Annotated in this window: 56 protein-coding genes (1 of these 56 cut by a window edge); 36 read left to right on the top strand and 20 right to left on the bottom strand. The window is 71.7% G+C overall.

Annotation, left to right across the window (positions count from 1 at the left end):
* Positions 1-711, top strand: the 3' portion of a protein-coding gene (locus tag FJ657_RS03810; RefSeq protein WP_141162311.1) for an ABC transporter permease. The gene continues 453 nt to the left of window position 1, outside the view; only the last 711 of its 1,164 coding nucleotides appear in the window; its start codon lies beyond the left edge, outside the window; it ends in the stop codon at positions 709-711.
* Between the two features lie 142 nt (positions 712-853).
* Complete coding sequence (locus FJ657_RS17545; RefSeq protein ID WP_369407395.1) at positions 854-1,450, top strand: TetR family transcriptional regulator; 597 nt, start codon at positions 854-856, stop codon at positions 1,448-1,450.
* On the opposite strand, the gene FJ657_RS03800 is transcribed toward FJ657_RS17545, so the two are convergent.
* On the bottom strand, positions 1,447-2,688 hold the full coding sequence (locus FJ657_RS03800) for a DUF2079 domain-containing protein (protein WP_181408857.1): 1,242 nt from the start codon (positions 2,686-2,688) through the stop codon (positions 1,447-1,449). The two genes, FJ657_RS17545 and FJ657_RS03800, sit on opposite strands and share 4 nt — an antisense overlap.
* 468 nt (positions 2,689-3,156) lie before the next feature.
* On the opposite strand from FJ657_RS03800, the gene FJ657_RS17285 reads away from it, so the two are divergent.
* From FJ657_RS17285 to gap, 3 genes are all read left to right on the top strand, one after another.
* On the top strand, positions 3,157-3,438 hold the full coding sequence (locus FJ657_RS17285) for a thioredoxin domain-containing protein (RefSeq protein WP_255447123.1): 282 nt from the start codon (positions 3,157-3,159) through the stop codon (positions 3,436-3,438).
* Positions 3,439-3,501: 63 nt separating this feature from the next.
* Positions 3,502-4,452 (top strand): GlxA family transcriptional regulator, encoded by a 951-nt coding sequence (locus FJ657_RS03790; protein ID WP_141162307.1) that lies wholly within the window; start codon positions 3,502-3,504, stop codon positions 4,450-4,452.
* Between the two features lie 377 nt (positions 4,453-4,829).
* Complete coding sequence (gap, locus tag FJ657_RS03785; RefSeq protein ID WP_141162306.1) at positions 4,830-5,834, top strand: type I glyceraldehyde-3-phosphate dehydrogenase; 1,005 nt, start codon at positions 4,830-4,832, stop codon at positions 5,832-5,834.
* Positions 5,835-6,049: 215 nt separating this feature from the next.
* Here the strand turns inward: gap and FJ657_RS03780 are convergent, their stop codons facing one another.
* Positions 6,050-6,646, bottom strand: a complete 597-nt coding sequence (locus FJ657_RS03780) for a TetR/AcrR family transcriptional regulator (protein WP_141162305.1) — start codon at positions 6,644-6,646, stop codon at positions 6,050-6,052.
* A 103-nt stretch (positions 6,647-6,749) separates the two neighbouring features.
* Between FJ657_RS03780 and FJ657_RS03775 the strand changes: the two genes are divergently transcribed.
* Positions 6,750-7,799 carry a zinc-binding dehydrogenase gene (locus FJ657_RS03775; protein ID WP_141162304.1) on the top strand — a complete coding sequence of 350 codons (1,050 nt, stop codon included), beginning with the start codon at positions 6,750-6,752 and terminating at the stop codon, positions 7,797-7,799.
* A 131-nt stretch (positions 7,800-7,930) separates the two neighbouring features.
* On the opposite strand, the gene FJ657_RS03770 is transcribed toward FJ657_RS03775, so the two are convergent.
* The 4 genes from FJ657_RS03770 to FJ657_RS03755 all read right to left on the bottom strand — a co-directional run bounded on the left by FJ657_RS03770 (position 7,931) and on the right by FJ657_RS03755 (position 12,359).
* On the bottom strand, positions 7,931-8,356 hold the full coding sequence (locus tag FJ657_RS03770; RefSeq protein WP_141162303.1) for a DUF6069 family protein: 426 nt from the start codon (positions 8,354-8,356) through the stop codon (positions 7,931-7,933).
* 161 nt (positions 8,357-8,517) lie between these two features.
* The gene (locus FJ657_RS03765) at positions 8,518-9,120 is read right to left on the bottom strand and encodes a hypothetical protein (RefSeq protein ID WP_141162302.1); all 603 of its coding nucleotides are present in this window, start codon (positions 9,118-9,120) and stop codon (positions 8,518-8,520) included.
* An 87-nt stretch (positions 9,121-9,207) separates the two neighbouring features.
* The gene (locus FJ657_RS17170) at positions 9,208-11,463 is read right to left on the bottom strand and encodes an MMPL family transporter (RefSeq protein ID WP_141162301.1); all 2,256 of its coding nucleotides are present in this window, start codon (positions 11,461-11,463) and stop codon (positions 9,208-9,210) included.
* 239 nt (positions 11,464-11,702) lie between these two features.
* Complete coding sequence (locus FJ657_RS03755; protein WP_141162300.1) at positions 11,703-12,359, bottom strand: choice-of-anchor M domain-containing protein; 657 nt, start codon at positions 12,357-12,359, stop codon at positions 11,703-11,705.
* A gap of 273 nt (positions 12,360-12,632) precedes the next feature.
* Between FJ657_RS03755 and FJ657_RS03750 the strand changes: the two genes are divergently transcribed.
* From FJ657_RS03750 to FJ657_RS03720, 7 genes are all read left to right on the top strand, one after another.
* A complete protein-coding gene (locus tag FJ657_RS03750; protein WP_141162299.1) occupies positions 12,633-17,030 on the top strand; it encodes a TIGR03773 family transporter-associated surface protein in 4,398 nt (1,465 codons plus the stop codon).
* 49 nt (positions 17,031-17,079) lie between these two features.
* The gene (locus FJ657_RS03745) at positions 17,080-18,651 is read left to right on the top strand and encodes an anchored repeat ABC transporter, substrate-binding protein (protein WP_255447122.1); all 1,572 of its coding nucleotides are present in this window, start codon (positions 17,080-17,082) and stop codon (positions 18,649-18,651) included.
* 14 nt (positions 18,652-18,665) lie between these two features.
* Positions 18,666-19,643, top strand: coding sequence for a choice-of-anchor M domain-containing protein (locus FJ657_RS03740; RefSeq protein WP_141162297.1), 978 nt, complete (start codon positions 18,666-18,668; stop codon positions 19,641-19,643).
* Positions 19,644-19,753: 110 nt separating this feature from the next.
* On the top strand, positions 19,754-20,599 hold the full coding sequence (locus tag FJ657_RS03735) for an anchored repeat-type ABC transporter ATP-binding subunit (protein WP_255447121.1): 846 nt from the start codon (positions 19,754-19,756) through the stop codon (positions 20,597-20,599).
* Positions 20,596-21,510: an anchored repeat-type ABC transporter permease subunit gene (locus tag FJ657_RS03730; RefSeq protein WP_141162296.1), complete on the top strand. Its 915-nt coding sequence runs from the start codon at positions 20,596-20,598 to the stop codon at positions 21,508-21,510. Before FJ657_RS03735 ends, FJ657_RS03730 begins: the two co-directional genes overlap by 4 nt.
* A 124-nt stretch (positions 21,511-21,634) precedes the next feature.
* Positions 21,635-22,300: a hypothetical protein gene (locus FJ657_RS03725; RefSeq protein WP_141162295.1), complete on the top strand. Its 666-nt coding sequence runs from the start codon at positions 21,635-21,637 to the stop codon at positions 22,298-22,300.
* Positions 22,297-22,551: a hypothetical protein gene (locus FJ657_RS03720; RefSeq protein WP_181408855.1), complete on the top strand. Its 255-nt coding sequence runs from the start codon at positions 22,297-22,299 to the stop codon at positions 22,549-22,551. Before FJ657_RS03725 ends, FJ657_RS03720 begins: the two co-directional genes overlap by 4 nt.
* A gap of 30 nt (positions 22,552-22,581) precedes the next feature.
* On the opposite strand, the gene FJ657_RS03715 is transcribed toward FJ657_RS03720, so the two are convergent.
* The 6 genes from FJ657_RS03715 to FJ657_RS03690 all read right to left on the bottom strand — a co-directional run bounded on the left by FJ657_RS03715 (position 22,582) and on the right by FJ657_RS03690 (position 29,320).
* On the bottom strand, positions 22,582-22,992 hold the full coding sequence (locus FJ657_RS03715; RefSeq protein ID WP_141162294.1) for a cupin domain-containing protein: 411 nt from the start codon (positions 22,990-22,992) through the stop codon (positions 22,582-22,584).
* Positions 22,993-23,213: 221 nt separating this feature from the next.
* Positions 23,214-23,789: a YdeI/OmpD-associated family protein gene (locus FJ657_RS03710; RefSeq protein WP_141162293.1), complete on the bottom strand. Its 576-nt coding sequence runs from the start codon at positions 23,787-23,789 to the stop codon at positions 23,214-23,216.
* Positions 23,790-24,509: 720 nt separating this feature from the next.
* Positions 24,510-25,763 (bottom strand): beta-1,3-glucanase family protein, encoded by a 1,254-nt coding sequence (locus tag FJ657_RS03705; RefSeq protein ID WP_219995855.1) that lies wholly within the window; start codon positions 25,761-25,763, stop codon positions 24,510-24,512.
* An 8-nt stretch (positions 25,764-25,771) separates the two neighbouring features.
* A complete protein-coding gene (locus FJ657_RS03700; protein ID WP_181408854.1) occupies positions 25,772-27,064 on the bottom strand; it encodes a glycoside hydrolase family 18 protein in 1,293 nt (430 codons plus the stop codon).
* 358 nt (positions 27,065-27,422) lie between these two features.
* Positions 27,423-28,808, bottom strand: coding sequence for an adenylosuccinate lyase (purB, locus tag FJ657_RS03695; protein ID WP_141162290.1), 1,386 nt, complete (start codon positions 28,806-28,808; stop codon positions 27,423-27,425).
* Positions 28,805-29,320: a low molecular weight protein-tyrosine-phosphatase gene (locus tag FJ657_RS03690; protein ID WP_141162289.1), complete on the bottom strand. Its 516-nt coding sequence runs from the start codon at positions 29,318-29,320 to the stop codon at positions 28,805-28,807. Before FJ657_RS03690 ends, purB begins: the two co-directional genes overlap by 4 nt.
* Positions 29,321-29,591: 271 nt before the next feature.
* Between FJ657_RS03690 and FJ657_RS03685 the strand changes: the two genes are divergently transcribed.
* Together FJ657_RS03685 and FJ657_RS03680 are read left to right on the top strand one after the other, a co-directional pair.
* The gene (locus FJ657_RS03685; RefSeq protein ID WP_141162288.1) at positions 29,592-29,831 is read left to right on the top strand and encodes a hypothetical protein; all 240 of its coding nucleotides are present in this window, start codon (positions 29,592-29,594) and stop codon (positions 29,829-29,831) included.
* Positions 29,824-31,551 carry a hypothetical protein gene (locus FJ657_RS03680; RefSeq protein WP_141162287.1) on the top strand — a complete coding sequence of 576 codons (1,728 nt, stop codon included), beginning with the start codon at positions 29,824-29,826 and terminating at the stop codon, positions 31,549-31,551. Before FJ657_RS03685 ends, FJ657_RS03680 begins: the two co-directional genes overlap by 8 nt.
* A 64-nt stretch (positions 31,552-31,615) precedes the next feature.
* On the opposite strand, the gene FJ657_RS03675 is transcribed toward FJ657_RS03680, so the two are convergent.
* Positions 31,616-32,026: a phage holin family protein gene (locus FJ657_RS03675; protein WP_141162286.1), complete on the bottom strand. Its 411-nt coding sequence runs from the start codon at positions 32,024-32,026 to the stop codon at positions 31,616-31,618.
* A gap of 77 nt (positions 32,027-32,103) precedes the next feature.
* Between FJ657_RS03675 and FJ657_RS03670 the strand changes: the two genes are divergently transcribed.
* The 18 genes from FJ657_RS03670 to FJ657_RS03585 all read left to right on the top strand — a co-directional run bounded on the left by FJ657_RS03670 (position 32,104) and on the right by FJ657_RS03585 (position 47,897).
* Positions 32,104-33,171 (top strand): histidinol-phosphate transaminase, encoded by a 1,068-nt coding sequence (locus FJ657_RS03670; RefSeq protein ID WP_141162285.1) that lies wholly within the window; start codon positions 32,104-32,106, stop codon positions 33,169-33,171.
* 23 nt (positions 33,172-33,194) lie between these two features.
* Positions 33,195-34,313 carry a thiamine pyrophosphate-dependent dehydrogenase E1 component subunit alpha gene (locus FJ657_RS03665; protein ID WP_141162284.1) on the top strand — a complete coding sequence of 373 codons (1,119 nt, stop codon included), beginning with the start codon at positions 33,195-33,197 and terminating at the stop codon, positions 34,311-34,313.
* Entirely contained in the window at positions 34,310-35,374 is a 1,065-nt protein-coding gene (locus FJ657_RS03660; RefSeq protein WP_141162283.1) for an alpha-ketoacid dehydrogenase subunit beta, read from the top strand. The genes FJ657_RS03665 and FJ657_RS03660 overlap by 4 nt, the downstream gene beginning before the upstream one ends.
* 66 nt (positions 35,375-35,440) lie before the next feature.
* On the top strand, positions 35,441-36,901 hold the full coding sequence (locus FJ657_RS03655) for a dihydrolipoamide acetyltransferase family protein (RefSeq protein WP_141162282.1): 1,461 nt from the start codon (positions 35,441-35,443) through the stop codon (positions 36,899-36,901).
* A gap of 86 nt (positions 36,902-36,987) precedes the next feature.
* Positions 36,988-37,917, top strand: a complete 930-nt coding sequence (locus FJ657_RS03650; RefSeq protein WP_141162281.1) for a metal ABC transporter solute-binding protein, Zn/Mn family — start codon at positions 36,988-36,990, stop codon at positions 37,915-37,917.
* A gap of 159 nt (positions 37,918-38,076) precedes the next feature.
* A complete protein-coding gene (locus tag FJ657_RS03645) occupies positions 38,077-38,940 on the top strand; it encodes a metal ABC transporter ATP-binding protein (protein ID WP_141162280.1) in 864 nt (287 codons plus the stop codon).
* The gene (locus tag FJ657_RS03640; RefSeq protein ID WP_141162279.1) at positions 38,937-39,818 is read left to right on the top strand and encodes a metal ABC transporter permease; all 882 of its coding nucleotides are present in this window, start codon (positions 38,937-38,939) and stop codon (positions 39,816-39,818) included. The genes FJ657_RS03645 and FJ657_RS03640 overlap by 4 nt, the downstream gene beginning before the upstream one ends.
* The gene (locus tag FJ657_RS03635) at positions 39,815-40,222 is read left to right on the top strand and encodes a Fur family transcriptional regulator (protein WP_141162278.1); all 408 of its coding nucleotides are present in this window, start codon (positions 39,815-39,817) and stop codon (positions 40,220-40,222) included. The genes FJ657_RS03640 and FJ657_RS03635 overlap by 4 nt, the downstream gene beginning before the upstream one ends.
* Before the next feature lie 204 nt (positions 40,223-40,426).
* Positions 40,427-41,044 (top strand): SipW-dependent-type signal peptide-containing protein, encoded by a 618-nt coding sequence (locus FJ657_RS03630; protein ID WP_141162277.1) that lies wholly within the window; start codon positions 40,427-40,429, stop codon positions 41,042-41,044.
* Between the two features lie 50 nt (positions 41,045-41,094).
* Positions 41,095-41,700 carry a SipW-dependent-type signal peptide-containing protein gene (locus tag FJ657_RS03625; RefSeq protein ID WP_181408853.1) on the top strand — a complete coding sequence of 202 codons (606 nt, stop codon included), beginning with the start codon at positions 41,095-41,097 and terminating at the stop codon, positions 41,698-41,700.
* A 73-nt stretch (positions 41,701-41,773) separates the two neighbouring features.
* Positions 41,774-43,129 (top strand): signal peptidase I, encoded by a 1,356-nt coding sequence (locus FJ657_RS17165; RefSeq protein WP_219995854.1) that lies wholly within the window; start codon positions 41,774-41,776, stop codon positions 43,127-43,129.
* Positions 43,126-43,659, top strand: coding sequence for a hypothetical protein (locus FJ657_RS03615; RefSeq protein ID WP_141162275.1), 534 nt, complete (start codon positions 43,126-43,128; stop codon positions 43,657-43,659). The genes FJ657_RS17165 and FJ657_RS03615 overlap by 4 nt, the downstream gene beginning before the upstream one ends.
* A 63-nt stretch (positions 43,660-43,722) precedes the next feature.
* Positions 43,723-44,364, top strand: coding sequence for a G5 domain-containing protein (locus FJ657_RS03610; RefSeq protein ID WP_255447119.1), 642 nt, complete (start codon positions 43,723-43,725; stop codon positions 44,362-44,364).
* A gap of 251 nt (positions 44,365-44,615) precedes the next feature.
* Positions 44,616-44,852, top strand: a complete 237-nt coding sequence (rpmB, locus tag FJ657_RS03605; protein WP_141162274.1) for a 50S ribosomal protein L28 — start codon at positions 44,616-44,618, stop codon at positions 44,850-44,852.
* On the top strand, positions 44,852-45,022 hold the full coding sequence (gene rpmG, locus FJ657_RS03600) for a 50S ribosomal protein L33 (protein ID WP_029145259.1): 171 nt from the start codon (positions 44,852-44,854) through the stop codon (positions 45,020-45,022). Before rpmB ends, rpmG begins: the two co-directional genes overlap by 1 nt.
* A 3-nt stretch (positions 45,023-45,025) precedes the next feature.
* Positions 45,026-45,331 carry a 30S ribosomal protein S14 gene (gene rpsN, locus FJ657_RS03595; protein WP_141143798.1) on the top strand — a complete coding sequence of 102 codons (306 nt, stop codon included), beginning with the start codon at positions 45,026-45,028 and terminating at the stop codon, positions 45,329-45,331.
* A 140-nt stretch (positions 45,332-45,471) separates the two neighbouring features.
* Positions 45,472-45,759, top strand: a complete 288-nt coding sequence (locus FJ657_RS03590) for an HU family DNA-binding protein (protein WP_141162273.1) — start codon at positions 45,472-45,474, stop codon at positions 45,757-45,759.
* A gap of 170 nt (positions 45,760-45,929) precedes the next feature.
* Positions 45,930-47,897 (top strand): bifunctional copper resistance protein CopD/cytochrome c oxidase assembly protein, encoded by a 1,968-nt coding sequence (locus FJ657_RS03585; RefSeq protein ID WP_181408852.1) that lies wholly within the window; start codon positions 45,930-45,932, stop codon positions 47,895-47,897.
* A gap of 29 nt (positions 47,898-47,926) precedes the next feature.
* On the opposite strand, the gene pdxR is transcribed toward FJ657_RS03585, so the two are convergent.
* Positions 47,927-49,441, bottom strand: a complete 1,515-nt coding sequence (pdxR, locus tag FJ657_RS03580; RefSeq protein ID WP_141162272.1) for a MocR-like pyridoxine biosynthesis transcription factor PdxR — start codon at positions 49,439-49,441, stop codon at positions 47,927-47,929.
* Positions 49,442-49,529: 88 nt separating this feature from the next.
* On the opposite strand from pdxR, the gene FJ657_RS03575 reads away from it, so the two are divergent.
* Positions 49,530-49,988 carry a carboxymuconolactone decarboxylase family protein gene (locus tag FJ657_RS03575; protein ID WP_141162271.1) on the top strand — a complete coding sequence of 153 codons (459 nt, stop codon included), beginning with the start codon at positions 49,530-49,532 and terminating at the stop codon, positions 49,986-49,988.
* A 3-nt stretch (positions 49,989-49,991) separates the two neighbouring features.
* Here the strand turns inward: FJ657_RS03575 and FJ657_RS03570 are convergent, their stop codons facing one another.
* Positions 49,992-50,972, bottom strand: coding sequence for a hypothetical protein (locus tag FJ657_RS03570; RefSeq protein ID WP_141162270.1), 981 nt, complete (start codon positions 50,970-50,972; stop codon positions 49,992-49,994).
* Positions 50,973-51,166: 194 nt separating this feature from the next.
* Between FJ657_RS03570 and FJ657_RS03565 the strand changes: the two genes are divergently transcribed.
* Complete coding sequence (locus tag FJ657_RS03565; RefSeq protein WP_141162269.1) at positions 51,167-51,574, top strand: PPOX class F420-dependent oxidoreductase; 408 nt, start codon at positions 51,167-51,169, stop codon at positions 51,572-51,574.
* 293 nt (positions 51,575-51,867) lie between these two features.
* Positions 51,868-53,160, top strand: a complete 1,293-nt coding sequence (locus FJ657_RS03560) for an ATP-dependent DNA helicase (protein ID WP_141162268.1) — start codon at positions 51,868-51,870, stop codon at positions 53,158-53,160.
* A gap of 78 nt (positions 53,161-53,238) precedes the next feature.
* Here FJ657_RS03560 and FJ657_RS03555 read toward each other — a convergent pair whose 3' ends face one another.
* The 5 genes from FJ657_RS03555 to FJ657_RS03535 all read right to left on the bottom strand — a co-directional run.
* Complete coding sequence (locus tag FJ657_RS03555; RefSeq protein ID WP_141162267.1) at positions 53,239-53,889, bottom strand: hypothetical protein; 651 nt, start codon at positions 53,887-53,889, stop codon at positions 53,239-53,241.
* Between the two features lie 112 nt (positions 53,890-54,001).
* Positions 54,002-54,391, bottom strand: coding sequence for a DUF4383 domain-containing protein (locus FJ657_RS03550; RefSeq protein WP_141162266.1), 390 nt, complete (start codon positions 54,389-54,391; stop codon positions 54,002-54,004).
* A 147-nt stretch (positions 54,392-54,538) separates the two neighbouring features.
* Positions 54,539-55,186 (bottom strand): dienelactone hydrolase family protein, encoded by a 648-nt coding sequence (locus FJ657_RS03545; RefSeq protein ID WP_141162265.1) that lies wholly within the window; start codon positions 55,184-55,186, stop codon positions 54,539-54,541.
* Positions 55,187-55,240: 54 nt separating this feature from the next.
* Positions 55,241-55,771: a hypothetical protein gene (locus tag FJ657_RS03540; RefSeq protein WP_141162264.1), complete on the bottom strand. Its 531-nt coding sequence runs from the start codon at positions 55,769-55,771 to the stop codon at positions 55,241-55,243.
* Between the two features lie 119 nt (positions 55,772-55,890).
* Positions 55,891-56,615: type 1 periplasmic-binding domain-containing protein (locus tag FJ657_RS03535; RefSeq protein WP_369407394.1), on the bottom strand; the 725-nt coding region annotated here is incomplete at its 5' end.

The following is a 56,615-nucleotide window of genomic DNA, read 5'->3' as shown; positions in this document are numbered from 1 at the left end:
ATCGGGACGCGCCTCGCGCGCCAACTCGGGTTCACCCTCGCGAGCGGACCACGGGCGTTGATGGTTAACGGCACACAGGTGACTGTCTCGGCGATCGTGCATGACGGGCCGACCGGGACCGCCTTGTCGACCAGCGTCATTCTCACGCCGGCGGCAGCGGAACGGCTCGAGCTGCTGCCACCAAATCGGATCGTCCAGGTACGCACGCAACCAGCAAGCACCGCTGATGCGGCGAAGGCGATTCCGCGTCTGCTCTACCCCAAGGCGCCGGAGGAAGTCTCGGTGCAATTTCCATCAAGGCCCGAGGAGCTGCGCCGGGAACTCCTCGGAGATTCAAACGATCTTCTGTCTATCGTCGCTTCGATCATGGTGGGAGTCACCGCGTTCAGCATCGTGACAACCATGCAGATAGCCGTCTCGGAGCGGCGACGTGAGATCGGCATCGCTCGAGCTCTCGGAATGAGCCGGGCGCGGGTCGGATCGGAGTTCCTCCTCGAGGCGGCATTCCTCGGGCTCATTGGATCGGGGGTCGGATGGATCCTCGGAGTGCTGCTTGCAGCACTCGTGACCCGTTTGTACGGGTGGGAACTCGTCGTGCCACCGATGACCGCCTTCGTTCCCGTAGGCGGGCTGTTGGTCGGCGCAGCAGCTGGGACGTGGCCAGCTGTGTCCGCTTCGAGGCTCGATCCGGGAGAGCTTCTGCGCAGCTGAGCGGTTTGGCGATATCACGGTCGGAGGCCCAAGGGCTTGCGATCTAGTTTGCAGCGCTATCCTGATGCGAATCTAGACAGGTGGCCGACTTGCCCCGGCCGCTTCCGGACAGATCGGCCTTGCTGAGCTCGGTATCGCCGGTGTGCCCGAGTCGATCCGGTCGACACGAGGAGCCGCTGTGGTTCGTTACGCCAAATCGCAGGTCACATACGACGCGCTACTCCTTGCTGCCGCTGAGGAGTTCGCAGAATGTGGCCTGGCGGGTGCGCGGGTCATGCGTGTACTGCGTCGCGCGGGACTCTCGCAAGGAGCGATGTATCACCACTTCACTTCCAAAGATGATCTGGCAAGAGCCCTCGCTACGTCTCGAGCCGAGGCCTGGCATCAGAGTGCAGAGGTGATGAGTGCGCATTCACGCGGCCTGATCGCGATAGATCGACTTTGCGTTGGCTTCAGTGAACAGATCGCCAGCGACGTGCGGGATCGGGCCGCGGTCCGAGTTGCGCATGAGCTCGAGTCCGGGAGCTGGCGAGATCCTCATGAGGAGTGGCGATCGGCGATCGTCCGGGCTCTGCAGCAATCGATCGCGGATGGCGAAGTCAGCGAAAGTGTTGACACTCATCGATTCGCCGATGGACTCGTTGCTCGTGCCTGCGCTCTGGCCCTAGCAAGCGGGACCGAACTTGCTGGCGCAGGACACGTTTGGACGGAAGCTATCAGTTCCCTTCGGGCGTCCTAGTCCGCGTGCGCAGCGACCTGAAAGTCGGCACTGTCGTAGACCAACTCGAAGCGCTGGCCGGGGTGGGAGTCCTCCGCCGCCTCGACGGCGCCACGACCCAGAGGATCTAATTGCAGGCCGCGATCGACAACGTAGAAGTCGGGCACAGGGTTGCGCGTGTTGCCGGACCAGTACGCGGTCGAGCGGGGTGCTAGATAGGCAAGCAGGGTGATGTCGGATTCGACACGAGCCCCCGCAGTCACTTGCTTCAGGACTGCAGCAGCTGACGCTTCGCGAATCGCATTGCTTGTTGGCTGCAGTGATTGTCCGAGCGGGAACGCGAGTGTCAAGCCGATCGCGACAACAGGGGCAAACAACACGGTGCCGCCTGCCACCCTGGATCTGGCGTCTCCGTGGGCGTGAGTGAGCCTGATCGCGGAGTCAAGAGCGGCAACGACGATGATCGGCATCAGGACGGCGTTGTAATGCCAGGTGGTTCCCCAGTAGTTCTCGTTCGAAGAAACGAAACGCCACGCCAGGGTCGGAAGTGTCAGCAGAACGATCGGCGACCTGAGCGCAAGCCCGGCGGTGACTGCAATGAGAAGGACCACGACCTCGTACTTCGGGCCTGCAGTGAGCCCGGTCAGCAATGCCGCGACCGGGTCGGTGCCGGCCTCGCTGAATCCATAGGCGTACCGTCCGTTGGAGTTCACTAGAGGCAGGACTATGCCCACCGCGATGATGAACCAGACGATCCCCCATGCGGCGAGATAGAGCCACCGCCGATCGTGGGACCGCCATGTGAGCAGTACCGCAATCGCCGCGACGGTGATCCCCAGGTCCTCTTTGACGAAGACGAGTGGTGCCGCCGCAATGGCGGCGGCGCGATACCGGGAATCCGCCAGCGCGCTGCAGGAGTACGCGAGCAAGGGAACAGCGAACGCGATCTCGTGGAACTGCGCCTCTGCCGCGGTCTGCAATCCCCAACTGAGACCGAGCGTTATGCCGAAACATAGTCCTGGGATCACGCCAAGAGACCTTGTCGCCGCGCTCGCCACGATTCCGGCGGATATGGCGAAACAAACAGCCTGCACTACGAGCAGCGTGAGCCCGCTGGGGAAAAGCGCGTAGATGGGTCCTAGCAGAACCAACGCTGGGTGAAAATGATCGCCGAGGAGGTTGAACCCATCGCCCTTGATCGGGACGATCGGAGCCTCCCAACGCGAATAGGCCTTCGCGAGTTGAGTGAAGATTCCCAAGTCCCATGAAGGTGACTCGTATCGAGTCCATTGGTGTACTGCGAAAACCGTGTAAGTGGCAGCAAAGATCCCGGTGATCAGGGCCCCGACCAACAGCGGCGACCGTCCGAGGACTCCTGAGCGCCAGCCAACGCGGACGGGCGACATCGTTGATGAGCTCGTGCTCGTCGTCATTCGGTACCACGCTCGCAGCTCGCTCAGAGGTGATGTACGAGTTGCGCCCCTCACCACCAAGCATCCCTGATGCATATCGAGTTGTCGAGGCGGGCTCTACTTACTCTGCAACGTTGGCGACGTTCCGACGAATCATCCGAGGCGCCAGGTCCCCTGCTCTCGGCCTCGTTTGCTCAACGCACGTCGATGACCGCTGTGAATGCGGCGTCCAAGGCTCCGGCCACTGTCGCAGGGTCCGCCAGATAGCCGTTCCAGCGGTTCGAGCACGGCGCCGTCATCACCGGCGAACTGCGCGTGCCCCGCCACCGCAACCTCCGTAGAACGGCCGCTTTCTCGATCCCTTATCGCCTCTGGTTTGACACGCAGTTGGTCCTGAAAGCCTTGGCGATCAAGTATGAATCCCGAGTGCAGGTGATCACGGTCGAAGCCACGTCGAATCCGATCACGAGCGAGCGCATCGCCGGCAGCATCTTCCCGACCTTTCAACTGTGGAAGGACGGACACCCAACAACCACATACGTAGGTCCGCATGCGATGCCAGATCTCGAGAAAGCATTTGAAGCGACGCTGATCTAGGCTGCGCGTTCGCGGCGTGAGTGAACGGAGTCGCCTGATCTCCTCAGACGGTAGGTTCGGCGCATGGGCGAGCGGGGCATCCATCGGGTGGCGGTGCTCGTGCTCGACGGCGCGAAGCCGCTCGATGTGGGGATCCCGGCGCAGGTGTTCTCGAGCCGGCCGAGCATGCCCTACGAGGTGCGGGTGTGCGGCCGCCGGGCGGGACGCGTCGCCGGCGGTGACGGGCTCGCCTACTCGGTGGGGCACGGGCTCGAGGCCTTCGACTGGGCCGACACGATCTTCGTGCCCGGCTACCGCAAGCCCGCCGACACCGCTCCCCCGGCCGACGTGGTCGCCGCGCTCGGGCGGGCGCACGCGGACGGGAAGCGCCTCGCCGCGATCTCGACCGGGGCGTTCGCGCTCGCGGCCGCCGGGCTGCTCGACGGGCGCCGCGCCACGACCCACTGGCACTACACGGGCGTGATGCGCGAGCGGTATCCGCGCATCGACGTCGACGAGGACGTGCTCTTCGTCGACGAGGGATCCGTGCTCACCAGCGCCGGCGCCGCCAGCGGCATCGACCTCTGCCTGCACATCGTGCGCCGCGATCACGGGGTCGCGCTCTCGAACCGCGTCGCCCGCCGGCTCGTGAGCGCCCCGCACCGCAGCGGAGGCCAGGCCCAGTACATCGAGCGCAGCGTGCCCGAACGCGACGCCGACGGCTTCGCCGCCACGCGCGAGTGGGCGCTGCGACACCTCGACGAGCCGCTGACCCTCGACGATCTCGCCCGGCACGCGGCCGTCAGCGCGCGCACCTTCTCGCGCCGCTTCGTCGACGGCACCGGCTACACCCCGATGCAGTGGGTGCTGCGGGCGCGGGTGGATGCGGCGCGCGAACTCCTCGAACGCACCGACCTCTCGGTCGGGCAGGTCGCCGCGCGGGTCGGACTCGGGACCGACGCCGGACTGCGCTGGCACTTCCAGCGCATCCTCGGCACCTCGCCGACGGCCTACCGGAGCAGCTTCCCCGGCTGAGCGGGAGCGCGGGGTTGCGTTCCGAGCGCGGGGCGACGACGCCCCGCGCTCGGAACAGAGCCCCGCGCTCGACGCGGTGGAGCGCGGGCGAGGCGGCGAGAGACCAGAGGTGCGGATGACGCGCCGGGCGCGGCCTGCGTTTCTGGCCACTCGATGCCAGGCGAACGCAGAACGGAGGGTGGCCACGAATGCTCGCTCCCACCGGCGCGTCTCGTGCATTTGTGGCCACCCGCGGAGGAGAGGGCCGAGCAGCGACGCGAGATCGACCGCGGGCGGTGGGCACGGTGGCGAGATCCTTGCAGATCTTGACGTGCGCGCCACGGGTGAGCGCGCATCCACTCGGGGAATGTGGGGAGCGCAACGAAAGGAACCTCCCCATGACCCGCATCGGCATCAACGGCTTCGGACGCATCGGACGCAACACCCTGCGCGCACTGCTCGCGCGCGGAGGCGACGGCCTCGAGGTCGTGGCCGTCAACGACCTGACCGCCCCGGCGACCCTCGCCCACCTCTTCACGTACGACTCCTCGTCGGGCACCTTCCCGGGCACGGTCGAGGTGGATGGCGACGTGCTCGTGATCGACGGCCGCCGCATCCAGGTGCTCGCCGAGCGCGAGCCCGCGCAGCTGCCCTGGGGCGACCTCGGCGTCGAGATCGTGCTCGAGTCGACCGGACGCTTCACCGAGCGCGAAGCCGCCGCTGCCCACCTCGCGGCCGGCGCGAAGCGCGTGCTCGTCAGCGCGCCGGCGACGGGGGCGGATGCGACGATCGCCTTCGGCGTGAACTCCGACGTCTACGACGCGGCCGCCCACACGGTCGTCTCGAACGCGAGCTGCACCACCAACGCGCTCGCGCCGCTCGCGAAGGTGCTCGACGACCTCGCCGGCATCGAGCACGGGTTCATGACGACCGTGCACGCCTACACGCAGGAGCAGAACCTGCAGGACGGCCCGCACCGCGACCTGCGTCGCGCCCGTGCCGCCGGGGTCAACATCGTTCCGACCTCGACCGGAGCCGCGAAGGCGATCGGACTCGTGCTGCCGAACCTCGACGGCAAGCTCTCGGGCGACTCGATCCGCGTGCCCGTTCCGGTCGGCTCGATCGTCGAGCTCAACACGGTCGTCGCGCGCGACGTGACCGTCGACGAGGTCAACGCCGCCTACGCCGCGGCCGCCGACGGGGCGCTCGCCGGCATCCTCGCCTTCACCGCCGCTCCGATCGTGTCGAGCGACATCACGGGCCGCCCTGAGTCGAGCATCTTCGACTCGCAGCTCACCCGCGTCGACGGCGGCCGCCACGTCAAGGTCGTCGCCTGGTACGACAACGAGTGGGGCTTCTCGAACCGGGTCGTCGACACGCTCGGGATGCTGGCGGCGAGCTGAGCCGAGCTGACGGGGTGAGCCGAGCTCGCTGACGAGACCGCATCGCGTCGACACACGCGGTGAGGAACGGCGGGGCCGGGTGTGTGCGCACCGGCCCCGTCGTCGTCATGTGCGGCGGATGTGCGCGATGAGCTGCCCGCTTCGGTCGGGTTCCGGCGCTTCATCGCGGCAGAAGTGGGCAACTCGGTGAGGCCGTGCCCGCAGGCGCCTCGGCGTCAGGCGGCGGCGACGGACGGCGCCCGCAGGCCGTCGATCGCGAGGCGCGCGAAGCGGCGGGCGGCGCCGACGCGGCGCTCGGCGGGCGCGCGGGTGAGTCCACGGCCGGCGAGCAGGATGACGAGGAAGTCGTCGACCGTGAAGTCAGACCGGAGGTGTCCGGATCGCTGTGCGCGACGGGCGAGCCCGCTGAAGTCGCGCAGCATCTGCGAGCGGTGCTCCCCCAGGTCGACGGCGTCGGGATAGGTCGCGAGGAAGGCGTCGGCGAAGCCCTGGTTGCGGGCGTTGAGCTCGGTGATGCGCTCGATCACCGAGCAGAATCCGCGCCACGCATCCTCGTCGGCGATGGCGTCGCTCATGATCGAGCCGCACACGCCCATCTCGTCGTGGAAGGCGGCGAGCATCAGGTCGTGCTTCGTCGGGAAGCGCCGGTACAGCGTGGCCGGTCCGACGCCGGCGCGGCGGGCGACCTCCCGCATCGTCACGCCGAGACCGTCGGCGGCGAAGAGCTCGCGGGCGGCGCTCAGCACGCGGTCGCGGTTCTCCTGCGCGTCGGAGCGCAGCACGGCGGGCGCCTGAGGCAACTCCAGAGTCATCTGTCTCACTTCGTCGGAACGGACGGGCGCGTCCATTTAACCTCGCCGAGCGCCGGGATGCCGGATCCCCGCATCCCCTCGCGCACGAACGAGAGGAACCGCCATGCGCGCCATCACCATCCGCACCTTCGGCAGCCCCGACGGGATGCACCTGTCCGACCTGCCCGAGCCGACGCCAGGCGCGGGTGAGCTGCGCATCCGCGTCGCGGCGATCGGCGTCGGCGGGGTGGATGCCGTGATCCGGCGCGGTGGACTCGGCACCTTCGGCTTCGAGGAGGGGCTCGTGCCCGGCAGCGAGGTCGCCGGGGTCGTCGAGAGTGTGGGCACCGGAGTCGACGAGAGCTGGATCGGCCGACGCGTGTGGGCGTTCACCGGCACCGCCGGCGGCTATCTCGAGCACGCGGTCGCGGCGAGTGTCGACGACGTGACCGAGCTTCCCGAGGGACTCAGCGAGTTGGATGCGGTGACTCTCGGCAGCGCCGCGCCGGTCGCGCACTTCGGACTCGAACGGGCGCGCCTCGCGGCGGGCGAGCGGGTGCTCGTGCGCGGCGCGGCGGGCAGCATCGGGATCGCCGCGGTCGAGCTGGCCGCGCGGGCGGGCGCGTCGGTCGTCGCCGTCTCGACATCCTCGGCGGAGCGGGGCGAGCGGCTTCGCGAACTCGGCGCGACGCAGGTGCTCGGGCGGGGTCTCGTCCCGCTGGACTCCCACTCGACCTCGGGAACCGGGAGGGAACGTCCCGCATCCCCCGCTGCTGCGGAGTCCGCCGCCGGAGCCGCCAGCGCCGAGACGGCGAGCTCGGAGTTCGACGTCATCCTCGACATCGTCGGCGGGCCCGGGCTGGCCGACGTGATCGGCCGTCTCGCGCCGAACGGCCGTCTCGTCGCGGTCGGGGTCGTCGGCGGGTTCCCGCCGCCGGAGTTCGGCGCCGCGCTGCTCGCCGGGTTCCGCCGCTCGATCTCCTTCGGCACGCTCAGCCTCGACACGATCGAGCGCGACACGCTCGCGGACGAGCGCGCTCGCCTGCTGGCGGCGGCGGTGCGGGGCGAGCTGACTCCGGTCGTGCAGGAGGTGCTGCCGCTCGAGCGCGCCGCCGAGGCGCACCGTCGCATGGATGCGGGCGAGGTCTTCGGGCGGTTCGTGCTCGTTCCGTGACGTGCGTCGCCGCGGGATCGCGATCGCGCGGTCCCGCAGCATCGCCGCGGAGGCGATCCGACCCGGCCCGGTTCGGCCGGACCCGGACGCCGACCCGAGACGACCCGGCGCGGACGCCGACCCCGCCCGGCTCAGCGCGCGGGCTGGATGCGCGAGCCCGCGATCACGGCCGACGCGGCGGCGATCGGGTGCATGAGCATGAGCGCGACGACCTCGAGGGGGCCCGATCCGGGGATGAAGCCGAGCACCAGCAGCGCCACGTCGGGCACGAGGCTCAGCACCGTCAGCACCGGGACGAGCACGGTGAGAAGCCGGCGCGAGTCGCGGGCGCGGCGAGCGGCGACGACCCAGCCGATCAGTCCCGCGATCGTGCCGACGGCGGCGAAGGTCAGGTAGACGTAGGGCTTCAGCGGGGCGAAGTCGGGGTCGGCGCCGAGCGTCGCGGCGACGGTGCCGACCAGCGTCGAGGCGAGCAGCGCGGCGGCGACGCCGGCCAGGCCGAGGAGGACCGCTGAGCGCGGACGGGCGGAGGTGCGGGACGGGCTGAGAGCAGACATCGGAATCTCCCCTTCCTGTGGATGACTCGATGCTCCTCGTGCGGTGGCGCACGCGCGTCGTCCCCCGGGAGTGCGCCCGTGCTCCCAGGGGAGCAGGTCGGCGACACCCGAGGGACGACGCGAATCAGCCCGTCACGGTCGACGGAGGCCGACCACCGGCCTCAGCAGTCGGACTTCGTGACCTGGAAGTCGATCCGGTCGCCGGTCTCCTCGACGGTGTAGCGGTAGGCCATCACGACGCCCTCGTCGAGCAGCTTCTTCGTGGCGGAGGTGCTGCAGAGCTGCGGCTGGACTCCGGAGACGAGGGCGTCTTTCGTCAGCGCAGCCGGGTCGATGCCGTGCACGGTGTAGGTGTACTGGATCTTCGGGCCGGACGAGGTGATCGACTCGAGGGTCGTGTACTGGTCGACGTCGTAGGGGAGCTTCTGCTGCTTGTTGGCGGCTTCTGCGCCGAGCTTCGCGAGGCCCGAGGGCGAGGATGCAGCGTCGGCCACCGAGGTGACGGCGCGGCTGAGGAAGACCCCGGCGACGGCGCCGCCGATGATGATGACCGCGGCGACGATCGAGAGCCCGATGATGAGGCCCTTGCGCGAGCGCTTCGGCGCGGGCGTGTACTGCCCCGGAACGAAGGCGGCCTGCTGGCCCGGCTGCCCCGGTGCGCCGGAGGGCTGCCCCGGCTGCTCAGGCCCGCCGTACGGCTGGCCCACCTGGCCCGGCTGGCCCTGCTGGATGGGCTGCTCGCCCGGCTGCTGCGGATTCGACACGATGCTGCTCCCCCGCCGCTCCGGACTCCCGTGGTCGGATGCGGCGGTTCAGCGTAACCGCGACCGCGGACCCGAGAGCGGATCGACTCAGCGCGCCTCCAGCGGCACGGCCGGATCGCCGCCGCGCTCCCCCGCCGGTGCGCGGTGCGCGTGCCGGTGCGACGGCCACCAGAACCGCTCGCCCAGCAGGAACGCGATCGCCGGCACGAGCAGCGTGCGCACGACGAGGGTGTCGAGCAGCACGCCGATGCAGACGATCGTGCCGATCTGCGCGAGCGCGACGACCGGCAGCACGCCGAGCACGACGAAGACGGCGGCGAGCAGGATGCCGGCGCTCGTGATGACGCCTCCCGTGCGGGTGAGCGCTTCGCGCATCCCCTCGCGGGCGCCCAGGTGCACGCGCTCCTCGCGGGCGCGCGTCGACAGGAAGATGTTGTAGTCGACGCCGAGAGCGACGAGGAACAGGAAGCTGTAGAGCACAACGCTCGTGTCGAAGGCGGGGAAGCCGAGCACGTGCTGGAACAGCCAGTTGCCCGCGCCGAGGCTCGCCAGGTACGTGGCGACGACGCTGAGGATGAGGATGATCGGCGCGACGAGCGAGCGCAGCAGGAGCAGCAGGATCAGGAACACGACCGCGAGGATCAGCGGGATGATCAGCGCCCGGTCGTCGGCGGCCGCGGTCTCCTGGTCGAGCGCGTTCGCGTCGATGCCGCCGACGAGGGTGTCGCGCAGCTGGCCGTCGGCGTCGGCGTAGGTGCTGCGCAGCGCGCGGATGCCGTCGAAGACCTCCGCGCTCTGCGGGTCGCCGGCCAGGGTGACGTCGATGCGCGTATAGCCCACGGCGCTGTCGCCGGGGCGAGCGGACTCGACGCCGTCGACGCCGGTCGCGAGCTCGGCCGCCTCCGCGGCCACCGCGGTCTTCGCGAGCACCGTCGCCTGGCCGCCGCCCTGATCGAAGGCGACGCTGAGCATCCGCTCGCCCTGAACCGACTCGGGGTCGCCGATGAGCTTGCCGGTCTGGGTGAGTCCGATGCGCGAGCCGAGCAGGCCGAGCGCGAGGAAGGCGACGAGCAGCACCGCGACGCCGCCGATCACGGCGGGACGGTGCGCGACCGCGCGGCCGATGCGCGCCCAGACGGTGTGCCCGGCGTCGGCTCGGGCGGGCGGAGCGGGGGTGGATGCGGGCCCCGTATCCGGGCGAGAAGCGGCCGCATCCGCCTTCGCGCTCGCCGACGTCGCCTCCGCCGGTTCCGCCCCTGCGCGCTGCGGCGCGACCCGCGGGATGAACGGCCAGAACAGCCCGCGTCGGCACACGACGAGAGCCGCGGGCAGCACCAGCAGCGTCATGGCGAGGGCGATCGCGATGCCGATCGCGCAGGCGATGCCGAGGGCGCGGTTGCCGGCGAGGGAGGCGAACAGCAGCATGAGCAGGCTCAGCGCCACCGTGCTGCCCGAGGCGAGGATCGCCGGGCCGGCGCTCGTGACCGCGGTGCGCATCGCGGCCCGCGGGTCGGGTTCGACGAGCAGCTCTTCGCGGTACCGGGCGATGAGCAGCAGCGCGTAGTTGGTGCCCGCGCCGAAGACGAGCACCGAGAGGATGCCGAGGATCGACGCATCCACGGGGATGTCGAACTGCGCGGCGACGGCGGCGACGACGAATCGCGCGAGGCCATCGCCGAGGGCGACGACGATGAGCGGCACCAGCCAGAGCACGGGGCTGCGGTAGGTGATGATCAGCAGCAGTGCGACCACGGCGGCCGTGATGAGCAGCAGGCGCAGGTCGGCCCCGGCGAAGGAGTTCGCGGTGTCGGCCTGGAAGCCGACCGGGCCGGTGAGCCAGACGCGCAGCCCGTCGGGCAGGTCGGCGCGGGCGATCGAGCGCAGCTCGGCGGCCTGGTCGACGACCCCGTCGGTCGTGCTCTCGCCGTCGACGGGCACGACGATCAGGGCGGCGGATCCGTCGTCGCTGAGCTGCGGACGCACGGCCTGCGGCGTCGGGGACTTCTCGGCGAGGGCAGCGGCGCGGTCGGCGATCGCCGTCTGCTCGGCGGCGGTGAGCTCGGGCCAGACCTGCAGGTCGGCCGTCGTCGGGTCGCCGCGCAGCTTCGGCGCCGATCCGTGCGCGAACACGATCAGCGCCGTCGAGCGATCCGCGTCGGGGAACTTCTTCAGCAGCGCGGTCACCTTCGACGACTCCGCCGAGTCGGGCGCCGCCATCGACGGCGCGGTCTCGCCCGACGACTTCGGCAGCAGCCCGAACAGTGCGCCGAGCACGACGAGGGAGACGACGAGCACGATCACCGAGCTGACCTTGCCGGTCTGCAGGCGGGCGAGGGTGCGCATCCGAGGCTCCTTCCGACGCGATCGGCGGGCGAGGATGCGGGCTGCTCGGGGCAGCGGGGGTGCGGCCGGCGCGTCACTCCATCCTGGCGTGACAGCGTCGCGGGAGGGCCGCGACCCGGCGGGCGTTCAGGAGCGCAGGGCACCGATCGCGAGCGCGCGCAGCTGCTCCGCCCGGGACGACGGATGCGGCGCACCCCGGGTCGAGGGGAGCACCGCATCCGCCGCCGATCAGGAGGCGATCAGACGCCGGCCTTGACCGTGTAGGTGGTGCTGCCGGCCGACTTGCCCTTGCCGGTGGCGCTGAACTTCAGCGTGTAGGTGCCGGCCTTGCTGAACACCCACTTGGCGTGCTGGTGGAAGGCCTCGTCGGAGGTTCCGGTGACGGTGAAGGTGTGGCTCGAGCCGGCGGCGCCGTACCAGGCGGCTCCGCCCTGGGTGACGGTGACCGTTCCGGTGCCGGTCACGCCGGCGGCGGGCGCGAAGGTGACCGAGTCGAGCTTGATCGCGACCGTGTCGCCGGCGACGAAGCCGACGGAGCGCAGGCTCTCGTCGCCCGAGAACCCGGCGAAGGGCACGCCGCGCGAGGCGGCCTCGGCGCTGGTCTCGGGAAGGATGTAGCCGGTTCCGCTGGCGCCGGTGGTCGAGGGCACCTTGAGGGTGTAGGTGCTCGACGAGACCCAGGCGGTGTCTTCGTAGTTCGTGCCGAGCTTGAGCGCGCTCGCTCCGTTCGCGGCGACCGAGACGTAGTCGACGTGACCGGAGCTGAGGTCGGCGGCCGAGGCGCTGCTCGTGACGGCGCCGAAGGTGAGCGCCAGGGTGGCGGCGGCGATCGCGGTGGCGAGGCCGGTGCGGCGGCCGCGGGCGGCGGTGCGGGCGGGGGAGGTGCTGAGGGTCATGCGGTTCTTCCTGTCGGTGTTCGGAGGGATCCGAGCGACGCTTGTTGAAAGCGGTTCTCAATAAGACGGAAGCTAGAGGATGGGCGACCTTGCTGTCCAGTCGCACGGGCAACAACCCGTGCGGTTCGCAATTAATGATGGGAATCGTTATCGTTAAGCGGACAGCGAGCCGTCCTCCGACGGTCTCGCCGCCTCGCGATCCGCGTCGCGCACCTCCTCTGCACCCGGGGACGCGACGTCGCGAGTCGACTCGACTCTCCTAGAAAGCCGTCGATGCTCCGCGTCACCTCGCCCTCCACGCTCTCCCGCGCCGCCGTCTCCGCCGTCGGCGCCGCCCTGGTCGGCGTGCTGACGCTGGGCGCCCTGCCGGCTCAGGCCGCCCCCGCGTCCGTCCCGCTCGACGGCTCCGCGCTCGTCGTCATCGGCGGCGCCCCAGCCGCCCCGACCGTGCTCACCGCGCCCTCGGGTCCGACCGGCGCCCCCGACGGCACCGGCGCCACGCGGGGCCCCGCCGTCGACCCGGCGGGCGTGGCGTACCAGGCGACCGCCGGCACGCCCGCCGCACTCGTGCTCGACCCGGGATCCCTTCCCGAGGGAGCGCAGGCCCGGCTCGAGCTCGCGCTCGCCGAGGCGCCCGGCGGAGGCGCGCTGCGCCTGACGCGCACCGACGGCGCCGCGCTCTGGTCGAGTGACGCCGCGACGCCGATCGCCCTCCCGGCCGGCGATCCGCTCGCCCTCGAGGCCGTCGTCAGCGCCGCGGGCGCCTACCGGCTCTCCGTCACGGCACAGGTGATCGACGCGAGCGGCGCGCTGGTGACGGCCGCGCCGGTCGAGTACCGGGTGGATGCGGTCGAGGCCGCGTCCGGCCCGGCACCGGAGGAGTCCGGGCAGGGTGACGGCGGCGCGGATGCCGGCGCCGATGAGGCCGGCAGTGCGACGAACAGCGACCCGGCTGCCGACGGCGCCGGCGACGCCGATGCGGCCGACACGGCTGGCGCTGCCGGCGACGCCGGAGCGCCGACGCCGACCGCCCCGACCGGCACCGCATCCGCCCCCACCGTGCTCGGCACCGACGCGGGCCAGACCCGCCTCGGCCTCTTCGGCGCCTACCGCAAGAGCGGCGAGGCCGACTCCGACAACTGGGGCCACTACTTCACCGCCGACGCCTTCGAGCCGGTGATCGTCGACCGCGGCGTCGACGACGACAGCACGCGCACGACCTACCCCGCGGCGGGCAGCGTCATCCACCTCGGCGCGACCGAGAAGACCGACGCCGGATGGGCGACCGCCGAGAGCGACGACGACAGCGGTCGCCTGTCGCTGCAGATCGGCGACAACTCCTCCGGAACCGACGCGCAGCTCAACAAACCCTTCGCCGGCGACGCGACCGACCGTTCCCGCTGGACGCTCTCGGCCTACAGCGGCCCGGTCGGCGCGCACCTCACGGTGTCGCGCTACGGCGCACCCGTCTGGGACAGCGCGACGCTCGCCTCCGCCGGATCGACCGAGGTCGCCGCGCAGGTGCTCACCGGCACCGCCGTGCAGCTCGCCGTCGACCAGCCCGGGCGCTACTGCCTCACCACCCGCACCGCGATGAAGTCGAACTCGGCCGGCGCACTGCCGATCCAGTTCCGCACCTTCACGGTGTGGGCCGGCGACGTGCCCGCGGATGCGACCGCCTGCGACCAGGTCGGCGCGCCGGGAAGCGGACCCGGCGACGGCGGCACCGCACCCGAGCAGCCGGTGCAGGTCGTGGATGCCGGCCACACCGACCTGCGCGTCGGCATCACCCTCGCCGACGACGGCACGCGACGGTTCGCCTGGGGTCGCGACGGCATCCTGCAGCCCGTCAAGGACTTCCTCTTCTCACGCACGCCGCCGCCCGCGACGGTCGGGACGCCGACCGCGTCGAGCGACTACACCGGCATCGGGCCGGTCGGATCGCGGTACTGGTACTTCCCGACGTCGTCGGACGGCACCGGTCCGAACTACCTGTGGCCCGGATTCAGCACCGAGTCGATCTCGGCGGGCGACATCCAGGGCGACGTCAGCATCCGCCTCGACGGCTTCAGTCTCAACGGGGTCGCGCAACCCGAGGGCGTGAACGTCGGGCTCATCCAGTCGGGTCAGACGCAGCAGCGCGCCGACACGCAGCTCAACACCCGCCTCGGCTACCCGTCGACGTTCCGGCTCGACGCCTTCGTGCACACCCACCCGATGTGGTGGTTCACGGCCGAGGGCAAGTACTGCCTGAACCTGAGCTCGACCGTGACCCTGCGCGACGGCACGGTCGCGACGGCGGATGCGCTGGTCACCTTCCTGGTCGGCGACAGCGCGGCGGCGGGCTCGGCCACCACGACGACCTGCGAGCGCGAGACCCCGCGCGAGAGCTGGCCGGCCGCCGAGCGCAGCGACCCGAGCGTCGACGACGCCGACGCGTACCGACTCAGCACCGGCGCCGACGGCGAGCTGCAGGCGCGCCTCGACGACGACGGCGCCCTGACTGCCGCAGTGGTGACGGGCGTCGCCGATCAGCGTCGGCACGCGGCGGGGCACGGGGTGGTCGCGCTCGACCAGGTCGGCTCGGGGCAGAGTCTGACGTCAGCGGCACTCGGTCTGTCGACGGAGCGCCTGCCCGAGGGATCCGTCACCGGATCCGTCGCGCTGAACCTCGACGGCGTCAGCGGTCCGGGTCGGCTCACCCTGCATCCGACCCAGACGCCGGGCACCCCGCTGCTCGGCGGCGGCGCGACGAGCTTCGCGCTCGCGACGCCGGCCCGCCAGCGCGCCGCATACTGGAACGCCACAAAGCCGGGCGTGTACTGCGCCACGGTGCACTGGAGCGCCGCCGCGGCCGACGGGTCCGAGCTGCGCTCCCCCGCGACCGAGCTGACCTTCGTCGCCGGGGTCGGCGTCGACGCGAGCAGGGTCATGCCCTGCGCCGATGGCGGTGAGCCGGGCGATCTGCCCGACGGCTCGGGCGGCGGCGGTGATCCGGTCGGGCCGATCTCGAACGAGCAGATCTACGTCGCGAACCACAGCCGTACCGCGAGCGGCGCCGTGATCGTCAACGACGGGCACGTGGATGTGGCCAGCACGCTCGGCGGCGCGAGCGGCTCCGCACTGCAGACCTGGCTGAAGGACAGCAGCGACGGGTCGACCGTCGTGCAGCGTCCGATCGCCGGCAGCGCCTCGGCGGCCGAAGCGCGCGCGACGGGGAGCGCGGACGCCGCGGGCGTCGTGCTGCAGCTGCTGCCCGAGGCGGCGACACGCGTGCCCGCGAACACCGCCTACGACTTCCTCGGAGCACCCGGCAGCCGCATCTGGCAGGTCGACCAGACCCAGCGATCCGGACTGATCTGGCCCGGATGGTCGACCGAGGCGATCGGCGCCGGCGCCACGCAGGGCGGGGTGTCGTGGACGCTCAACGCGACCTCCGGTCCCGGGCGGTTCGCCCTCTATCAGGACAGCACGGTGCCGGGCGGCGCCCCCGAGCTGCGGCTGCGCAGCTCCGATGCCGACCGCGGCTCCTTCGTGATCCCGAAGTCGACGCACGCGCACGGATACTGGGCCTTCGGCGCCGAGGGCGCGTACTGCCTCGCGTTCACCCGCTCGACGACGCTCGCCGACGGCGCGAACGTGAAAGACGACTTCGTGCTCGCCGTCGCGGTGGGCGCGGTGGATGTGCGCAAGGTCGACCCCGGCGCCTGCTTCGGCGGGACGGTGCCGGGTGGGGCCAACTCCGGCGCGGCCGCCGACACGTCGGGCGACACCGCTGCCGGCGCTCACACCGCGGCCGCGGGCGCGTGCCGCGTCGCCGGCTCGGGCGTCATCATCTCGGGCGGTCACGTCGATTACGGCACCCGCCTCGTCGACGGCGCGCTGCGTTCGCAGATCAAGGACGGCTCGAGCGCGAGCGTCGTCTGGCGCGAGCCGAGCCGGACCGTCATCTGGGTGAAGCCCCAGGCGGAGATCACCTCGCCCGGCGGCGCCGTCGCGAACCTGCTCGGCCCGGCCGGAGCATCCGCCTGGCAGATCCCGCAGACCCAGCGGGCCGGCGTCGTCTGGCTCGGCTGGAACACCGAGACGCTCGCCGGCACCGCCGTCGCCTCCCCGGTGAGCTGGCGGCTGGATGCGGTGTCGGGGCCCGGCTCGGTCGGCGTCTACGAGCTCGGCAGCTTCGGCTCGATCACGCCCGTGCTGACCACGGGCGGCAGCTACAGCATCCCTCTCGGCGTGCACGCGCACGGCAACTGGGCATTCACGGCCGAGGGCGTCTACCGGCTGACCTTCACGCAGTCGGCGACGCTCGCCGACGGGCGCAGCGTGAGCGATCGGCAGACGCTGACGATCGCGGTCGGCGATGTCGACCCGGCGACGGCGTTCGGCGGTGCGAGCGCGGGCGGCGCGGGCGGCGCCAGCGCGGGCTGCGGCGCCGCCGCGGGCTCCGGGGCGGCGACCCCCGATGCCGCCGGCGACGGCGCGACCGTCTTCGCGAAGCCGCGCGGCGCCGCGGACGCCGCGGCCGACCTCACGGCGGGCGAGCAGGGCATGGCGCTGTGGACTCTGATCCTGCTCGTCGGCGGAGGCGTGCTCGTGCTGGCCGCCGCCGCGACCGGCGGGGTGCTCTACCTGCGGCATGTGCGCGCCCGGGTGCCCGATGCGTCCTGATCCGCTGGGGACGAGACGCGCGGCGGTCGACCGCCGTCGGACGCGCCGGGTGGCTCCCGGCGCGTCCGCGGTGCTCGCCTCGATCGCGACGCTCGCCCTGCTGACCGGATGCGCGACCGGACCGACGCTGAACCCCGACGACGGGCGCCTGCAGGTCGTGACGACCAGCGGCATCCTGCGCGACCTCGTCGCGAACGTCGGCGGCGACCGCGTCACCGCGGCGTCGATCGTGCCCGACGAGGCCGACCCGCACAGCTACGAGCCGGGGCTGCGCGACGTGCGTGACGTGGTCTACGCCGACGTCGCCTTCAGCAACTACCTGCTGCTCGAAGAGCACAGCGTGATCAAGACGCTGGATGCGAACCTCCGCCCCGGCACCCCGAACGTCTCGCTCGCCGAGGGTGCCGTGAAGTACGCGGCCGAGATCATCCCGCTGGTCGAGGACCTCTCGCTCGACACGGTCTGGCTCGGGCTGCGCGCCCGCGGCGACGGCGCCGACCTCGGGGCGACCCGGGCGAGCGACGTGACGATCAGCGCGACGGCGGCGACCGGCCCGGGCGACGTGTTCGCCTATCTCACCGGATCGTTCGGCGACGCCGACCGCTTCATCGACTCGGCCGACGGCTTCGACGCCGCGGACGGCTACCGCGACGACACCGTGACGCTGCCGGCCGACGCGCACACGCACATGTCGTGGGTGTTCACGAAGCCCGGGGTCTACACGCTCACGCTGCGGGCGGCGCTGCGCGCCGCATCCACGTCGAAGCCCGTGCCGCTGGGCGAGGCCACCTACGTCTTCGCGGTCGGCGTCGACCCGCGGCGGGCCGCGGCGACGGCGGGGATCGCCGATCCGGTCGTGCTCGATCAGGGCCACGCCGATCTGACCGCCGACCTCGACCAGCGGCGGATGACCGTCCTCTACGACCCGACGGGCGGCGGGGATGCGACGCAGACGCGGTACGACCCGGCGCGCGTCGTGATCTCGGTGCCGAACGCGGCGATCAGCGAGGTGCCCGCCGGGCGCCAGTTCGGCTTCCTCGGGCGCGCCGGCACGCAGGTCTACCAGCTGCCGCAGGCCGTGCTCGGCAAGCACGTGCACGGCGAGATCGACCCGCACCTGTGGCAGAACGTGCGCAACGTGATCGCCTACACGAAGCTCATCCGCGACACGCTCATCGAGCGCGACCCGGCCGGCGCGAGCGTCTACCGGGCGAACGCCGACCGGTATATCTCGAAGCTCGAGAAGGTCGACGACGAGCTGCGCGCGGCCGTCGCCGCGATCCCGCCGGCGCACCGCCAGCTCGTCACCACCCACGACGCCTTCGGGTACCTCGCCGCCGCCTACGGGCTGAAGGTCGCCGGCTTCGTCACGCCGAATCCCGCCACCGAGCCCTCACCGCGCGACATCGCCAAGCTCACGACCACGGTCGAGAACCTCGACGTGCCGGCCGTGTTCCTCGAACCGAACCTGGCCGCGCGCGCGTCGACGCTGACCGAGATCGCGCAGCGCAACGGCATCCGCGTCTGCCGCATCTATGGAGACAGCTTCGGCCCGGATGCCCACAGCTACCTGCAGATGATGCGCTTCAACGCCCGCACCCTCGCCGACTGCCTCGGCTGAATCGGAGACCCGACATGCTTCGACGCCCGCTCGCCCTGCTCGGCGGCGCCACGCTCGCGCTCGCGACGATCGCCGTGCCCTCGGCGGCGCTCGCCGACGACCTCGACCAGAACCTGGCGAGCGACGAGCCGATCGCCGCCGATACCCGCACGATCGAGAGCGGCCACGTCGACATCGGCCCGCGCTTCGTCGACGGGCGCTGGACGGTCATGATCCACGACGACACCGCCCGCACCGACCCCTCCACCCCGAGCGTGTGGCGGCACAGCGAGAAGACCGTGCTGCGGGTCGTCGACGCGGCCCAGCAGCGGGTGCCCGATGACCCCGCTTACGACTTCCTCGGGTCGAAGCCCGGCAGCGCGGTGCTGATCGTGCCGCAGACGCAGAACCCGCAGGTGATCTGGGTCGGCTGGAACACGCAGGATCCGCAGGCGATGCAGCAGATGGATCGCGGCGCGACCTTCACCCTGCTCGGCGTCGATGGCCCCGGCTCGCTCGTGACCTACCTGCAGTCGGGCAACTTCACCGAGCCGACCGTGCTCTGGGACTCGCGATCGACGAAGCAGCAGCAGCCGGTCTGGGTCGACGTCAACACGCACACCCACGCCAACTGGGTGTTCAGCGAGCCGGGCGTCTACCTCGCGACCTTCCGGGTGTCGGCCGACCTCGTCGACGGGTCGACGGTCGACGACGTGCGCACGCTGCGCTTCGCGGTCGGATCGGCGACCAGCGTGGATGCGGCGCTCGCCGCGCAGCCGAGCATCACGGCCGCGAACGCGCCGGCCGTCGAGGGCGGGTCCGGGTCCAGCTCGTCGGGTTCGTCGGCGTCGTCGAGATCGCAGGCCGACGCCGAGGCGCGCGTCGCGGCCGACACCCGCTCGGTGGTCGCCCTGGTCGGTGTGGTCGTCGGCGGCGGGATCCTGCTCATCGCGGTCGTCGTGATCGCCGTCGCGCGATCGAGCCGGGCCAAGCGCCGGGCGGAGCAGCCGTGAGCGCGACGGTGCCTGTCCCCGTTTCGGCGCCCGCGGCGACAGGTGCGGCGACGGTCGCCGACGCGGTCGCGGTCGCGGGGGCGGTTACCGGGCGCGAACCGTCCGCATCCGTGGGTTCCTCGGTGGGCACGCCGGCACCCGCCCCGGCCCTCAGCCTGCGCGGCATCGAGGTCGAACTCGGCGGCCGCACGGTGCTGCGCGACGTCGACCTCGACATCCGCGCGGGCGAGCTGCTCGCGCTCGTCGGCCCGAACGGCGCCGGCAAGACGACGCTGATGCGCACGGCGATGCGACTGCAGTGCGCCCGCCGCGGAACCGTCACCGGCCCGACCCGTCTCGGCTACGTCCCCCAGCGCGCCGAGTTCGCGTGGGACTTCCCGATCTCGGTCGAGGATGTCGTCATGTCGGGCCGCACCGGCCGGCTCGGGCTGCTGCGTCGCCCCGCGACCGCCGACTGGCGCGTCGTGCGCGCCGCGCTCGAGCGGGTCGACATGGATGCGCTGCGCGGCCGCACGGTCGGCGAGCTGTCGGGCGGTCAGCGCCAGCGCGTTCTCGTGGCGCGGGCGCTCGCCCTCGAGTCGTCAATGCTGCTGCTCGACGAGCCGTTCACCGGCCTCGACATGCCCACCCAGGATCTGCTGACCGCGCTGTTCGCCGAGCTCGCGCGCGACGGCCTCGCGGTCGTGCTCTCGACCCACGACCTCGTCGCGGCACTCGACGGCAGCGATCGCGTCGCGCTGATCGACGGCGGCATCGCGGCGGTCGGTCGCCCCGGAGAACTGCGCGATCCGGCCCTGTGGTCGCGGGTGTTCGGCATCCGCGCCGACCATCCGCTGCTGCGGCTGCTCGCGGGACCGGATGCGATCGGCGTCGACTCTGACGAGGAGATCGACCCCGGCTTGCGCACCGCTACCGACCCCCGTGCCTCCGCATCCGGACCGGAGGTGCCCGCATGAGCCCGCTCGACTTCCTCACCGATCTGCTCAACCCCGACCTCGCCTTCCTGCCGAAAGCGCTCGTCGTGGCCGTGATGTCGTCGATCATCTGCGGTGTCGTCGGCTGCTACGTCGTGCTGCGCGGCATGGCCTTCATCGGCGACGCCGTCTCGCACGCCGTGTTCCCCGGGCTCGCCGTCGCGTTCGTCGTCGGCGGCAACCTCGTGGTCGGCGGCATGATCGCCGGCGTGCTCACGGCCGTGCTCGTCGCGGTGCTGGCGCAGTTCCGCCGGCTGCGCGAGGACTCGGTCATCGGCATCCTCTTCGTCGCCGCCTTCGCCCTCGGCGTCGTCATCATCTCGGCTGCACCCGGCTACGCCGGATCGCTCGAGCAGTTCCTCTTCGGCTCGATCACCGGCATCCCCGACTCCGACCTGATCACGGTCGCCGTCATGGGCCTCGTCGTGCTCGGCGCCGTCTTCCTGCTGCACAAGGAGCTCGTCGCCGTCTCGCTCGATCGCGAGATGGCCCGCGCTCTCGGCGTCCGGGTGCTCGCCCTCGATGTCGTGCTCTACGTGCTCGTGGCGCTCGCGGTCGTCGTGGCCGTGCAGACGATCGGCAACATCCTCGTGCTGGCGCTGCTCGTCGCGCCCGCGGCCACCGCGCGGCTGGTGACCGACCGGCTCGCCAGGATGATGCTGCTGGCCCCGGTGATCGGAGGCGTCGGCGCGGTGGTAGGCCTCTACCTCTCGTGGTCGTTCGACACCCCGACCGGCGGCACGATCGTGCTCGTGCTCACGGCGGTGTTCCTCGTCGTCTGGCTCGCCGCTCCGCGGCACGGAGTGCTGGCGCGGCGGATGCGACGGGCGGGCGCCGACGGCGACCACAGGTCGGCGTCGGCGCCGACCCCGCATCTCGCCGCCGCCGAATGACCGCTCTGCACGGCGGATGCTGAGCGCCCGTCACGAGCGCGGGCATCCAGCCAGGCGGTCGTAGACTGGGCGACCGGGTCGCCGCCATCCGGCGCGACCGCAGCGACCCGGGAAGGACAGCCGCGTGAGTGAGACGCCGACCGCGCGAACGCCGCTGTGGCTCATCCCCGTCGCGCGCGCGATCCCCGCGCTGCTGCTCGGGCTCGCCATCACCTTCACCGGCGGGCACTCGGCCGGCTTCGGCGCCGTCGCCTTCGGCCTCTGGGGCGTCGTGTCGACGATCCCCGCGGTGCTCGTGCTCATCCGCCCCGACGTCGCCGCCGCGCAGCCGGTCGCCGCGCGCCGCGCCCTGCTCGGGGTCGTCGTGCTCACCGCGGTCGTCGGCATCATCGCGCTCATGCTCGGCCTCACCGCAGGCGGCGCCGGCTTCGGAATCCTCGTCGGCGTGTGGGGCATCGTCGCCGGCGCACTCGAGATCTTCGGCGGAGTCCGCAGCCGCCGCGACGACGCCGAGCGCACCGCGCGCCTCGGCGGCATCCGCGACGCCGTCATCGTCGGCGCGCTCACCATCGCCCTCGGCGTGGTCGCCCTCGCGATCCCCGTCGAGTTCCGCCAGCCCTTCCCGGGCGCGGGAGGTCAGCCGGGCGTGCTGACCGCATCCATCATCGTCGTGGGCGCACTCGGCGCCTGGGGCATCCTGGTCGGCGTGCTGCACGCGATCGGAGCGGTCTCGCTGCGCGAACCGCGACCTGCCGCCGCGACCATCGGGCGAGGAGCCGACGCATCGTGACCGATTCTTCCCGCCGTGACCGGCGGCGTCCGCTCGAGCTGCTCGGATTCAGCGCGATCATCGCCATCGTCATCGGCATCGTCGTGTGGGGCGGCGCGCGCAACATCGAGACCGCGCTGATCTGGGCGGGGATCAGCTTCGTCGTGGTCGTCGTGGTCGTGGCGATGCTCGTGCTCGCGACCTTCCGCGACACCGACTCCGACGGCAACTCCCGCCGCGACGACGAGAGCGACGGCGGCAGCCCGCACTGAGCAGCGCGCCGCCCGCCGTCGCCGCAGGGCTCAGTCGAGCGGGGTGAGCGTCGGCTCCTCGCCGGGGCCGACCGGGAAGAATCCGAGGAAGACGAGGCCGTCGGGGCCGGCGTCGAAGCGCAGCATCCGCACGCCCTCGGGCTCGTAGAACGGCTCGCCGGTCTCGATCGTCACCGGCTCCTGGCCGACGATCTGCATGACGGCGGTGCCCTCGAGCACGACGCCGACGACGGGTCCGTTGTGCTCGTGCACGCCCGTCGGGGCGCCGGCGGGGATGCGGATGCGCTTGCCCTGGATGCGCGAGACGGTGCGCGGCTGCGGCAGCTGCACGTCGATGACGCTGTCGCGCTGGATTCCCGTGACCGGGTCGAGGCCCTGGTTCGAGTCGGCGGGGGCGGAGCCGGTCGCGGGAGTGGCGGATGCGCTGGTCTGGTCGGTCATGTCGCGACCGTAGCCCCGCCGTCGGCGCGCCCGCCGGGCGTGCGATCCACCGTCACACAAGCGGCCCGGCTGCGCCTGACGGGTGCGTCGTCGCGCGCAACGCAGCCGGCGACGCGGCCTCGCGCTCGTCGGTCGAGGTGGTTCGGATCACACGGCTCGGGCTGATCCGCTCGGGCTGATCCGCTCAGCCCGCAGCAGCTCTCCCGCAGCAGCCTCCCCGCTCAGTGGAACGCCTCGCCGCGCGCCAGCTTCGCGACGAAGTCGGCGATGCGCTTCGCACGGTTCTCGGGGGTGCGCACCGTCGACAGCCGGAAGATGAAGGCGAACCGGTTCTGCTTCGTCAGGGTCGCGAAGAACTCGGCGGCGGCGGGATTCGCCGCGATCGCCGCCGCCAGGTCGTCGGGCAGTTCGGCGCCCTTCTGGCGGTAGGCGGCATCCCAGCGTCCGTCGGCCTTCGCGCGCGCGATCTCGGCGTGACCGCCCTCGCGCATCCGCCCCTCGGCGATGAGCGCCTCGACCCGTTCGACGTTGACCTGCGACCACGGGCTCGCCCTGCGCCGCGGCGTGAACGCCTGCACCCGGAACTGCTCGTCGTGCGCACCGGTCTGCCCGTCGATCCAGCCGAAGCAGAGCGCCGCGAGCACCGCCTCCTCGTAGTCGAGCCCCGGGTCGACGGCGGCCTTCTTGCGGATGCGCACGCGCACCCCGTCCTGGTTCTGCTGGTTCGCCTCGAGCCAGGCCTCCCACTCGGCGACCGTCGTCACATCCAGCAGCGGCTTGTCGGCGAACGAGACCATGCCCGCACGGTACCGCCCGCCGCCGACGCGCGGAACGCGCGGCTCCGCCGAACCGACCTTCGCCGCGGCGCCCGCACCGTGCCCTCGCCTTCGGCGCGCACGTCGAGCAACGGACGATGACGCGGATACTGGCGAGGTCGCGCACCAAAGGCGCCGGTCGGGTCGGTCTCAAGCCACGCCAGTATCCGCAACCTTCACCGTCGCGGTGTGAGATCCGCCCGGCGCGGGCCCGAGCTCCTGCGGGGCGTGGATACTGCTGGGATCCGGTCCGGCGGGGCGCGGATACTGCCGAGAACGGTAGGCGGCTGAACTCGCGGGGGCGCCCCTCCGCTGCGCCAGTATCCGCGCACGGCTCGTCGTGAACGGGTGCGCGACGACACGCGGGTCAGCCCGCGGAGTTACGTTCGGTCGCGGCCACTGCTGGGAGCGATAGGAGAGCCCGCCGGCGGGGACGCCTGCGCGCTGCGCCAGTATCCGCGTCGCCGTCCGCGCTCCGAGCGTCAGCACATCGGCCGGGCGGCCGCGCACCCGAGTCACTCGCGCGACCGCCCGGACGTGGACGACGAGGGCCGGCCCGGCTCCCCGCCGTGACCGACCCCCGCCAGGTTCGTGGTCGCCGACGCGAACCGTGCGGCCCGACCTGACCGAGGTCGGACCGCACGGACGTCGAGCCGGCGAAGCGCCCGCCGCCCGAGGAGCCGTGGGCGGCGGGCGTGACCGCTACAGCGGCTCGATCGTGAGCTCGACCGACGACGCGGCGCCGTCTTCGATGTACGACGCGAACGCCGACACGTCGTCGAAGGCGAAGCCGTAGGCGCGTCCGTCGGAGTGCGCCGCGTGCGTCGCCGCCGCGTAGTGGTTGGTGATCGGCTGCTGGTAGAACTGCGCCGCATCCGTCGTCGGCTGCTCCGTGTAGTCGCGCATGGTGCTGCGGTTCAGGGCGGCTCCGAGGATGGCGGCGATCGGTCCGCGCAGTCCGTCGTTCGGCGCCGCGAGGGCGCCGTTGCAGAACAGCACGTCGGCCGTCGACGGGCGGTCGAAGCGCACGCGCTCGGCGCCGTCCTGGTAGGCGACCAGCGCATCCCCGTCACGCCGCAGCGAGTACTGCGCCGTGCCGGTGTTCACGTGCATGTCGGCCGAGCTGTAGCGATCCCAGCTCTCGCCGATGTAGCCGTCGAAGTAGCTGCCGTTGAAGCGACCCGCCTCGATGCCGTGGCTCGGGGCGATCACGCGCAGGTCGTCGACGACGAGGTTCGAGAACCCCTCCGTGTTCCGCAGCTTGTCGAAGAACGCGCCGCGCGCACCCGAGTTGATGAACCCGGCCCGCTGGTCGTTGACGCCCTGCAGATGGATGCCGATCGGCAGGCTGAACATGTCGACCTGCGTCGAGTTGCAGTACATCGCCCCGTTCTGGTGCGTGAACTCGAAGGAGTCGTAGATGATGCCGAACGACGGATCGCTCTCGACCCAGCCGGCCGGATGCGCGATGCCGGGCCCGGCATCCGTGCCCACGACCTTGAACGGCAGGCGCTTGCCGAGCGAGATGTAGAGACGGCCCGAGATGGGCTCCGGCAGCGAGACCGTTCCCCAGTCGCTGAGCGGGAAGCCGTAGACGGCGCTGCCGTCGGCTTCCGTGTTGTCGGCGAGGCTCGCGGGGATGAACGCCCCGCTCTGGTCGACGTGGCCCTGCTGGCCGGTCGTGATCAGCGTGCCGACGACGTGGATGAACACATTCGCGTTGTCGTAGGCGCCGGAGTTGTTGATCACGGTGATCGGCAGGTTGCCGGCCGCCCGGGCGCGGGTCGGGGCGAGGAAGGCGCTCCCGCCCGCGAGCCCGAGCCCGCCGACGACGCCGAGGGCGCCGACCGCGGTGGCTCCGAAGAAGCTCCGGCGCGACAGCTGCTGGGCGCTCAGTCCGCTCAGCGCTGCGCCGACGGGCCCGGCCGGACGCGCGGCGCCGGCTCGGCGGAACACGCGGCCGCTCATCCGTTCAGTCCGTTCCCGACGGCCTTGATCAGCTCGCCGTCGCTGGTGTCTCCGCTGAGCTCCCAGGCGAACGCGCCGCCGAGGCCCTGCTGCTTCACGTAGTCGGTCTTGCCGGTGATGGTCTGCGGGGTGTCGTAGCTCCACCACTCGCCGTTGCAGAACGCGTAGGCGGTGCCGCCGACGGTTCCGGTGGCGGGGCAGCGGTCCTTGAGCACCTTGTAGTCCTCGATGCCGGGCTCATAGGTTCCGGGCGCTGCGCCGGTGGCGGTGCCACCGGGCTCGGCCTGGGTGACGCCGGTCCAGCCGCGGCCGTAGAAGCCGAGGCCGAGCAGGATCTTGTCGCTCGGGATGCCGAGGCTCTTCAGCTTCTGCACCGCGGTGTCGCTGTCGAATCCGGGCGTCGGGGCGCTGTCGAAGCCAATGAGCGGCGAGTGCGGAGCGGTCGGACCCTGCGCGGCGAAGGCGCCGTAGTAGTCGTAGGTCATGGGCGCGATCCAGTCGAGATCCTGCGCGGCGCCGGCGTAGTCGGCGGCCTCGATCTTGCCGCCGCTGGTGCCGTCGGCCGTGATGGCGCTCGTGACGAGGTCGCTGCCGAACTCGCCGCGGAGGGCCGAGATCAGGTTCTTGTAGGCCTCGGGTCCGCTCGAGTCGCAGCTGAGACCGCAGGCGTTGGGGTACTCCCAGTCGATGTCGATGCCGTCGAACACGTCGGCCCAGCGCGGGTCCTCGACGAGGTCGTGGCACGACTGCGCGAAGGCGGCCGGGTTCGCGGCGGCCTGGCCGAAGCCGCCCGACCACGACCATCCGCCGAACGACCACAGCACCTTGATGTTCGGGTGCGCGGCCTTGAGCTTGCGCAGCTGGTTGAAGTTGCCCTTCAGCGGCTGATCCCAGGTGTCGGCGACGCCGTCGACGCTCTCGTCGGCGGTGAAGGCCTTGTCGTAGTCGGCGAAGCTGTCGCCGATCGCGCACTGGCCGTTCGTGACGTTGCCGAAGGCGTAGAGGATGTGCGTGAGCTGGTCGGCCGATCCGCTCGTCTCGATCTTCTTGACGTCGTAGTCGCGGCCGTAGATGCCCCACTCGGTGAAGTAGGCGACGAGCTTCTTGTCGCCGGCCGCCTGGGCCGCGGCGGTGTTCGCCGTGGTGGTGCGGGTGGTGGATGCGGTGCTTCCGGCGACGCTGCCGGCGTGCTGGGCGGGGGCGGCCTGCGCCACCGCGGGGGCGATGCTCAGCGTGAGCGCGGCGGCAGCCGCGACGGCGGCGACACCTCCGACTCTGCGCCTCGTCATCCTCCGGTCGTTCTTCGTCGAACCTGCTGCCTGCATGGGTCTCCCTCTCCATCGTGGACAGTCCGGTCTATGGATGACCCGGGACCGTAGCAACGATCGTGTGCCCCCCGAAAGGGGGTCAGAAGGGGGTGATCGGCGCCGAAACCGGTTCTGGCCCGGCGGAATAAGGGAAGACTCCGAACAAACTATTTCCGCATCCCTGTCCGGAACCCGGCGTGTCGTACGCGAGAGTCGCTCGGGATGCGGCGGCGGCACCGCGCGCGGAGGGGACAGAGAAGGGCCCCGGCGCTCACGCACCGGGGCCCTGCTGAAACGGTTCAGCGACCGTGCCGGGATCCGCCGCAGCTGGCCCCCGCGCTCATGCGCCCAGGTGGTCGACCAGGCTCGACGCGAGACCGACGTAGGTGCCCGGGGTGAGCTCGCGCAGACGGGCCTTCGCCGCGTCGCCGATCTCGAGCGCATCCACGAACTCGACCAGCTCGGTCTGACCGACGCGGTGACCGCGGGTCAGCTCCTTCAGCAGCGCGTAGGGGTCGGCGATCGTCGAGCGTCCGGCGGCGACCTCGGCGCGGATCACGGTCTGGATCGCCTCGGCCAGCACCTCCCAGTTGCCGTCGAGGTCGGCGGCGAGCTTCTGCTCCGAGACGGCGATCTCGCCGAGCCCGCGGAACAGGTTGTCGAGCGCCAGCAGCGAGTGCCCGAGCGCGACGCCCACGTTGCGCTGCGTCGTCGAGTCGGTGAGGTCGCGCTGCAGGCGGCTCGTCACGAGCGTCGCCGCGAGCGAGTCGAGCAGCGCGTTGCTCAGCTCGAGGTTCGCCTCGGCGTTCTCGAAGCGGATCGGGTTGATCTTGTGCGGCATCGTCGACGAGCCGGTCGCGCCCGGCTGGGGCACCTGGGTGAAGTAGCCCATCGAGATGTAGGTCCACACATCCGTCGCCAGGTTGTGCAGGATGCGGTTCGCGTGCGCGACCGCCTGGAACAGCTCCGCCTGCCAGTCGTGCGACTCGATCTGGGTGGTCAGCGGGTTCCAGGTGAGGCCGAGCGACTCGACGAAGTCGCGCGAGATCGTGGGCCAGTCGGCGTCGGCGTCGGCCGCGAGGTGGGCCGAGAAGGTGCCGGTCGCGCCGCTGAACTTGCCGAGGAACTCGGTGCTCTCGACGCGGCGCAGCTGGCGCTCGAGGCGGTGCACGACCACCGCGAACTCCTTGCCGACCGTGGTCGGCGTCGCCGGCTGGCCGTGCGTGTGCGACAGCATCGGGCGGTCGCGCTCGGCGAGCGCCCACTCGCGCAGGCGGCCGATCACGTCGCGGAAGCGCGGCGTCCAGACCTCCTGAACGGCGGCGCGGATCGTCAGCGCGTAGCTGAGGTTGTTGATGTCCTCGCTCGTCGCGGCGAAGTGCGTGAGCTCGGCGATCGCATCCAGGCCCTGACGGCTCAGCTCGCCGCGCACCAGGTACTCGACGGCCTTCACGTCGTGACGCGTGGTCGCCTCGAGCTTCGCGAGCTCGTCGATCTCGGCCTGGCCGAAGTCGGCGGCGAAGGCGCGCAGCGCGTCCTTCTTCTCGGCCGGCAGCGCGCTCGTGCCGAACAGGCCGCGGTCGGTGAGGGCGATCAGCCACTCGACCTCGACGTGCACGCGGGCGCGGTTCAGACCGGCCTCGCTGAGGTGCTCGCCGAGCACGCCGGCGACGGACCGGTAGCGACCGTCGAGGGGGCTCACCGGTTGCGGGGGCAGGGGGCTCATGATCCTCCGTGGGGAAGCGCGGGCTCGATCTGACGGAAGAGCGCGATGCTCGCCCGCTCGATCAGAGTCAGCACCCGGGCGAAGGCCGCCGCGTCGGAGTAGTAGGGGTCCGGCACGTCGAGATCGGGCCCGGATGCGGGGTCGAATGACAGCAGCAATGCTACCTTCGCGCGCGTCTCGTCCGACGGCGCCCACTGGCGCAGCACCCGCTCCTGCCCGCGGTCGAAGGCGACGATGAGGTCGAGGTCGGCGAACCAGGCCGGATCGAACTGGCGGGCGCGGTGCGCATCCCCGTCGTAGCCCGCGTCCTTCAGCGCGTCGCGCGTGCGGTGGTCGGCGCGCTCGCCGACGTGCCAGTCACCCGTGGCAGCCGACTGCACGGTGACGGCGCCCTCGTATCCGCCCTCGGCGATGAGTCGGGTGAAGACCGCCTCGGCCATCGGTGACCGGCAGATGTTGCCGGTGCACACGAAGCAGATCCGGAACGGGGCGCGCGCATGCGTTCCCGTCATGCGCAACATCATGCCCGAGCGCGGCGTCGGCGGAAGGGTTAATTCGAGGCTTCTTCCGGGGGGGTCCTCGTGGTCCCCTCGGCGCTCCCGCGAGAGTTCCGCGGGCGGTTCGAGCGAGGTGGTGCGGTCGCGGCTGCGCGATCCCTCCCCAGCACGGGCGCGTTCCGCTTCTCCCCGGATCGCGGAATCGGCGGCCCAGACGGCGGTGGCGGCGCGCATCCTCGAGGCACGAACCGGTGCGCCCCGCCCGGGCGAGACGAGGAGGCACGCGATGGTGGCGACGATCGAGCAGCTGGAGGCACGGCTGCGGCTGGCGAAGCGGGTGCAGGAGCAGCTCGCGACCTGGAACGACGCGCCGCCGCGGATCGACGCCGACGACTGGAGTGGGCCCGCGGCCGCACTGCACGAGAAGACGGCCGAGAAGCTGCGCGCGCAGCTGTCGAGCGCGACGACGGCGGCCGGCGACGCGGTGCTGCGGGCGACGACCGATCTGGCGGACGCCCGTGGGTGACGTGGGTGCGGGCAGCGCAGGTGCTGCGGATGCTGCCGATGCTGCTGGCGGCTCGGCCGGTGGCGCCGGCGGCCCCGGCAGCGGCCCCGGGCCGATCCAGCTGCTCACGCCGGGTGGGGTCGGCCCCGGCAAGGACGTGCGCGGCGCGCGTGAGGCCGACGCCTTCGGACCCGGCGGCTGGCGTGACCCGAACAGCGGTGAGAGCGCGGCCGGCGTGGGCCGACGCGGACCGCTGCAGCTCAGCGGGCGCGGCGTCGTCGGCGTGCAGACCGACGGGATGCTGGCCTACCGCACGCGGCTGTGGTCGCTGAGCGACGCGGTCGACTCGATCGCGAAAGACGCCCGGCGGCTGCGGGCCATGCCCGCGCTGCTGCCGCCGGGCCGGCTCGACCCGATGGAGATCCTCGTCGTGCGGGTCGATCGGCTCGACGAGACCATCACCGACTTCGCACCCTCGCTCGGCACCGCGGTCGACCTCTATGCCGCGGCCGACGAGTCGGCGCAGCGCGGTGCGCGCGCGGCCGCCGACGTCGCCGTCGACACCGTCGGCGGGGTGGCCGCACGGCTCGCGCTGCTGACCGCCGCCGCGAACACCCCGACGATCATCGCCGCGGCGGCCGCCGCCTTCGCCGCGCTGCCGGGGCGCACCCCGGCCCAGAAGGCGGCCGCGCTCGGCGCGGCTGTGAAGGGCACACCGGGTCTCGTCACGAGTCCGGCGTTCGACGAGCTCGTGCGCTTCCTCGGCGACAACGGCGACGACCTCGCCCTCGGTGCGCTCGGCATCCCGCCCGCCGTCCTGCTCGCCGCCCGCGCCGCGGGCCGCGGCGGTGTCGAGGACAACGCGCACGTGATCATGAGCGCCGGGCGCAAGCTCGGGCTGTTCCGCGAGACCGGGGTCGGCGTCATCCCCATCGCTCGCTCGTCGACGACCGCACCGCTCGACCGCGCGACCGGCCCGAAGGAGCGACTGGAGCGTGTCCCCGACGAAGGGATCATCCGCATCGAGAAGCACAGCGTGCCCGGCGAGCCCCCGCGCTATGTCGTGTACGTGCCGCCGACGCAGACCTTCTCACCCGAGTCGACGACCATGCCCTTCGACCTCACGAGCAATGTCGGCGGAGTCGCCGACGACGACGCCGGCTCGATCCGCGCGGTCGAGCAGGCGATGCGGCACGCGGGAATCACCTCCCTCGACGAGGTGCAGCTGACCGGCTTCTCGCAGGGCGGGCTCGTCGCCGGGCGGCTCGCGCAGTCGGCCGACTGGAACGTCGTCGGCGTCGAGACGTGGGGCGGACCGACGCGGAACATCGACTACCCGCCCGGCGTCGCCGGCTACGACGTGCACCACAGCGACGACCCCATCCACGCGCTCAGCGGCTACCAGGTCGACACCGACCGGCTGCGCGTCGAGCAGCAGGCCCGCGCTGACGGCTTCGCCCCCGACGAGAAGGTCGTGCCGGCCCATCAGCGCGACTCCTACGTCGACACCGCGATCGACATGCAGAAGGCCGCGTCACCGCAGCTGCGGCGTGAGCTCGACCGCATCGAGAGCTTCACGGGCGACTACGCCCGGCAGAGCGGATATCGCATCGACAGCTACGACTACGACAGCTACCGGGTCGACGGGGCGGACGCCGCGCTACGCCTCGGCTGGGGATCCGACGACGCGCCGTCGCCGGCGGCGTCCGGCGTCAGCGGGCGAGCGGAGGCGCGGATGTGAGCGCGCCCGCAGGGCTGCCAGGAGCGCGGCCCGTGCGTGGTGCCCCCGTGCAGCGCGACTCGCCTCAGCGCGACTCGCGCGGACGTCCGAGCAGCGGACGCAGGATGATGCCGATCAGCCAGCTCAGCAGGCCCAGCACCACCGCGCCGAGCACGCCCCACCAGAAGCTCTCCACCGAGAGGCCGAAGCCGAGCAGGCTCGTCACCCACGCCACCAGGATCAGCAGCAGCGCGTTGACCACGAGCGAGAGGAGCCCCAGCGTCAGCACGTAGAGCGGGAAGGCGATGATGCGCACCAGGTTGCCGATGACGCCGTTCACGATGCCGAAGACCAGAGCGACGAGCAGATACGTGAGCAGGTCGGCGGGCTGCTGGCCCGGATCCCAGGAAGTCACCTGGATGTGCGGATGCAGGATCGCCACCGTCAACCAGAGCGCGAGGGCGTTGATGAGCAGCCGGACCAGGAAGCGCCTCATGGCAGGCATTCTCGCAGGCGGCGGCGTCGGAGTACCCGGAACGCGCGCAGTGAGTGCGCGACCCTAGGCTGAACCGCATGGCCGTGAAGCTCCGCCCCGAGATCGCCGCACTGCAGCCCTACCGCCAGGGGCGGCCCGCCGCCGCCGACGCCTTCAAGCTGTCGTCGAACGAGAACCCCTTCCCCGCGCACCCCGCGATCGTCGAGGCCATCGCCGCCACGAACCCCGGCCGCTACCCCGACGCCGCCGCGACCGTGCTGCGGGATCGCCTCGGCGCCGACTACGCGATCGCCCCCGACCGCATCCACGTCGGCTCCGGCTCGGTCGCCCTGCTGCAGCAGCTCATCCTCGCCGCCGCCGCCCCCGGCGACGAGGTCGCCTACTCCTGGCGCTCCTTCGAGGCCTACCCCGGCCTCGTCACGGTCGCCGGCGCCACCAGCGTCACCGTGCCCAACCGCGCCGACGGCGGCCACGACCTCCCGGCGCTCGCCGCGGCGATCACCGACCGCACCCGCGTCGCGATCGTCTGCACCCCGAACAACCCGACCGGCCCCATCGTCACCGCGGAGGAATTCGCCGCCTTCATGGATGCGGTGCCCGACACCCTGCTCGTCCTCCTCGACGAGGCCTACCGCGAGTTCGTCACCGACCCGGCCGCGGTGAACGGCATCCCGCTGCTCGACCGCTACCCGAACCTCGTCGTGCTGCGCACCTTCAGCAAGGCCTACGGGCTCGCCGGGCTCCGCGTCGGCTACGCCCTCGGCCCCGTCGACGTGCTCGACGCCGCCCGCTCGACCGCCATCCCGCTCAGCGTCACCGAGCCGGCCCAGCGCGCCGCGATCGCCGCCCTCGACCACGACGCCGAGCTGCGCGGCCGCGTCGACGAGATCATCGCCCGCCGCGACCGCATCCGCGACGCGCTCCGCGCCCAGGGCTGGCCGCTGCCCGAACCGCAGGGCAACTTCGTCTGGCTCGCGACCGGCGAGCACACCGTCGCCGCCGGCGAGATCCTGGAACGCCACGGCATCATCGCGCGGCTGTTCCCCGGCGACGGCATCCGCGTCTCCGTGGGTGAAGAAGAATCTGTCGAACCTCTCCTGCGATCTGCGGAAGAGGTTGTGAGAACCCTCCCACTGGGGCTCTGAAACCCGGGGCTAGGCTGAGGTTCATGCTTGCCGACGCTGCGCCCATCCAGCTGCTCGCGCCAGACGGGACGCTCGTGCGGAACGCCGCCAACGAGGAGTTCCTGCCGCGCATCGAGGCGCTCGACGACGCCCGCCTGATCGAGTTCCACCGCCAGATGGTGGTCGTGCGGCGCTTCGACATCGAAGCCGGCAACCTGCAGCGCCAGGGCCAGCTCGCTCTGTGGATCCCGAGCCTCGGGCAGGAGGGCGCGCAGGTCGGCGCCGGCTACGCCGCCCGCCCGCAGGACCACATCTTCCCCGCCTACCGCGAGCACGCCGTCGCCCGCATCCGCGGGGTCGACCCGATGCGCATCATCGAGATGCTGCGCGGACTCAGCCACGGCGGCTGGGACCCGAAGGCGCACGGCAACCTGCACCTCTACACGCTCGTCATCGGCTCGCAGTCGCTGCACGCCACCGGCTACGCCATGGGCGTCGCGCTCGACGGATCGAGCGGCACCGGCGACGTCGAGAAGGACGAAGCCGTGCTGGTCTTCTTCGGCGACGGCGCCACCAGCCAGGGCGATGTCAGCGAGTCGTTCGTCTTCGCCTCCAGCTACCAGACGCCCCAGGTGCTGTTCCTGCAGAACAACCACTGGGCGATCTCGGTTCCGGTCGAGCGCCAGTCGCGCACGCCGCTCTACCTGCGCTCGCAGGGCTTCGGCATCCCGAGCTGGCAGATCGACGGCAACGACGTGCTCGCCAGCTACGCGGTCACGGCGACCGCGCTCGACTCGGCCCGCACCGGCCAGGGCCCGCGATTCATCGAGGCGCTGACCTACCGCATGGGCGCCCACACCACGAGCGACGATCCCACCAAATACCGCCAGAACGACGAGCTCGCCTACTGGGGCGCCCGCGACCCGATCAGCCGCTTCGAGACCTACCTGCGCGCCCGCGGCGCCGGCGACGACGTCTTCGCCGACATCGCCCGCGAGGCCGAAGACCTGGCGGCGGATGTGCGCACGCGCACGCTCGAGCTCGTCGACCCGCCGACCGGCAAGATCTTCGACAACGTCTACAGCGATCCGCACCCCGTGATCGAGCAGCAGCGCGCCTGGCTGGACGCCTACGAGCGCTCCTTCGAAGGGACCGAGGGATGACCGACATCGACACCACCGCAGCCGACGCCGCGGCCGCCAGCGCAGCCGCGACTCCTGCATCCGCCCCAGCTGCCGAGCCCGAGGTGAAGAACCTCACGCTCTCGAAGGCGATCAACCTGGGCCTCCGTCAGGCGATGCTCGACGACCCCAAGGTGCTGCTGATGGGCGAGGACATCGGCCCGCTCGGCGGCGTCTTCCGCGTCACCGAGCACCTGCACGCCGAGTTCGGCGGCAACCGGGTGCTCGACACCCCGCTCGCCGAGTCGGGCATCATCGGCTCGGCCATCGGCCTGGCGATGCGCGGCTTCCGCCCGGTGATCGAGATCCAGTTCGACGGCTTCATCTTCCCCGGCTTCGACCAGATCACGACCCAGCTGGCCAAGCAGACCTACCGGCACGAGGGCAACCAGTCGTACCCGGTCGTCATCCGCGTGCCCTACGGCGGCCACATCGGCGCCGTCGAGCACCACCAGGAGAGTCCCGAGGCCTACTTCGCGCACACCGCGGGTCTGCGCGTCGTCAGCCCGGCGACGCCGCACGACGCCTACTGGATGATCCAGGAGGCGATCCGCTCGAACGACCCGGTCATGTTCTTCGAGCCGAAGAGCCGCTACTGGCAGCGCGGCGAGGTGCAGCTGGATGCCGGAACCGCCGTGCACATGCACCGCAGCCGCGTCGTGCGCACCGGCACCGAGGTCACGCTCATCGGCCACGGAGCCATGGTCGCGACCCTGCTGCAGGCCGCCGAGATCGCCGCCGGCGAGGGCACGAGCGTCGAGGTCATCGACCTGCGCTCGATCTCGCCGATCGACTACGCGCCGATCATCGAGAGCGTGCAGAAGACCGGCCGCGTCGTCGTCGCGCAGGAGGCGCCGCAGAACGTCAGCGTCGGCAGTGAGATCGCCGCGACGATCGCCGAGCGCGCCTTCTACTCGCTCGAGGCGCCCGTGCTGCGCGTCAGCGGATTCGACACCCCGTTCCCGCCGGCGAAGCTCGAGAAGCAGTACCTGCCCGACGCCGACCGCGTGCTCGAGGCCGTCGACCGCGCGCTCGCCTACTGACGCATCCACCGACCTGACTGACCCGACGCGCCCGCACTGGCCGCGACGACCCCGAAGGAGCACCCCGTGGTGGCATCCGAGTTCCCCCTCCCCGATGTGGGCGAGGGCCTGACCGAGGCCGAGATCGTCACCTGGCGCGTCGCGCCCGGCGACACGATCACGGTCAACCAGGTGCTGGTCGAGATCGAGACCGCCAAGTCGCTCGTCGAGCTGCCGTCGCCCTTCGCCGGCACGGTGCAGGAGCTGCTGGTGGATGAGGGGGCGACCGTCGAGGTCGGCACGCCCATCATCCGGGTCAGCTCGGCGGCCGGGTCGATCGACCTGCAGGCGCCCGTGACCGACGAGTCGGCCTGGGTCGGCCCGACGGACACGAACGAGCACACGCCGCGCGCGACCGCAGCGGCCGGCGCTGCCGGTGCCGCCGGCGGTGTGGCTGCTGCCGCATCCGCCACCCCGGCTCCCGCTCCGGCCACCCCGGCCGAGGCCGCCGAGGCCGAGGACAAGCCGGGTGCCGTGCTGGTCGGCTACGGCTCGGCCGGCGGTCACGCGACCTCGCGTCGTCGTCGCCCGGCTCCGCTGCCGACGCCCGACGGCTCGGCGCCCACGGCGACCGAGCCCTCCGCCGCGCGCCCGGCCGCCCCCGCCTCCGTGCCCGCCGCATCCGCGTCGCCCGTCATCGCGAAGCCCCCGATCCGCAAGCTCGCCAAGGACCTCGGCGTGCAGCTCGAGACCGTGCCCGGAACAGGTCTCGCGGGCGAGATCACCCGCGACGACGTGATCCGCCACGCTCAGCAGGCGAGCGTGTTCCGCAACATCGAGACGCCCGAGTGGCCGACCGACCGCGAGGAGCGCATCCCGGTCAAGGGCGTGCGCAAGGCGATCGCGAAGGCGATGGTCGAGAGCGCGTTCACGGCCCCGCACGTGAGCGTCTTCAGCGACGTCAACGCGACGCGCACGATGGAGTTCGTCAAGCGCCTCAAGGCCTCGCCGACCTTCGCGGGCGTGCGCGTGAGCCCGCTGCTGGTCATGGCGAAGGCCGTGATCTGGGCGGTGCGCCGCAACCCCACGGTGAACTCCAGTTGGACCGACAAGGAGATCATCGTGCGGCACTACGTGAACCTCGGCATCGCCGCGGCCACACCGCGCGGGCTGATCGTGCCGAACATCAAGGACGCCGAGAAGCTCAGCCTGCTCGAGCTCGCGCAGGCGCTCGAGCAGATGACGCTGACCGCGCGCGACGGCAAGACGCAGCCGGCCGAGATGTCGGGCGGCACGATCACGATCACGAACCTCGGCTCGTTCGGCATGGACACCGGCACCCCGATCCTCAACCCGGGCGAGGTCGGCATCGTCGCCCTCGGCGCGATCAAGCAGAAGCCCTGGGTCGTGGATGGCGAGGTGCGTCCGGCGTTCGTCACGACGGTCGGCGCGAGCTTCGACCACCGCGTCGTCGACGGGGATGTCGCGAGCCGCTTCACCGCCGACATCGCTGCGGTGCTCGAGGAGCCGGCACTGCTGCTCGACTGATCAGCCGGTCGGGGGCGCGCCGCACATCCGCCCACTATTGATAAGCGTTTTGACTTTGGTTATCAATAAGGCGTAGCGTTCGGGATGTGAAGACCCGCGCGCTCATCGCCCCTGCCCTGTTCGCCGTCGCCGCCCTCGGGCTGGCCGGCTGCGCCTCCGACTCCTCGGCGAACGCCGGATCCGACGGCAGCGCCGGCAGCGGCACCGTCACCGTGATCGCCTCGACCAACGTCTACGGCTCGATCGCCGAGGCCATCGGCGGCGACGCTGTCACAGTCACGAGCATCATCGACGACCCCGACAAGGACCCGCACGAGTACGAGGCGGACGCCCGCACCCAGCTCGAGCTCTCGAAGGCCGACATCGTCATCGAGAACGGCGGCGGCTACGACGACTTCGTCGACACCATGCTGAAGTCAGCGAAGAACACCGACGCGACCGTGCTCACTGCGGCCGACATCTCCGGCTACGACCAGGAGCCCAGCGACGGCGAGTTCAACGAGCACGTCTGGTACGACTACCCGACCGTCGGCAAGGTGGCCGAGAAGTTCGCCGCCGCCGTCGAGAAGGCCGACCCGGATGCGGCCGAGCAGGTGAAGAAGAACCTCGCGACCTTCCAGGAGGGGCTGAAGGGCCTCGACTCCGACGTCGCCGCGCTGAAGGCGAAGGCCGACGGCAAGTCGGTCGCGATCACCGAGCCCGTGCCGCTCTACCTGCTCGAGGCCGCCGGCTTCAGCAACGCGACCCCCGACGAGTTCAGCGAGTCGATCGAAGAGGGCACGGATGCGCCGGTGCGCGTGCTGCAGGACACCCTCGCACTGTTCAGCGACAAGAAGGTCGCCGTGCTCGTCTACAACGAGCAGACCGACGGAACCCAGACCGAGCAGGTGCTGAAGGCCGCGAAGGACAACGGCATCCCCGTGGTCGGCGTGACCGAGACCCTGCCGAAGGGCGACGACTACCTCGGCTGGCAGAAGAAGATCATCAGCGAGATCAGCTCGGCGCTCGGCGCCTGAGTCGAACAGCGCCGACTCTCACCACCAGGAGTTCCGACGACCACCACCGACACCACCGCGACCGACAGCATCCCTGCCGACGGCGCGACCACGACGACCCCCGCATCCCCCGCTCCGGCGGCGGACGCGGGGGTGCGTCGTGCGTGGGAGCATGAGGGGATGACGGTGCTGCGGCTGAGCGGGGCGGGTCTCGCCTACGGCAGCCGGCACCTCTGGAGCGGTCTCGACCTCGCCGTCGACGCGGGCGAGTTCGTCGCCGTGCTCGGCGCGAACGGGTCGGGCAAGACGAGCCTGCTCAAGGTGATCCTGGGTCAGCAGCAGCTGAGCAGCGGATCGGCCGAGCTGCTGGGAGAGCGCATTCACGGCGGCGACCGCCGCATCGGCTACATCCCGCAGCAGAAGATGGCCGAACCCGGAACCCCCCTGCGCGGCCGTGACCTCGTCGGCCTCGGCGTCGACGGCCACCGGCTCGGGCCGGGCTGGCCGAGTCGAGCGCGTCGGCGGAAGGTGGATGCGCTGCTCGAGTCGGTCGGAGCGTCCGGCTTCGCGAGCCGCCCGATCGGCACCCTCTCCGGCGGCGAGCAGCAGCGGCTGCGCGTCGGCCAGTCGCTCGCCGGCGACCCGCGCCTGCTGCTCTGCGACGAGCCGCTGATCTCGCTCGACCTGCGACACCAGCGCGAGGTGAGCGAGCTGATCGACCGCCAGCGCCGTGAGCGCGACCTCGGCGTGCTGTTCGTGACGCACGACGTGAACCCGATCCTCGGCATGGTCGACCGGGTGCTGTACCTCGCGAACGGCGCCTTCCGCATCGGCACCCCCGACGAGGTGCTGCGCAGCGAGGTGCTGAGCGAGCTGTACCAGTCGCCGATCGACGTGATCCGCTCGCGCGGACGCATCGTCGTGGTCGGCGTGCCCGACTCCTCGCACCACCACGACGACCACGACCACGCGGATCACGCCGGCCACCCGCACACGGCGGGCACCGGCGGCCTCGGCACCCACCCGACGGGAGGCGCCGCGTGAACGACCTGTGGAGCGCGATCTTCGACTTCAGCGACTACGGCGAGCTCATCGCGCTGCTGCGCAACTCGATCTTCGCCGGCGCCGTGCTCGGCATCGCGGGCGGCCTGATCGGCGTCTTCGTGATGCAGCGCGACATGGCCTTCGCGGTGCACGGCATCAGCGAGCTGAGCTTCGCGGGCGCTTCCGCCGGGCTGCTGCTCGGCCTCGGCGTCGTGCAGGGGGCGATCGTCGGCTCGCTCGTGGCGGCGGCGCTGATCGGGCTGCTCGGCTCGCGGGCTCGTGACCGCAACTCGATCATCGCGGTGCTCATGCCCTTCGGGCTCGGCATCGGCATCCTCTGCCTGGCCCTGTTCCCGGGCAGGTCGGCGAACAAGTTCGGCCTGCTCACCGGGCAGATCGTCGCGGTCGACGACCCGCGCCTGAACTCGCTGCTGATCATCTGCGCGATCGTCGTGGTCGGGCTCGCGGTCGTGTGGCGTCCGCTCGTCTTCGCCAGCCTGGATGCGGATGTCGCGATCGCCCGCGGCGTTCCGGCCCGCTGGCTGTCGCTCGTCTTCATGATGCTGCTCGGCCTCACGATCGCGGTCAGCGTGCAGATCGTGGGCGCGCTGCTCGTGCTGTCGATCCTGGTGACGCCGGCCGCCGCGGCGTTGCGGCTCACGGCATCCCCGGTGTGGGTCCCGGTGCTCAGCGTCGTCTTCGCGACCGTGTCGCTCGTGGGCGGCATCCTGCTCGCGCTCGGCGCCTCGGTGCCGATCAGCCCCTACGTGACGACGATCTCGTTCCTCATCTACCTCGTCGCCCGGGTGATCTCCTGGCAGCGGCACCGCACGCGACGCGGCAGAATCACTTCGACGACGGAGGTGGTGACGGCATGACCGCACGACGCAACACGTGGCAGCGCGAGGCCGTGCGCGGCGCTCTCGGCGAGCGCGAGGGCTTCGTCAGCGCGCAGGCGCTGCACTCGGGTCTGCGCGACCAGGGCTCGACGATCGGGCTCGCGACGGTCTACCGCGCCCTCGCCGACCTCGAGTCGACGGGTGAGGCCGATTCGCTGCAGCAGGAAGGCGAGGCGCTCTACCGCGCCTGCACCCCCGGCAAGCACCACCACCACCTGATCTGCCGCAACTGCGGCGCGACCGTCGAGATCGAGGCGGATGAGGTGGAGACCTGGGCGCACCAGGTCGCCGCGAAGCACGGCTTCACCCAGCCGGAGCACGTCGTCGACGTCTTCGGCCTCTGCGCCGACTGCACCGCGAAGGGCGTCGGCGCGCAGGGCTGACGCCTCGCGACCCGCGTCGCCATTCAGCGGCGGCGAACCCGTCGCCCAGCATCTCGACGCACCCGCTCGCAGTGGGGTGACGAAAGGGTGACATGAGGCGAACTCCGGCGTAGCCTGTGCCCAGGATCGTCGGCGCGGGGAAGGGCACCGAGTCCTCCACAACCACCGCGTCGGCGGAATGGACGGCAGATCAGGGAGCCGGTCATGACGACGACAACTCAGGAGACGACCCGACCGAAGCGCTGGCGATCGCGCAAGATCGCCGCCATCCTCGCCGGAGGCCTCGTGCTCGGCGTTGGTGCGACCTACGTGCTCGCGGCCTGGAACGACTCCGAATTCGCCACCGGCACCTTCACGGCCGGAACCTTCGACATGGTCGGCTCGACCGACGGCACGACGTTCAGCAACCACAACACGGCGGGCACCGCGGCGACGCTGCCCTTCACCGTGAACGTGGGCTCGCTGTCGCCGACCGACGTCGCCGCCGCGCCGTTCGCCGTGCGCCTCACCGCGCCGACGACGAACAACGCGACGGTGACCGTGACGAGCGCCGGCACCACGGGCACGGTGACCAACCTCACCTACACGCTGCTGCAGACCACGACATTCGGATGCACGGCTTCGACCACGGGCACCGCGCTCGTGCCGGCCGGCACGGCGATGACGAGCACCGGCGGCACCGCGGTGACCTTCAACCTCGTGAAGGGCACGGGAGGTGCGGCGGGCGCCGCGGTCAACCTCTGCTTCCAGGTGACGGCCGGAACGATCGCACAGGGTCAGACCGGCACCGCCACCTGGCAGTTCGCGGCCGTCTCGAGCTGATCGTGAATCCGGGCGACCGCGCGTCGCCCCCGTCCGCATCCCGCCGACGCGTGTCGGTGCGGGTGCGGGCGGCGATCGCCGGCGGGCTCGCCCTGGGTCTCGGGGCGGGCTTCACGCTGGCGTCGTGGAACGACGCGGAATTCGCGAAGGCGACCTTCTCGGCGTCGCGCTTCGGAACTCAGTCGAGCCTGAACGGCGGCGCCTACGCCGACAACGCGACGGCGCCGGGAGCGACCGTGGCGTTGTCGGGGATGGTGCCGAACTCGCCCGTGTACACGATGGTGCGCATCCGCACGAACGCGCAGTCGGTCGTGGGCACGGCGACACTCGGCGGCGCCGTCATGAGCGGAACCGGCGGAACCCTGCTCGGGCAGTGGACGCAATACCGGGTCGTCCGCGTCGACCCCGCCGCGACCTGCGATGCGACCGCGTTCGCCGGCACACCGAACTGGGTCGTCGGGGCCGCCGATACCGCTCCGCTCATCACGACCGGGCAGAACTCCGGCGTCACCAACGTGCTCGCCGCGGCGACCAGTGCGGCGCCGGGCACGGCGACGGCGTTCTGCTTCCAGACCTATCTCGCGCTCAGCGCCCCCACGACGACCCAGTCGCTGACCGGCACGGCGGTCTGGACCTTCACGACGCGGTCGACCTGATCGCGCCGGCCCCACCGCATCCCGCCACCGCACCCGCGCCACCTCATCCCTCCCCCGCCCGAAGGAGCACCCCGTGACCACCGCCCCGATCGCGCACCGCCGCCCGCGTGCGCGGCGTGCCGGCGGAGCGCGCTCGGCGCTCGTCGACGTGGTGCTGTGGATCGCGGCGGCCGGCGGAGCGGTGTGCCTCGCCGCGGTGGTCGCGGCGACGGTCTTCCACGCGACCGTGATCATGTTCTCGACCGGGTCGATGTCGCCGACCATCCCGGCGGGTTCCGCGGCGCTCGTGCAGCAGATCCCCGCCGCCGACGCGAAGGTCGGCGACGTCGTCACGGTCGAGCGCCCCGGCGGGCTGCTGCCGATCACGCACCGGGTCGTCGGCATCGAGGCGCCCGAGGGACGCGCCGCGGCCGTGCGCGAGATCACGCTGCGCGGCGACGCGAACGCCGCCGCCGACCCGGCGCCGTACCGGGTCGAGCAGGTGCGCATCGTGCGCTTCGCGGTTCCCGGGCTCGCCCACGTCGTGGTCTGGTTCGGCAACCCGCTCGTGCTCGGCGGACTCACGATCGGCGCCGCCGTGCTCGTCACGTGGGCGTTCTGGCCGCGCCGACGTCCCGGCGATGACGAGCCCGCGTCGCAGCCCGCCCCGACCGCGGCCGACGAGAAGCGCGCCCACGCGGGCGCCGCGCTCGCCGCCGTGCTGGTGACCGCCGGTGCGGCGACGCTGATCCCGTTCGTCGCACCGGCCCCGGCCGCCGCCGAGCCGCTCGAGACGGTCGTGCGCGGCGACCACATCCAGCTCGTCAGCATCGCCGACGTCGACGCGGTGCAGAGCATGGCGCCGGGCACCTCGGCCGACTGGCAGGTCGGCGTCAGCACCTACGACGACTCGAACGTGGGCCGGCTGCATCTGGGGCTGGGTCTGGACTCCGATCCGGCGCGCGCCGCCGACCTGCGGGTGGATGTGCGCGGCTGCGACGTCCGCTGGACCGCCGACGGCTGCGCGACCGGAGCGATGGACTTCCTCGCCGACGTGCCGCTCGTCGCGGCGACATCGCCGATCACCTCGCACGGCGCCCGCTGGTTCGCCGACGAGGACATCCCGGCCGAGGTGTGGGTGCTCGTGACCGTGCACGTCGCCGACGAGATCAGCGACGAAGCGGATGCCGAGCTGCGTCTGCAGGTCTGGGGCGCCGGCGACGCGGGCGTCGGCAGCGGCGGCGTCGGCAACGGCGACGGCGGCGGATCGGGCGGGACCGGCGGCGCGGGCGGTTCGGGCGCCCGCGGCGGCGGTCTCGCCGGAACCGGTGTCGCCGGGGCCTGGCCCGCGGCGCTGCTCGCGCTCGGCGCCGTCGGCAGCGGGCTCGTGCTCGCCGCGCTCGCCCGCCGCCGGCGCGGCGGGCTCGACGCCCCGCGGGGTGCGTCATGAGGCGGCGCGACCCGGGGACCGCGCCTCGCCGCCGACCCTTCGCCGGCCGTCCGCGGCTGCAGGCGGCGCTCGCGGCCGTCGTCGCGGCGGCGCTGGGACTCGCCGTCGCCTACCCGGCCGCCCGCAGCATCCACACGACCGAGGCGGCGTGGACCGACGCCGAGGTCGTCAGCGGAACCCTCACGACGCTCAAGGTGAACCCCGTCGTGACCTTCAACTGCGTTCCCGCGAGCGGCACGCTGAACCTGCTGACCCCGGTCGTGCCGGTCGCCTGGACGGCGCCGGCCGCGACGTCCGACGGGATCGCCCCCACCTCGTACGTGCTCTCGTGGTCGGGACTCGCGACCGGAACCGGGTCGGTCGAGACGACCGCGACGAGCTACAACGTGCCGCTCGCGCTGCTCACCATCAACGCGACGGCGACGGTCTCCGTCACGGCGAAGTACAGCAACTGGCTCGCGGCGCCGTCGCCGACGCGCACGATCACCGTCACCAACCTCATCATCGCCACCGGCTACAGCTGCGTCTGACGACTTCGAGGCTCCCTCGATCGGGGGATTTCCTCGACAGCTGTCGATCCGGAGACTCGGGGGGTGACGAACCTCCCGCCGAGCCGACCGTCGCTGTGGACGCGTCTCGGCGTCGCGCGCATCCCGATCGTGATCTTCTCGATCGCGGCTCTGCTCGGCGTGGCGATCGGCGTGCCCGTGGCCAATGCGGCGGTCGAGAGCGCGCGCCATCATCCGCAGAGCTTCGCGGCTCCCGTCGCCAGTGAGACTCCGACCGCGACGCCGACTCCGGACCCCGTGGTCCGCTACGAGACGGTCACCGAGACCGCACCGGTCGCCTTCGACCGCGTCACCGTCGATGACGCCACCCGCGCCGCGGGCACGACCGCGGTGACGACCGCCGGTGTGGACGGGGAGCTCACCCGCGTCTACCGGGTCACGTACACCGACGACGTCGAGACGGCGCGCGAGCTGCAGACCGAGACCGTGTCGCGGGCGCCGGTCGCCGAGGTGACCAGTCGCGGAACCTACGTCGCCCCTCCGGCCCCGCGCTACGTCGCTCCGGCGCCCGCGGCACCGGCACCGCCCGCGTCGAGCGGCGGAACCGTCAACCCCGGCGGGTACTGCGGCAACGTCGGGGCGACGGGCGTCGCCGCGAACGGCAAGACCTACACCTGCGGAGCCAAGGGGCCCGACGCCAACGGCAAGTACCACTGGAACGCCTGAGCGCGACGCCTTACGACCTGCGACTCGCGACGCCCGGCTCCGCGGGCTCGAGATCGCTCGCGTTGCCGCGCGGGCGATCGTCGGGTACCCTCGGAGGGTTGCGCGTCTCGGCGCGCTTCTTCTTGTGTGCCACCGCTTCTTCGGATGCGGTCTCGGCACGCCGACAAGTGACCTTGGGTGAGTCGGCCTGGGATGCGTCCCGCCGCCTCACGGTAGCCGACGGAGAGATCCGTCTCGATATTGGAGGAACCATGGCAGCCGTGTGCCAGGTGACCGGAGCCGTTCCCGGCTTCGGACACAACATCTCGCACTCGCACCGCCGGACGAAGCGCCGCTTCGACCCGAACGTGCAGAAGAAGAAGTACTACGTCCCGTCGCTGCGTCGCACCGTGACCCTGACGCTGTCCGCTAAGGGCATCAAGGTCATCGACGCTCGCGGCATCGAGTCGGTCGTCAAGGACCTGCTGGCCCGTGGGGAGAAGATCTGATGGCCAAGAAGGCACAGGACGTCCGTCCGATCATCAAGCTCCGTTCCACCGCCGGCACCGGGTACACCTACGTGACCCGCAAGAACCGCCGCAACAACCCTGACCGCATCGTGCTCAAGAAGTACGATCCGGTGGTCCGCAAGCACGTCGAATTCCGAGAGGAGCGCTAAGCCATGGCTAAGAAGAGCAAGATCGCCAAGAACAACCAGCGCGCCGAGATCGTCGCGCGCTACGCCGCGAAGCGTCTCGAGCTGAAGAAGGCGCTCATCGATCCGAACGGAACCGACGAGTCGCGCGAGGCCGCGCGCCAGGGTCTGCAGAAGCTGCCCCGCGACGCCTCGCCCATCCGTCTGCGCAACCGCGACGCGATCGACGGCCGCCCGCGCGGTGTCCTCAGCCAGTACGGCATCTCGCGTGTGCGTTTCCGCGACATGGCGCACCGTGGAGAATTGCCCGGAATCACGAAGTCTTCCTGGTAAGTTCAGTGGCGGTTCGGGGGCATCCCCGGGCCGCCACCGGCTTTTTAAGGCTCCCCACGGGGTCCGTCGGGAGCCGGTGAACTCCAGTTCACCAACTGAGCGCGGTCCGCGTACTGCAGAGAAAGTCCAGGAGGACATTCATGGCTGACAACACCCTCAACAAGACGGAGCTCGTCGCGAAGATCGCCGCCTCCACCGAGCTGAGCCAGGCCGCCGTCGGCCAGGTCATCGACTCGCTGTTCGCGACGCTCGCCGACTCGGTCAAGGCCGGCACCAAGGTCTCCATCCCCGGCTGGCTGTCGGTGGAGCGCACCGAGAGCGCCGCGCGCGAGGGCCGCAACCCCGCCACCGGCGAGACCATCAAGATCCCCGCGGGCTTCCGCGTCAAGGTCTCGGCGGGCTCGAAGCTCAAGGCTGCCGCCAAGTAAGTCTCACGACTTCCCCGAAGGGCGTCGACCATCGCTGGTCGGCGCCCTTCGGCGTTCCCGGGCGCGAGAGCCGGCGCGGCAGCGGGCGCGGCCGGGGCTCGGTGGGCGGATGGATGCGGCCGGCCCGGCGGCGCGGCGGGCGCCCAGCGGTGAGCGCCTAGAATTCCCGGGTGCCGCGCCTCGTGAAGGTGGCGGGTCCTGCCGTGCTCATCGCCGCAGCGCTCGTCGCCGTCGTCCTCTCCCTCGCCTTCGGCGGAGGCGCGACGGCACCCGCGATCGTCGACCCCGGTCCGATCGTGCGCTGGGGCCTCCCGATCACGAAGACCCTCGTCAACCTGGCCGTCGGGCTGACCCTCGGTGCGCTGCTGCTCGCACTGCTGGCCCTGAGCCCGAAAGAGCGCGCGTACGCGCGGGCGCTGGATGTCGCCGCCGCGGCCGGCGCCGCCTGGACGATCGCCTCGGCCGCGTGCGCCTTCTTCACCTTCCAGAGCGTCTACGTGCAGCCGGTCGCCTTCGACGACAGCTACGGTCAGGCCTTCGGCCAGTTCCTCACGCAGATCGCCGCCGGGCAGGCCTGGCTGGTCATGATGCTCGCGGGCGCCGTGATCACGGTGCTGTGCTTCGCGGTGCGGCACCAGCTGCTCATCCTCGTCACCTTCGCGATCGGCGTCGCCGCCCTCGCCCGCCTGTCGAACGAGGGCCACTCGGGCGACAGCTCGACCCACGACATCGCCGCGACCGCGATCTGGCTGCACATGGGTCTCGCCGCGATCTGGCTCGGCGGACTGCTCACGCTGGTGCTGCTCAAGGGCACGCTCGACCGCGGACGTCTCGTCATCGTGCTGCAGCGCTACTCCACGATCGCGCTCATCGCCTTCATCGTCGTCGCCGCATCCGGCTATGTGAGCGCCGCGATCCGCGTCGGCACCCTGCCGAACCTGCTCACGCCGTACGGCGTGCTCGTGCTGGTCAAGGTCGCCGCGCTGCTCGCGTTGGGACTGTTCGGCGCGGTGCAGCGGCGAGTTCTCATCCGCGGGCTCGGGCGCAGCGAGGGCAACGGCCGCTTCTGGATCCTCGTCGTCGCCGAGATCGCCTTCATGGGCATCGCCTCGGGTGTCGCCGCCGCGCTGGCGCGCACGCAGACCCCGCTCGCCGACACCGGCACATCCCAGCTCTCCGACCCGACGCCCGCCGAGCTGCTCACCGACAAGCCGCTGCCGCCCGAGCTGACGCCGCTGGGCTGGATCACGACCTGGAACCTCGACCTGATGTGGGCGCTCATCGTCGCGTTCGGCATCTTCTTCTACCTCGCGGGTGTGTGGCGTCTGCGCCGTCGCGGCGACAGCTGGCCCTGGTACCGCCCGGTGCTGTGGGTGGTCGGCATGCTGCTGCTGCTCTGGGCGACGAACGGCATGCCGAACGTCTACGAGCAGTTCCTGTTCAGCGCGCACATGACCGTGCACATGGTGCTGTCGATGATGATCCCCGTCTTCCTGGTGCTGTCGGCGCCGGTGACGCTGGCGATGCGCGCGATCCACAAGCGCAGCGACGGCAGCCGGGGGCCGCGCGAATGGATCCTGTGGGCGGTGCACTCGAAGTACGCGACGTTCCTGTCGCATCCGATCATCGCCAGCGTGCTCTTCGCCGGCTCGCTCTGGGTCTTCTACTACTCGCCGCTGTTCCGCTGGGCGACCACCGACCACCTCGGTCACATGTGGATGACCGTGCACTTCCTCATCGTCGGCTACCTCTTCGTGCAGATGCTCGTCGGCGTCGACCCGCTGCCGTACCGGCCGCCGTATCCGCTGCGCCTGCTGCTGCTGCTCGCGACCATGGCGATGCACGCCTTCTTCGGGTTGTCGATCATCGAGAGCTCGGGGCTCTTCCTCGCCGACTGGTACGGCGCGATGGGACGCACCTGGGGCGATCCGCCGCTCGTCGATCAGCAGGCCGCCGGCGGCATCGCGTGGAGCGTCGGCGAGCTGCCGACGGTGTCGCTCGCGATCCTCGTGGCGCTCATGTGGTCGCGCAGCGACGCCCGCGAGGCGAAGCGCCGCGACCGCAAGGCCGATCGCGACGGCGAGGCCGATCTCGAGGAGTACAACCGGATGCTCGCGGAGCGCGGCGCGCGCGACTGAGCGGCGGGTGACGCGATGCGGCGCGCGCGTCAGCGGGCCGAGCCGGTGACGCGGGCGAGGGCGGCGACGCCCGCAGGGATGTCGGCGGCGGGGATGCGACCGAAGCCCAGCAGCAGGCCGTTCGCCGTCGGGGCGCGCGCGTAGAACGGGTCGAGCGCCGTGACGCGGATGCCCGCCGCCGCCGCGAGCTCTGCCAGACGCGGTGCGGTGCGCGGGAACGCCGCATCCAGGTAGGCGGTGAGGTGCAGGCCCGCGTGGCTCGGGATGACCCGCAGGGCGTCGGGCATCCGCTCGCCCAGCTCGGCGGTCAGCAGCCGATGGCGCTCGGCGTAGATGCGCCGCGAACGGCGCGCCCGCGCGGCGAAGACGCCCGTGTCGAGAAGGTCGGCGAGAGCGGCCTGGGGAACCGGATCCGCGCTCATCCGCTCGGTGCGCTGCAGGAAGCGCAGGGCGGCGCGCAGGCTCGGCGGCGCGACCAGGAACCCGAGACGCAGCCCGGGAGCGAGCGACTTCGAGAAGGTCGCGAGGTGGATGACGCGTCCGGCGCGGTCGAGGCTGTGCAGCGAATCCAGCGGCCGCGTGCCGTAGCGGAACTCGCTGTCATAGTCGTCCTCCACGACGGCCGCGCCGTGCCGTTCCGCCCAGGCGAGCAGCGCCAGTCGGCGCGGGGTCGTCATCGGCATGCCGAGCGGGAACTGGTGCGACGGGGTCGCGTAGACGAGCCGGGCGCGCGGGGGGAGCAGATCGACGCGCAGGCCCTCGGCATCCACCGGCACGTGCTCGATGCGCGCACCGAGGCTCGCGAAGATCGCGCGCACCGGCGGGTACCCGGGCTCCTCGACGGCGACGGTGTCGCCGGGGCGCAGCAGTGCGCGGGCGATGAGGCCGAGTCCGTGCTGTGCTCCGAGGGTGACGTGCACGTCGTCGGGCTCCGCGGCGACCGCGCGCGAGAGGCGAACGTGCCGCGCGATCGCGACGCGCAGCTCGAGCAGGCCGGTCGGGTCGCCGTAGCCGCCGGGGTACGGCGAGGTCGCGCGCAGGTGGTGCGCGATCAGGCGACGCCAGTCGGCGTGGGGAAAGAGCGTCGGGTCGGGGCTGCCGCCGGCGAAGTCCCAGCGGATGCGGTCGGGCGCCGGATCGGGAGCGAGGCCGTCGTCATCGGCGGCGAGCTCGGCGATGAGGGGGATCGGGTGCAGCGCCGCAGCAGTGCAGGGGTCTGCTGGCGAGTGCGAGCCCGATATGCCTTGTCGGATGCTCCGCGCCTCCGCTCGGTCTGTCGTCGTCGCGCCGCCCGCCGCCGCTGCGCGGACGTCGGCGACGAAGGTGCCCGCGCCGACGCGGGCCTCGACCAGGCCCTCGGCGAGCAGCCGATCGTAGGCGGCGCTGACGGTCGTGCGAGCGACGCCGAGCTCGGCGGCCAGTTCGCGCGTCGCCGGCAGCCGTGCGCCCGGCGCGAGCACACCGTCGACGATCGCCGAAGCCAGTTGACGGTGGATCGCGGTAGTGCGCGCGCCGCGAGGCGGGAGGGAGATGTGCACGTCCACGCGCTCACCCTAGGACGGGGGAATGGACTGGTCGAATAGTCCGAAATCGGATATGTGACCCGGCCACCAGGACGAGCAGAGTGAAGCCATGTCACGCATCCAGATCAACAAGACCAGCGGCACCGGCTACAGCAAGGTCATCGCTCTCGACGGCTACGTGAGCGAGTCGATCGACCCTGCGCTGAAGGACCTGATCTTCCTGCGGGTGTCGCAGCTCAACGGCTGCAACTACTGCGTCGACGCCCACGCGATCGACCTGCTCGGTGACGGGGTCGCGCAGCGCAAGGTGCTCGCGGTCGCCGCCTGGCATCACTCCGAGTTCTTCACCCCGCGCGAGCGCGTCGCCCTCGAGTTCGCCGAGGCGCTGACCCGCATGACGAGCGCCGGCGTGCCCGACGAGCTCTGGGCGCGCGCCGCCGACACCTTCGGCGAGAAGGAGCTCGGCGATCTCGTGCTCGCCGTTGGCCTGATCAACCTCTGGAACCGCGTCGGAGTCGCCGCCCTGTTGCAGCCCGAGGCACCGCTCGAGCCGTCGACCGAGGGCTGAACGTCAGCCGTCGTCGCCGAGGTCGATCGGGGTGATCGTGATGGTGTCGCCCTTCACGGTCACGTCGTAGGCGACGCGGAATTCGACATCCTCGTCGTAGCGGCTGATCGTGCCGTCGGCGAGAGCCTGCACATCCATCGTCAGGTTCGCGGTGCCGGGCGTCGGCGACACCTGCCACTTCCCGGCGCCACCACCGGCGCCGATCCGCACGACCGGGTAGGTCGAGATCGTCCAGGTCGGCGGCGAGGTGACGCGATCGTCGATCACCTGGCCGAAGGGGCACCCGGTCGGCTGCAGCACCTTCTGCGTCGCGCAGGAGTCGAGGAAGCCGTCGACCTCCTTCTGCAGCCGCTTCTGGAAGCCCGTCGTCGGCGACACCTCGAGCTCGATCGCGTCGGCGTCGCCCGTGGTGTCGGCCACGAAGGTCTGGGCCTTCGCCGAGAGCAGGCGGGTGCGCGCATCCACGTCGTAGGCACCGGGAACGAACAGGGCGAAGGCGTCGGCCTCGCCCGCGGTGCGCGTCGACGCGGGCACGTCGTTGACCCGGAACCGGCTGTCGCCGTCGACCGTGACTGGCACCAGCGCGACAGGCGAGGTCGCGAAACGCCAGGCGGGGAACAGCCCGAACCGCGAGCCGTCGCGCTCCACCTCGAAGCTGCTCTCGCCCTGCTGCCCGCCCGCTCGCCAGCGCACCGTGACGGTGTGGATGCCGGCCGACTCGGTGTCGGAGACCTGACTGATGTCGGTCAGCCGGGCGCCCGTGCGCAGCACCGCATCGGTGAGCAGCGCGTCGTCGGCGCCGCCGTCATCCACACCGGGGATGCCGAGCGCGCTCGCGGCGTCACCGCGGGCGATTGTGTCGAGGTACTCGCGCACGAACGCGCCGGCCCCGAAGACGGTCGCGTTCGCCGTCGCCACCCCGCCGATGCTCGCGATCAGCACGAGACCGACGGCCACGAGCCAGGAGACGACGGTGCGACGCATGCTCGACATCCTACGAAGGGGATGCGGCCGGCGGATGCCGACGGTGCGAGCTGTGGACGGCGTGCGGCTGTGGAGGAGAGGGGCGCTGCGCGGTTGGCGGAGCTCCGCCGGACCGCCAGAATGGACACAGCACCGACCGGGCTTCGCACGGCGGTTCGCACGGCGATCGTCCCCGCCGCGCCGAACGGAGTCCCATGCCCGCCCTGGCCGACGTGCGCCTGAGCGCCGAAGCGCAGACCTTCCTGACCGACCGCCACATCGCGACGCTGTCGACCTTCGGGCGCGACGGCGGCATCCATGTCGTGCCGGTCGGCTTCACCTGGGATGGCGAGCTCGTGCGCGTCATCACCTCCGGCGGCGGGCAGAAGGTGCTCAACGTGCTGCGCACCGGGCGCGCCTCGGTGTGCCAGTTCGAGGGGGCGCGCTGGCTGACCTTCTCGGGTCGTGCCGAGATCGTCGACGAGCCGGATGCGGTGCGCGACGCCGAGCGCCGCTACGCCGCGCGCTACCGCGAGCCGCGGCCGAACCCGGAGCGCATCGTGCTGACACTGCGCCCGGATGCGGTGATGGCGTCGAGCGGGCTGCTCGAGCCGGTCGCGTAGCGGGTCGGCGAGCTTCCCACCGCCCTCCACGCCCGCCGCTCCCTGCGCCGTCCGGCCCGGTCGTGTCGCGGATGCTGCCGAGATCGGCGGCCGTCGTCGCGGGCGGCCGCCCCCGCACGCCTCGCCAGTATCGGCGTCGGGGAGGGCAGTATCCGCGATGCGTCGGTGGAGAACTCGGGGCGTCGATCGCGCATCCCGGGTAGCCTCGACGAGTCCGGCGTCCCGGCCGCGTGCGACCCGTCGTCGCGACCGCCGAGGACGCCGCATCCACCCCGCATCGACCCGGAGAACCCATGCCGCTGCCCGAGCTCTCGCCCGAGCAGCAGGCCGTCTTCGACGCGATCGAGACCACGAACGGGCACGTCTTCGTCACCGGCCGCGCGGGCACCGGCAAGTCGACCCTGCTCGAGCACCTCTCGTGGAACAGCTCGAAGGCCCTCGCGATCTGCGCTCCGACCGGCGTCGCGGCGCTCAACGTCGGCGGGCAGACGATCCACTCGCTGTTCCGGCTGCCGATCGGCGTGATCGCCGACCAGGAGATCGACCAGAGCGCCGAGCTGCGCAAGCTGCTGGCCGCGATCGAGACGCTCGTCGTCGACGAGGTGTCGATGGTCAACGCCGACCTGCTGGATGCGATGGACCGCTCGCTGCGCCAGGCCCGGCAACGCCCCCACGAGCCCTTCGGCGGAGCCCAGATCGTGCTGTTCGGCGACCCCTGGCAGCTCGCGCCGGTTCCCGGCGACGAGGACGAGCGCGCCTACTTCGCCGACCGCTACCGCTCGATGTGGTTCTTCGACGCGAAGGTGTGGGACGAGGCGGATCTCACCGTCTACGAGCTCGGCACGATCCACCGCCAGCACGAGCTCGAGTTCAAGCAGCTGCTGACCGCCGTGCGGCACGGCACCGTGACCGCCGACATGGCGCACCGTCTCAACTCCGTCGGCGCGCGACCGGCTCCCGACGACGGCACGATCACGCTCGCGACGACCAACGCGACCGTGAACCGCATCAACGGCCAGCAGCTCGCCCGGCTGCCCGGGCGCATCCTCACCGCTCGCGCCGAGGTCACCGGCGACTTCGGCAACCGCGCCTTCCCGGCCGACGACAAGCTCGAGCTGAAGAAGGGCGCGCAGGTGATGTTCCTGCGCAACGACGCCGGCGGCGACGGGCGCTGGGTGAACGGCACCGTCGGCACGGTCGAGCGCATCGACGACACCGTCTGGGTGGATGTCGACGGCGAGCTGCACGAGGTGCTCCCGGCGACGTGGGAGCGCTACCGCTACCGCTACTCGAGCGCGACGAAGAAGCTGCAGCGGGATGTGGTGGCCGAGTTCACGCAGTTCCCGCTGCGGCTCGCGTGGGCCGTGACGATCCACAAGTCGCAGGGCAAGAGCTACGACCAGGCGATCATCGACCTCGGTCCGCGCAGCTTCGCCCCGGGGCAGACCTACGTCGCTCTCTCGCGCATCACCCGGCTCGAGGGGCTGTACATGACCCGGCCGCTGCGGCCGAGCGACATCATCGTCGACGACGCGGTGCGGCGGTTCATGTCGCGCGTGACGGCGATTCCGGGCATCTCGGCGTAGCGCCGAGGGCGGCGGGGATCCGCGGGTACCAGGCACGTCGACGCAGCGCGCTGCCGGGCCGCCCGGGGGAGGCCGGCGTCAGTGCAGGTGAAGGCCGGGCAGGTTCAGCTCGTGCACGGAGGGGAACTGTCCCGCCTCGGTCGCGCTGAGCCCGGTCGTGGTGAGCGCGGCGATGATCAGCGCGCCGAGCGCGACGCCGAGCAGGAAGCGCACGGTCTGCGCGGGCGAGGACTCCGGGACGGGATGCGGGGTGCCGGGGTCGCCAGACGACCGCTGGCCGGCATCGGGATCGGGATCGGCTTCGGCTTCGGCAGCGGTCGGGAGGCCCGGGTTCGGGCGGACGCCGTCGAGGCGACGACGGGCGCGCATCCGCATCCCGAGCGCGACGGCGACGACCGTGTCGAGCAGCGTCGAGATCGCGAGCGGCAGAGCGGGCAGGGCGCGCGTGAGCTCGGTCGAGTGCACGGCCGCGGCCACGAGCAGCAGCCCGATCCAGCCGAGCAGCGGCAGCAGCACGAAGAGCAGCGCCAGGCGCTGCAGCGGGGGCTCGTCGCGGGCGAAGCAGAAGGTTCCCCAGGCGAACTCCGCCGCGCCGAGCAGCGCGAAGGCGGTCGCGAGCGCGGGCGGGGCGCCGATCACGAGGGCGAGATGGATGAGTCCGGCCCCGAGCGACGCGAAGCCGAGCCAGATGCGCAGCACCGGCGAGAGCGGGGGCAGGCTCGGCGTCACCGACGCTCTCCCGCAGGAGGAACGCGGCCGAGCGCGGGGTCGCGTTCCCAGCGCGGGATGTCGACGCCCCGCCCTCGGAACGGTACCCCGCCCTCGCCGCGGGAGGACGTGTTCAGCGGGCGACCGGTTTCGCCTTCGGGCGCTCGGCGCCGAGCCCGACCGCGAGCAGCACGACCGAGCTGGCGAAGTGCAGCACGTTGTCGGGGGCGTTGATCGCGAGGAAGTTGACCGGGGTGCCGAGCAGGAACAGTCCGGCGATGCCGAGCACGAGGTACGCGGCGCCGACGATCGAGTTGACCGTGCGGGCCGAGCTGAGCCCGCCGACGATCGCGGCGACCGCGAGGATGAGGCCGATCAGCAGGTGCGCGAAGTTGTGCAGCAGGTTGACGCCGAAGAGGCCGAGCAGCAGGCCGCCGTCGGGAAGGAAGAAGCCCCAGACGCCGATCGCGATGAAGAAGACGCCGAAGATGGTTCCGAGCAGGCGGTTGGGTGACGACAGCATCGCCCCTCCGATTCCCCCGGGCGCCTCGGGTGGGCGCCGCTGAGGTCAGGGTATCCGCGCGCGGGTCTCGAGAAAACCCCGCGGCTTCCCTGAAGCGCCGCGGGTCGGGACCGCGGTGCGCGCGGGGTTCGGATGACGGACGCGCCGTCAGCTCGCGAGCTGCGACTCCAGGAACGAAGCCGAGCGTGCGAAGGCCAGCGCCGCCGCATCCCGGTCGAACTCGCCGCCGACCGTGCCGTTGGCGAAGCCGTGCCGGGTCGCCGGGTAGGCGTGCTGCTCGATCGGGGTGCCGTCGTCTTTGAGCCGGGCGATGAACGCGCCGGGCTCCGCGCCCTCCGGCCACTCGTCGATCTCGGCGAGGTGCAGCAGCACGGGCGCGGGCAGCACGCCGTGCACGTTCTCGGCGAGGGTGGCGTAGTAGGCGACCACCGCATCCACGGCCCCGGTCTGGGCGAAGCGCAGGCCGTGCCAGCCGCCGATCGAGAAGCCGATCACGCCGATGCGGGTGCTCCCCTCGCCGCGCAGCTGCTCGAGCGCGAGGTCGATCTCCGCGTCGACGCCGTCGTCGGTGAGCGTGGTCAGCAGCCGCTCGGCCTGCTCGCCGTCGACCGTCGCGACCCCGTCGTACAGATCGGGAACGAGCACACGGAAACCGACGCGCGACAGCGCCTCGGCGTAGTTCTCGAGCCAGGGCAGCCGGCCGTACCAGTCGTGCACCACGATCACGCCGGGATCTCCCGGGCGCCCGAACTCGAGCGGAACGCCGGGATGGGGGATCGGCACGAGCTCTTCCACGCGACCATTCTGGCCGTTCGACGCCCGTCTGCCGCGGTACTCGCGGCGGGTTTCTCAGGATGACGGGGGCGGATCCGCCGCGTCGACGGCAGGGGCGGCGGGTTCTGCTGAGAAACGCGCGGTGTCGGCGGGGTCCGGTGAGGAGCGCGCGGAGTCGGGTGCGCGACGCCGCCACAGCAGGGGCGCCGTCGCGAGCACGAACACCGCGAAGGCCGTCTGCGTCACCAGCCCGACGCCGATCTGACCCGGAGCGGCGCCCGGCATCCCGATCTCGAAGGTCATCGTCGCGTTGACGGCCACGTCGGCGACCATGATGGCTGCGCCGAGCAGCACGGCCGCGCGACGCCAGCGCAGTGCGGCGAGCCCCTCGCGGGTGGGCGCGCCGCCGAGCATCAGCACGATGACCGTCGGATCGAGCGCCGTCAGAGCGACCCAGAAGGCGCGCACCGCGGTCGGCGCGTCCTCGTAGACGTCGATGCCGCCGAGCGTGAGATCGATCACGTGCGTGGTGGTGCCGACGGCGAAGCCGACCATCCACATCACGCGGAGGGCGAGGTGGATGCGGGCCGAGCGCGCGTCGTCCATCGCGCGAGGGTAGCGCGGCGCGGGCGCGCGGGGGTGCGGGCGGCGAGGCGGGCGCGGTGCGACGCCATCGCGGGTCGGCGGCGCGATCGCGGGTGCGGCGCGGCCACCGACCAGGTGGGTCAGTCGATCCAGACGACGATGCCGCGCGCCTCGTGCAGCACGGCGGCGACGCCGGCGCGCACGGCGCGGTCGCAGCGCGCCGACGTGAAGCTCTTCGGGTCGTAGTCCGACGGAGTGCCGAGCCCCTCGCCGCGGAACGACGCTCCCGTCCAGTCGACGGCGGTCACGTTGCCGGTCGGCTCGGCGACCTCGGCGCCGATCACGAGGAACTGCTGGTCGAGGTGATTCGCGGTGACGAGCGCGAGCGCGTCGACGAGGTCGTTGCCGGCGCTGATGATCAGGTCGGGCTCCTGATCCATCGCCTCGACGATCGCGGCGACCTTGTCGTGGCCGGCGGTGACGGTGCGCAGCGACACCTTCTCGGCCTCGGCCCAGCGCACGACCGAGTCGTCGATCGTCGTGACCGTCGCATCCTCGTCGTCCGCTCGCAGCAGCACGACGCGCATGCCGGGCGAGGGGTGCACGGCATCCCAGCTGCCCTCGCGCGGGTGGATGGTCGCCTCCGGCGACGGGCTCGCGCTCGGCAGGAAGCCGGCGCCGAGCTCGCCGATCGCGCTCGGGGCGGCGTGCGGGCGACTCCAGTCGTCGCCGGCGCAGCCCGCGAGCGCCGCGACGAGCGCCACCGCCGCGAGGCCGCCGACGGCGACCGAGGTGCGCGCGAGGGCGGCGCCGAGGGGCGGGCGAGCGGGCACGGGCGGGTCCTTCGGGTGCGGGGTGCGGGTGC

This window comes from Schumannella soli (genome assembly GCF_006517435.1).
Taxonomy (GTDB): Bacteria; Actinomycetota; Actinomycetes; order Actinomycetales; family Microbacteriaceae; genus Schumannella; species Schumannella soli.
Note: the sequence above shows the minus strand (reverse complement) of the source record. Positions and strands in the feature narration are given on the sequence as shown.

Bases quoted from the DNA above. Each gene is read 5' to 3' on its own strand.
- FJ657_RS03790 (WP_141162307.1), top strand. From the start codon at position 3,502: ATGGGCGAGCGGGGCATCCATCGGGTGGCGGTGCTCGTGCTCGACGGC.
- FJ657_RS03550 (WP_141162266.1), bottom strand. From the start codon at position 54,391: ATGCTGTCGTCACCCAACCGCCTGCTCGGAACCATCTTCGGCGTCTTC.
- FJ657_RS03690 (WP_141162289.1), bottom strand. From the start codon at position 29,320: ATGACGGGAACGCATGCGCGCGCCCCGTTCCGGATCTGCTTCGTGTGC.
- FJ657_RS03630 (WP_141162277.1), top strand. From the start codon at position 40,427: ATGACGACGACAACTCAGGAGACGACCCGACCGAAGCGCTGGCGATCG.
- FJ657_RS03750 (WP_141162299.1), top strand. From the start codon at position 12,633: ATGCTCCGCGTCACCTCGCCCTCCACGCTCTCCCGCGCCGCCGTCTCC.
- FJ657_RS03755 (WP_141162300.1), bottom strand. From the start codon at position 12,359: ATGACCCTCAGCACCTCCCCCGCCCGCACCGCCGCCCGCGGCCGCCGC.
- FJ657_RS03645 (WP_141162280.1), top strand. From the start codon at position 38,077: ATGACGGTGCTGCGGCTGAGCGGGGCGGGTCTCGCCTACGGCAGCCGG.
- FJ657_RS03710 (WP_141162293.1), bottom strand. From the start codon at position 23,789: ATGGTCTCGTTCGCCGACAAGCCGCTGCTGGATGTGACGACGGTCGCC.
- FJ657_RS03730 (WP_141162296.1), top strand. From the start codon at position 20,596: ATGAGCCCGCTCGACTTCCTCACCGATCTGCTCAACCCCGACCTCGCC.
- rpmG (WP_029145259.1), top strand. From the start codon at position 44,852: ATGGCCAAGAAGGCACAGGACGTCCGTCCGATCATCAAGCTCCGTTCC.
- FJ657_RS03565 (WP_141162269.1), top strand. From the start codon at position 51,167: ATGCCCGCCCTGGCCGACGTGCGCCTGAGCGCCGAAGCGCAGACCTTC.
- FJ657_RS17170 (WP_141162301.1), bottom strand. From the start codon at position 11,463: ATGCGCACCCTCGCCCGCCTGCAGACCGGCAAGGTCAGCTCGGTGATC.
- gap (WP_141162306.1), top strand. From the start codon at position 4,830: ATGACCCGCATCGGCATCAACGGCTTCGGACGCATCGGACGCAACACC.
- FJ657_RS03685 (WP_141162288.1), top strand. From the start codon at position 29,592: ATGGTGGCGACGATCGAGCAGCTGGAGGCACGGCTGCGGCTGGCGAAG.
- FJ657_RS03740 (WP_141162297.1), top strand. From the start codon at position 18,666: ATGCTTCGACGCCCGCTCGCCCTGCTCGGCGGCGCCACGCTCGCGCTC.
- FJ657_RS03590 (WP_141162273.1), top strand. From the start codon at position 45,472: ATGGCTGACAACACCCTCAACAAGACGGAGCTCGTCGCGAAGATCGCC.
- FJ657_RS03635 (WP_141162278.1), top strand. From the start codon at position 39,815: ATGACCGCACGACGCAACACGTGGCAGCGCGAGGCCGTGCGCGGCGCT.
- FJ657_RS03715 (WP_141162294.1), bottom strand. From the start codon at position 22,992: ATGACCGACCAGACCAGCGCATCCGCCACTCCCGCGACCGGCTCCGCC.
- FJ657_RS03780 (WP_141162305.1), bottom strand. From the start codon at position 6,646: ATGACTCTGGAGTTGCCTCAGGCGCCCGCCGTGCTGCGCTCCGACGCG.
- FJ657_RS03775 (WP_141162304.1), top strand. From the start codon at position 6,750: ATGCGCGCCATCACCATCCGCACCTTCGGCAGCCCCGACGGGATGCAC.
- FJ657_RS03560 (WP_141162268.1), top strand. From the start codon at position 51,868: ATGCCGCTGCCCGAGCTCTCGCCCGAGCAGCAGGCCGTCTTCGACGCG.
- FJ657_RS03665 (WP_141162284.1), top strand. From the start codon at position 33,195: ATGCTTGCCGACGCTGCGCCCATCCAGCTGCTCGCGCCAGACGGGACG.
- FJ657_RS03660 (WP_141162283.1), top strand. From the start codon at position 34,310: ATGACCGACATCGACACCACCGCAGCCGACGCCGCGGCCGCCAGCGCA.
- purB (WP_141162290.1), bottom strand. From the start codon at position 28,808: ATGAGCCCCCTGCCCCCGCAACCGGTGAGCCCCCTCGACGGTCGCTAC.
- FJ657_RS03675 (WP_141162286.1), bottom strand. From the start codon at position 32,026: ATGAGGCGCTTCCTGGTCCGGCTGCTCATCAACGCCCTCGCGCTCTGG.
- FJ657_RS03615 (WP_141162275.1), top strand. From the start codon at position 43,126: ATGAGGCGGCGCGACCCGGGGACCGCGCCTCGCCGCCGACCCTTCGCC.
- FJ657_RS03770 (WP_141162303.1), bottom strand. From the start codon at position 8,356: ATGTCTGCTCTCAGCCCGTCCCGCACCTCCGCCCGTCCGCGCTCAGCG.
- rpmB (WP_141162274.1), top strand. From the start codon at position 44,616: ATGGCAGCCGTGTGCCAGGTGACCGGAGCCGTTCCCGGCTTCGGACAC.
- FJ657_RS03700 (WP_181408854.1), bottom strand. From the start codon at position 27,064: ATGACGAGGCGCAGAGTCGGAGGTGTCGCCGCCGTCGCGGCTGCCGCC.
- FJ657_RS03570 (WP_141162270.1), bottom strand. From the start codon at position 50,972: ATGCGTCGCACCGTCGTCTCCTGGCTCGTGGCCGTCGGTCTCGTGCTG.
- FJ657_RS03540 (WP_141162264.1), bottom strand. From the start codon at position 55,771: ATGGACGACGCGCGCTCGGCCCGCATCCACCTCGCCCTCCGCGTGATG.
- FJ657_RS03670 (WP_141162285.1), top strand. From the start codon at position 32,104: ATGGCCGTGAAGCTCCGCCCCGAGATCGCCGCACTGCAGCCCTACCGC.
- rpsN (WP_141143798.1), top strand. From the start codon at position 45,026: ATGGCTAAGAAGAGCAAGATCGCCAAGAACAACCAGCGCGCCGAGATC.
- FJ657_RS03575 (WP_141162271.1), top strand. From the start codon at position 49,530: ATGTCACGCATCCAGATCAACAAGACCAGCGGCACCGGCTACAGCAAG.